Annotated in this window: 52 protein-coding genes (2 of these 52 running past the window's edge); 33 read left to right on the top strand and 19 right to left on the bottom strand. The window is 69.7% G+C overall.

What is annotated here, in order from left to right; all coding sequences use genetic code 11:
* Positions 1–2158, bottom strand: partial view of an MMPL family transporter gene (locus HDA39_RS21325; RefSeq protein ID WP_184797670.1) — the 5' portion only. The gene continues 2 nt to the left of window position 1, outside the view; 2158 of the gene's 2160 nt are visible here — the first part of the coding sequence; the start codon lies at positions 2156–2158; its stop codon straddles the left edge of the window (only 1 of its three bases is visible, at position 1).
* Between the two features lie 93 nt (positions 2159–2251).
* Between HDA39_RS21325 and HDA39_RS21320 the strand changes: the two genes are divergently transcribed.
* The gene (locus HDA39_RS21320; protein WP_184797668.1) at positions 2252–2833 is read left to right on the top strand and encodes a TetR/AcrR family transcriptional regulator; all 582 of its coding nucleotides are present in this window, start codon (positions 2252–2254) and stop codon (positions 2831–2833) included.
* 457 nt (positions 2834–3290) lie between these two features.
* Here the strand turns inward: HDA39_RS21320 and HDA39_RS21315 are convergent, their stop codons facing one another.
* The gene (locus HDA39_RS21315; RefSeq protein ID WP_184797667.1) at positions 3291–4364 is read right to left on the bottom strand and encodes a hypothetical protein; all 1074 of its coding nucleotides are present in this window, start codon (positions 4362–4364) and stop codon (positions 3291–3293) included.
* Positions 4365–4372: 8 nt separating this feature from the next.
* Positions 4373–4954, bottom strand: coding sequence for a hypothetical protein (locus HDA39_RS21310; protein WP_184797665.1), 582 nt, complete (start codon positions 4952–4954; stop codon positions 4373–4375).
* A gap of 283 nt (positions 4955–5237) precedes the next feature.
* Between HDA39_RS21310 and HDA39_RS21305 the strand changes: the two genes are divergently transcribed.
* The 4 genes from HDA39_RS21305 (at position 5238) to HDA39_RS21290 (ending at position 9689) form a co-directional block, all read left to right on the top strand.
* Complete coding sequence (locus HDA39_RS21305; protein WP_337925835.1) at positions 5238–6392, top strand: cystathionine gamma-synthase; 1155 nt, start codon at positions 5238–5240, stop codon at positions 6390–6392.
* 432 nt (positions 6393–6824) lie between these two features.
* Entirely contained in the window at positions 6825–8183 is a 1359-nt protein-coding gene (locus HDA39_RS21300) for a glutamate mutase L (RefSeq protein WP_184797663.1), read from the top strand.
* A 76-nt stretch (positions 8184–8259) separates the two neighbouring features.
* Positions 8260–8415 (top strand): hypothetical protein, encoded by a 156-nt coding sequence (locus HDA39_RS21295; protein WP_184797661.1) that lies wholly within the window; start codon positions 8260–8262, stop codon positions 8413–8415.
* The gene (locus tag HDA39_RS21290; protein ID WP_184797659.1) at positions 8412–9689 is read left to right on the top strand and encodes an AI-2E family transporter; all 1278 of its coding nucleotides are present in this window, start codon (positions 8412–8414) and stop codon (positions 9687–9689) included. The genes HDA39_RS21295 and HDA39_RS21290 overlap by 4 nt, the downstream gene beginning before the upstream one ends.
* Before the next feature lie 180 nt (positions 9690–9869).
* On the opposite strand, the gene HDA39_RS21285 is transcribed toward HDA39_RS21290, so the two are convergent.
* Positions 9870–11477, bottom strand: a complete 1608-nt coding sequence (locus tag HDA39_RS21285; protein ID WP_184797657.1) for an MDR family MFS transporter — start codon at positions 11475–11477, stop codon at positions 9870–9872.
* On the bottom strand, positions 11474–12004 hold the full coding sequence (locus tag HDA39_RS21280; RefSeq protein WP_184797655.1) for a MarR family winged helix-turn-helix transcriptional regulator: 531 nt from the start codon (positions 12002–12004) through the stop codon (positions 11474–11476). The genes HDA39_RS21285 and HDA39_RS21280 overlap by 4 nt, the downstream gene beginning before the upstream one ends.
* A gap of 118 nt (positions 12005–12122) precedes the next feature.
* On the opposite strand from HDA39_RS21280, the gene HDA39_RS21275 reads away from it, so the two are divergent.
* The 4 genes from HDA39_RS21275 (at position 12123) to HDA39_RS21260 (ending at position 15537) form a co-directional block, all read left to right on the top strand.
* Positions 12123–12881 (top strand): SDR family oxidoreductase, encoded by a 759-nt coding sequence (locus HDA39_RS21275; RefSeq protein ID WP_184797653.1) that lies wholly within the window; start codon positions 12123–12125, stop codon positions 12879–12881.
* A 123-nt stretch (positions 12882–13004) separates the two neighbouring features.
* Positions 13005–13952: an ATP-binding cassette domain-containing protein gene (locus HDA39_RS21270; protein ID WP_184797651.1), complete on the top strand. Its 948-nt coding sequence runs from the start codon at positions 13005–13007 to the stop codon at positions 13950–13952.
* Positions 13952–14734: an ABC transporter permease gene (locus HDA39_RS21265; RefSeq protein WP_184797649.1), complete on the top strand. Its 783-nt coding sequence runs from the start codon at positions 13952–13954 to the stop codon at positions 14732–14734. Before HDA39_RS21270 ends, HDA39_RS21265 begins: the two co-directional genes overlap by 1 nt.
* Positions 14734–15537: an ABC transporter permease gene (locus HDA39_RS21260; protein ID WP_184797647.1), complete on the top strand. Its 804-nt coding sequence runs from the start codon at positions 14734–14736 to the stop codon at positions 15535–15537. Before HDA39_RS21265 ends, HDA39_RS21260 begins: the two co-directional genes overlap by 1 nt.
* Before the next feature lie 3 nt (positions 15538–15540).
* Here HDA39_RS21260 and HDA39_RS21255 read toward each other — a convergent pair whose 3' ends face one another.
* From HDA39_RS21255 to HDA39_RS21245, 3 genes are all read right to left on the bottom strand, one after another.
* On the bottom strand, positions 15541–16800 hold the full coding sequence (locus HDA39_RS21255) for a phosphotransferase (RefSeq protein ID WP_184797645.1): 1260 nt from the start codon (positions 16798–16800) through the stop codon (positions 15541–15543).
* A gap of 33 nt (positions 16801–16833) precedes the next feature.
* Positions 16834–17778, bottom strand: a complete 945-nt coding sequence (locus HDA39_RS21250) for an aldo/keto reductase (protein WP_238356115.1) — start codon at positions 17776–17778, stop codon at positions 16834–16836.
* A 74-nt stretch (positions 17779–17852) separates the two neighbouring features.
* On the bottom strand, positions 17853–18068 hold the full coding sequence (locus tag HDA39_RS21245) for a hypothetical protein (RefSeq protein ID WP_184797643.1): 216 nt from the start codon (positions 18066–18068) through the stop codon (positions 17853–17855).
* Between the two features lie 98 nt (positions 18069–18166).
* Between HDA39_RS21245 and ilvA the strand changes: the two genes are divergently transcribed.
* The 4 genes from ilvA to HDA39_RS21225 are packed head-to-tail and all read left to right on the top strand — an operon-like array spanning position 18167 to position 22392.
* Positions 18167–19372 (top strand): threonine ammonia-lyase, encoded by a 1206-nt coding sequence (ilvA, locus tag HDA39_RS21240; protein ID WP_184797641.1) that lies wholly within the window; start codon positions 18167–18169, stop codon positions 19370–19372.
* 10 nt (positions 19373–19382) lie between these two features.
* Positions 19383–20720, top strand: a complete 1338-nt coding sequence (locus tag HDA39_RS21235; protein WP_184797639.1) for an extracellular solute-binding protein — start codon at positions 19383–19385, stop codon at positions 20718–20720.
* Positions 20717–21589 (top strand): ABC transporter permease subunit, encoded by an 873-nt coding sequence (locus HDA39_RS21230; protein ID WP_184797637.1) that lies wholly within the window; start codon positions 20717–20719, stop codon positions 21587–21589. The genes HDA39_RS21235 and HDA39_RS21230 overlap by 4 nt, the downstream gene beginning before the upstream one ends.
* Entirely contained in the window at positions 21586–22392 is an 807-nt protein-coding gene (locus HDA39_RS21225) for a carbohydrate ABC transporter permease (protein ID WP_184797635.1), read from the top strand. The genes HDA39_RS21230 and HDA39_RS21225 overlap by 4 nt, the downstream gene beginning before the upstream one ends.
* A 1-nt stretch (position 22393) precedes the next feature.
* Here the strand turns inward: HDA39_RS21225 and HDA39_RS21220 are convergent, their stop codons facing one another.
* On the bottom strand, positions 22394–22834 hold the full coding sequence (locus HDA39_RS21220) for a MarR family winged helix-turn-helix transcriptional regulator (RefSeq protein WP_184797633.1): 441 nt from the start codon (positions 22832–22834) through the stop codon (positions 22394–22396).
* Between the two features lie 87 nt (positions 22835–22921).
* Here HDA39_RS21220 and HDA39_RS21215 point away from each other — a divergent pair, with 87 nt between their 5' ends.
* Both HDA39_RS21215 and HDA39_RS21210 read left to right on the top strand, forming a co-directional pair.
* A complete protein-coding gene (locus HDA39_RS21215) occupies positions 22922–24418 on the top strand; it encodes an MFS transporter (RefSeq protein ID WP_337925834.1) in 1497 nt (498 codons plus the stop codon).
* Positions 24419–24565: 147 nt separating this feature from the next.
* Positions 24566–25726, top strand: coding sequence for a hypothetical protein (locus HDA39_RS21210; protein WP_184797631.1), 1161 nt, complete (start codon positions 24566–24568; stop codon positions 25724–25726).
* A gap of 144 nt (positions 25727–25870) precedes the next feature.
* Here the strand turns inward: HDA39_RS21210 and HDA39_RS21205 are convergent, their stop codons facing one another.
* Positions 25871–26536: a response regulator gene (locus HDA39_RS21205; RefSeq protein ID WP_184797628.1), complete on the bottom strand. Its 666-nt coding sequence runs from the start codon at positions 26534–26536 to the stop codon at positions 25871–25873.
* A 49-nt stretch (positions 26537–26585) separates the two neighbouring features.
* A complete protein-coding gene (locus tag HDA39_RS21200) occupies positions 26586–27428 on the bottom strand; it encodes a histidine kinase (protein ID WP_184797626.1) in 843 nt (280 codons plus the stop codon).
* A gap of 131 nt (positions 27429–27559) precedes the next feature.
* Between HDA39_RS21200 and HDA39_RS21195 the strand changes: the two genes are divergently transcribed.
* Genes HDA39_RS21195 through HDA39_RS21185 form a run of 3 tightly spaced genes read left to right on the top strand, consistent with a single transcriptional unit; the run spans position 27560 to position 29726 of the window.
* Positions 27560–28276, top strand: a complete 717-nt coding sequence (locus HDA39_RS21195; RefSeq protein WP_184797624.1) for an ABC transporter ATP-binding protein — start codon at positions 27560–27562, stop codon at positions 28274–28276.
* Positions 28273–29049 (top strand): ABC transporter permease, encoded by a 777-nt coding sequence (locus tag HDA39_RS21190; RefSeq protein WP_184797622.1) that lies wholly within the window; start codon positions 28273–28275, stop codon positions 29047–29049. Before HDA39_RS21195 ends, HDA39_RS21190 begins: the two co-directional genes overlap by 4 nt.
* Complete coding sequence (locus tag HDA39_RS21185) at positions 29046–29726, top strand: ABC transporter permease (RefSeq protein ID WP_184797620.1); 681 nt, start codon at positions 29046–29048, stop codon at positions 29724–29726. Before HDA39_RS21190 ends, HDA39_RS21185 begins: the two co-directional genes overlap by 4 nt.
* Here HDA39_RS21185 and HDA39_RS21180 read toward each other — a convergent pair.
* On the bottom strand, positions 29710–30954 hold the full coding sequence (locus tag HDA39_RS21180) for an MFS transporter (protein WP_184797618.1): 1245 nt from the start codon (positions 30952–30954) through the stop codon (positions 29710–29712). The two genes, HDA39_RS21185 and HDA39_RS21180, sit on opposite strands and share 17 nt — an antisense overlap.
* 204 nt (positions 30955–31158) lie before the next feature.
* Between HDA39_RS21180 and HDA39_RS21175 the strand changes: the two genes are divergently transcribed.
* A complete protein-coding gene (locus HDA39_RS21175) occupies positions 31159–32166 on the top strand; it encodes an ATP-binding cassette domain-containing protein (RefSeq protein WP_184797616.1) in 1008 nt (335 codons plus the stop codon).
* 103 nt (positions 32167–32269) lie between these two features.
* Positions 32270–33127, top strand: a complete 858-nt coding sequence (locus HDA39_RS21170) for an ABC transporter permease (protein ID WP_184797614.1) — start codon at positions 32270–32272, stop codon at positions 33125–33127.
* A 381-nt stretch (positions 33128–33508) separates the two neighbouring features.
* Here HDA39_RS21170 and greA read toward each other — a convergent pair whose 3' ends face one another.
* Both greA and HDA39_RS21160 read right to left on the bottom strand, forming a co-directional pair.
* Positions 33509–34018 carry a transcription elongation factor GreA gene (greA, locus tag HDA39_RS21165; RefSeq protein WP_184797612.1) on the bottom strand — a complete coding sequence of 170 codons (510 nt, stop codon included), beginning with the start codon at positions 34016–34018 and terminating at the stop codon, positions 33509–33511.
* 529 nt (positions 34019–34547) lie between these two features.
* Positions 34548–34967 (bottom strand): DUF4307 domain-containing protein, encoded by a 420-nt coding sequence (locus HDA39_RS21160; protein WP_184797610.1) that lies wholly within the window; start codon positions 34965–34967, stop codon positions 34548–34550.
* Between the two features lie 35 nt (positions 34968–35002).
* On the opposite strand from HDA39_RS21160, the gene mca reads away from it, so the two are divergent.
* From mca to HDA39_RS21145, 3 genes are all read left to right on the top strand, one after another.
* Positions 35003–35866 (top strand): mycothiol conjugate amidase Mca, encoded by an 864-nt coding sequence (gene mca / locus HDA39_RS21155; RefSeq protein WP_184797608.1) that lies wholly within the window; start codon positions 35003–35005, stop codon positions 35864–35866.
* Positions 35867–35897: 31 nt separating this feature from the next.
* The gene (locus HDA39_RS21150; RefSeq protein WP_184797606.1) at positions 35898–36215 is read left to right on the top strand and encodes a hypothetical protein; all 318 of its coding nucleotides are present in this window, start codon (positions 35898–35900) and stop codon (positions 36213–36215) included.
* A gap of 178 nt (positions 36216–36393) precedes the next feature.
* Positions 36394–37419, top strand: a complete 1026-nt coding sequence (locus HDA39_RS21145; RefSeq protein WP_337925833.1) for a copper resistance D family protein — start codon at positions 36394–36396, stop codon at positions 37417–37419.
* On the opposite strand, the gene HDA39_RS21140 is transcribed toward HDA39_RS21145, so the two are convergent.
* The gene (locus tag HDA39_RS21140) at positions 37416–38411 is read right to left on the bottom strand and encodes an aldo/keto reductase (protein ID WP_184797604.1); all 996 of its coding nucleotides are present in this window, start codon (positions 38409–38411) and stop codon (positions 37416–37418) included. The two genes, HDA39_RS21145 and HDA39_RS21140, sit on opposite strands and share 4 nt — an antisense overlap.
* Positions 38412–38530: 119 nt before the next feature.
* On the opposite strand from HDA39_RS21140, the gene HDA39_RS21135 reads away from it, so the two are divergent.
* The 7 genes from HDA39_RS21135 (at position 38531) to HDA39_RS21105 (ending at position 52160) form a co-directional block, all read left to right on the top strand.
* Entirely contained in the window at positions 38531–39418 is an 888-nt protein-coding gene (locus tag HDA39_RS21135) for a helix-turn-helix transcriptional regulator (RefSeq protein ID WP_238356114.1), read from the top strand.
* A gap of 293 nt (positions 39419–39711) precedes the next feature.
* Positions 39712–40710 carry a multicopper oxidase domain-containing protein gene (locus HDA39_RS21130; RefSeq protein WP_202893080.1) on the top strand — a complete coding sequence of 333 codons (999 nt, stop codon included), beginning with the start codon at positions 39712–39714 and terminating at the stop codon, positions 40708–40710.
* 9 nt (positions 40711–40719) lie between these two features.
* On the top strand, positions 40720–44682 hold the full coding sequence (locus HDA39_RS21125) for a ThuA domain-containing protein (RefSeq protein ID WP_184797602.1): 3963 nt from the start codon (positions 40720–40722) through the stop codon (positions 44680–44682).
* 9 nt (positions 44683–44691) lie between these two features.
* Entirely contained in the window at positions 44692–46260 is a 1569-nt protein-coding gene (locus tag HDA39_RS21120; RefSeq protein WP_184797600.1) for an OmpL47-type beta-barrel domain-containing protein, read from the top strand.
* Positions 46261–46318: 58 nt separating this feature from the next.
* Positions 46319–48340 carry a thioredoxin domain-containing protein gene (locus HDA39_RS21115; RefSeq protein ID WP_184797598.1) on the top strand — a complete coding sequence of 674 codons (2022 nt, stop codon included), beginning with the start codon at positions 46319–46321 and terminating at the stop codon, positions 48338–48340.
* Positions 48341–48566: 226 nt separating this feature from the next.
* Positions 48567–50648, top strand: coding sequence for a M4 family metallopeptidase (locus HDA39_RS21110; RefSeq protein ID WP_238356113.1), 2082 nt, complete (start codon positions 48567–48569; stop codon positions 50646–50648).
* 87 nt (positions 50649–50735) lie between these two features.
* Entirely contained in the window at positions 50736–52160 is a 1425-nt protein-coding gene (locus HDA39_RS21105) for a M28 family peptidase (protein WP_184797596.1), read from the top strand.
* On the opposite strand, the gene HDA39_RS21100 is transcribed toward HDA39_RS21105, so the two are convergent.
* Complete coding sequence (locus tag HDA39_RS21100) at positions 52157–52645, bottom strand: hypothetical protein (protein ID WP_337925832.1); 489 nt, start codon at positions 52643–52645, stop codon at positions 52157–52159. The genes HDA39_RS21105 and HDA39_RS21100 overlap by 4 nt on opposite strands.
* A 44-nt stretch (positions 52646–52689) precedes the next feature.
* On the opposite strand from HDA39_RS21100, the gene HDA39_RS21095 reads away from it, so the two are divergent.
* Positions 52690–53160 (top strand): nitroreductase/quinone reductase family protein, encoded by a 471-nt coding sequence (locus tag HDA39_RS21095; protein ID WP_184797592.1) that lies wholly within the window; start codon positions 52690–52692, stop codon positions 53158–53160.
* Here the strand turns inward: HDA39_RS21095 and HDA39_RS21090 are convergent.
* The gene (locus tag HDA39_RS21090) at positions 53153–54328 is read right to left on the bottom strand and encodes a phosphotransferase (protein ID WP_184797590.1); all 1176 of its coding nucleotides are present in this window, start codon (positions 54326–54328) and stop codon (positions 53153–53155) included. The genes HDA39_RS21095 and HDA39_RS21090 overlap by 8 nt on opposite strands.
* A 54-nt stretch (positions 54329–54382) precedes the next feature.
* Between HDA39_RS21090 and HDA39_RS21085 the strand changes: the two genes are divergently transcribed.
* On the top strand, positions 54383–54850 hold the full coding sequence (locus HDA39_RS21085; protein ID WP_184797589.1) for a MarR family winged helix-turn-helix transcriptional regulator: 468 nt from the start codon (positions 54383–54385) through the stop codon (positions 54848–54850).
* Here HDA39_RS21085 and trhA read toward each other — a convergent pair.
* Positions 54835–55551 (bottom strand): PAQR family membrane homeostasis protein TrhA, encoded by a 717-nt coding sequence (gene trhA, locus HDA39_RS21080; RefSeq protein ID WP_238356112.1) that lies wholly within the window; start codon positions 55549–55551, stop codon positions 54835–54837. The genes HDA39_RS21085 and trhA overlap by 16 nt on opposite strands.
* A 297-nt stretch (positions 55552–55848) precedes the next feature.
* Between trhA and HDA39_RS21075 the strand changes: the two genes are divergently transcribed.
* A complete protein-coding gene (locus HDA39_RS21075) occupies positions 55849–56628 on the top strand; it encodes an isoprenyl transferase (RefSeq protein ID WP_184797587.1) in 780 nt (259 codons plus the stop codon).
* A 6-nt stretch (positions 56629–56634) separates the two neighbouring features.
* Here HDA39_RS21075 and HDA39_RS21070 read toward each other — a convergent pair whose 3' ends face one another.
* Positions 56635–56659 carry the final stretch of an NYN domain-containing protein gene (locus tag HDA39_RS21070; protein ID WP_184797585.1) on the bottom strand. It continues 1145 nt past the right edge of the window, so 25 of the gene's 1170 nt are visible here — the last part of the coding sequence; its start codon lies off the right edge, out of view — the gene reads right to left on this strand; its stop codon occupies positions 56635–56637.

Raw genomic sequence — 56659 nt, 5'->3', positions numbered from 1 at the left:
AGCCGACCGGCTCCAGCGTCCGGTCCTCGGCGGTCGGCTGCTTGGTCTTCAGCTTGCGCGGCCACCACGCCTTCGTACCGAGCAGGGCGGTGACGCTGGGCACCAGGAAGATCGACATCACGAACGCGGAGATCGCGATCCCGACGGCGACCGAGAAGCCCATCTCGGTGAGCAGTGCCATCCCGGCCAGCATCAGCGAGGAGAACGTGCCGGCCAGGATCAGGCCGGCCGCCGCGACCGACGGGCCGCCGTGCTCGATCGCGAGGTCGGCCGCGGTCCGTGGATCGGTACCTTCCTCGGCTTCCTCGCGCAGCCGGGCGATCATCAGGATGTTGTAGTCGGTGCCGATGGCAACGACGAACAGGTAGAGCATGATCGGCAGCGAGAACGACACCCCGGCGTGGCCGGCGGCGCCCTGGAAGACCAGGACCGTGGCGCCCGTCGTACTGAAGAAGCTCAGCACCACCGCGATCATCAGCACCAGCGGCGCCAGCAGACTGCGCAGCAGCAGCGCCAGGATGATCGCGATCAGGCCGCCGGCGACCGGGAAGATCACCGACAGGTCGCGGCTGTTGGCGTCGCGGATGTCGGTGTACGACGAGGTCACGCCGCCGAGCAGGGTCGTCGTACCGGCGGGGGCGTCGGCGTGTGCCGCGTCCTTCAGGGCGCCGTCGACCAGGTCGAGAGACTCCGACGCGTACGGCGCTCCGTCCAGTACGACGTTGATCTGGGCAACGGATTTGTCCCCGTTCAGCAGCGCGGGGGAGCCGTCGGCCGCGGCGGGCAGGACCGCGCCGACGCCGTCGACCTGCGCGAGCTTGCCGGCGTACTGCTTCAGCTCGGCCGGGTCGAGCGGGCTGCCGTCGGTGCTCTTCACGTAGACGGTCGTGGGGTTCAGCGCGCCGGCCGGGAAGCCGGTCTGCAGGTCCTTGATCGCGCGGGCCGACTCGGTGTCGGCCGGCAGCTGGGCGAACGCGTCGTAGTCGATCTTCATCCCGAGCGTGCCGAGCGCGAGCGCGACCATGATGCCGCCGGAGATCGTCGCGACCAGGGCCGGACGCTTGGCGGTGAACTTGCCGAACCGCTTGAACATCGCGCCCTTCGGCGTCTTCTGCCACGACTTCGACGGCCAGAACACCTTCGGGCCGAGCAGCGAGACGACCGCCGGGATCAGCGTGATCGCCGCGAACGCCATCACCGCGACGGCGATCGCCAGGCCCGGGCCGAGGCTCTTGAACCCGCCGAAGACCGCCAGCAGCAGCGCGCTGAACGAGACCACGATCGCGCCGGCCGCGGAGACGATCACCTCGGCGACCCGGCCGGCCGCGGTGATCAGGGCCTGCTTCGGCTCCTCGCCGGCGCGCAGGCGTTCGCGGTACCGGAAGAGCAGGAACAGGATGTAGTCGGTGCCCACGCCGTACAGGACGACGGTCAGGATGGTCTGCAGGTCCTGGGTGACCTGCAGGTCGAACGCCTTGGCGGCCAGGGCGATCAGGCCGGGCGCGATCGCGCTGACCAGGCCGACGGTGAGGATCGGCAGCAGCGCCGCGACCGGGCTGCGGTAGATGAACAGCAGCAGTCCGACGATCAGGACGAGGGTCGCGACGCCGACCACGACGAACGCGTTCTCGAAGGCGTCCTGGTTGTCGAGGTAGAGCGCGGCGTCGCCGGTCACGCCGTACTGCAGTCCGCTGTCGGCGAGCGCGGGCCCGGCGAGGTCACGGACCTTCTGTACGGCGTCGAGCACGGCCTGGTCGTCGGCCAGACCCTTGAGGCCGACGCTGACCAGCTGGACCTGCTTGTTCGGCGAGAGGGCCTGGGGGCCGGAGACCGCGGCGGTGACGCGGTCGATCTTCGCGTCGGTGATCGCCTTCGCGAGGCCGGTCACCTCGGCCTGGTCGGCCGCGGACAGCTCGCCGCCGGCGGTCCGCTTGACCACGATGCTCGCGGTCGCGTCGTTGGTCTGGCCGAACGCGTCGGACGCCAGCTTCTGCGCCTGGACCGACTCGTAGGAGTCGGGCAGGAAGCTGGCCTGGTCCTTGCTGGTGACGTCGGCGAGCGTCGGCGCGAAGGCGAGCACGGCGACCGCCGCGATCACCCAGGCGGCGATCACCTTCCACGGGTGGTGGACGACGAACCGTCCGAGTCGGTTGAACACGGGGAGCCCCTTCTGCCGTGCCGGTCTCTACCTGCCGGTCGGTTGGTAGACTACCTGCCGCACGGTAGGCTGGCAAAGTGAGAAAGTGGTGACATGCAGCACGAGACCAGGGCCCGCGACACCAAGGGCGAGATCCACCGGGCGGCGCTCGAGCTGTTCAGCGGGCAGGGGTACGAGAAGACCAGCCTGCGGGAGATCGCCGAGCAGGTCGGGATCACCAAGGCGTCGCTGTACTACCACTACTCGTCGAAGCAGGACCTGCTGAAGGCGATCATCGGGACGTTCTTCGACGACATCAACGAGGTCCTGCTGCGGATCGAGACCGTCGAGTGGTCGCGCGAGACCGAGCAGGAGCTGCTCAGCGAGTACCTGGACGTGGTGATCAAGCACCGCGGGACCGGGCCGACCGTCCTGCGCGACGTCGCGGCGATCCTCGCGGCCTTCGGCGACGACCTCGACGACCTGATCGGGCGCAGCCGCGCCTTCCAGCTGTGGCTGGCCGGGCCTGCGCCGTCTGCTCGCGACCGCGTGGTCGCGGCTGCTGCTGTGGAGGTGGTTGGCGCGGTGCTGTCGTCGGGTCTGGAGCCGGCGCAGCTTGGTGACGCCGAGCTCCGGCAGACGCTCCTGGAAGCAGCCACCGCGGTGCTGTCGGGGCGGCGGAACGTGTCTTTCTGAGTTTTCTTGTACGCCGGGGTGGTTGCGGTCGGCGGCGATGCGGCCGGGGAGGTCGCGGGGGCTGAGGCCGCGGCGGCCGTGAAGAGCGAGGAGTAGGGCGCGCTCGACTACACCACCAAGCGGGCCGGATTACCACGGCCGACCCGCGCACAGCACCACCAGCGACCCGCACCACGGGCCGCACGCCGCAGCAGCAGGGGTGGGTCCGCGCACAGCCCAGACCTACGCCTCGCTAGTTCCGGCCGCCGCGGGCTCAGCCCCCGCGACCTCCCCGGCCGCGTCACCCCGGCCCCAACCACCCCGGGCGACCCGCACACTTCACCACCAGCGACGCCACCACCTGCCCCACGCAGCACCACGGGTCCGTCCGCGCACAACCCGGGCCCATGGTGGGCGGGCTCGCTTGGTGCTGTGGTCGGGCCCGCCTGTGGTGGGCGGGCCCGTTGGTCGTGCTGTGTCAGTCCCGGGTCTGGGTGGACTCGGGGCCTTCCTTCTTGGTGTGGAGGCCGGGGGCCGACTCGGCTGCGCTCGGGGTTGCCTGGCCGGTAGCGGCGGGTGGGCGGATCGAGTTGGCATCGGCGTTCGGGCCCAGGACCCAGGCCGCGTGCTGGCTGGCGGCGACGCTCTGTGCGCCGGCTTCGACGGCCGGGCCGCCGGGCTTCTCGACGGTGGCGCCTGCCTCGGCGGGGAGCTTTCCGGCCAGCTCCACGAACTCGGCCAGTCTCGCCGCGCGCTGGTCCTGCGGCACGGTGACGGCTTCGATGGCCTTCGAGATGGCCAGCAGTTGGGCCTTCTGGCCGAGTGCCTGGTCCGGAGAGGTGAGGCTGGGGTCGGAGCGGTTCACGGCGAACGCGGCGAGCGCAGCGCTGGCCCTCGCGGCCGCTCGGCTCATCTGCTGGTTGCCGTACGCCACCGCCTGGTCCACCTTGCCGCCGGTCCAGTCCGCGGCCTGCGACAGCTTGTTGTCGGCCGCCTGCACCAAAGGCGTGACCTTCTCGTTGGCCCACGCCTGACCCCGGGCCACCTGCTTCGCCACCTGCTCGCCGGCGGCGGCCTTGCCCGCCTGCATCTTGGACCAGGCCCAGCGGCCGGCCGACGCCAGCGCCTTGCCCGTACCGTTCACCAGAGCCCTGCCGGCGTCGCGCGCCAAGCTCCGCCCGCGGTCGCGAGCCTGGACCGTCGCCTCACGGACCGGCGCGCTCAACTCACCTGCCTGCGGCGCGGGACCGGCAGCCGCCTGCCGACCGGCAGTCGACCCGTCGGCGCGGTGGCGACCACCCTGCGACTGGTTCAGCGCCCGGTCGGTGCTGGTCAGCCGCTGAGCCGCCTGCGAAATCCGGGCGAACGTGTTGCGGATGCCGCGGATGCACTTGGCGACCGCGTTGATCATCGGAGCGACGGCCTTGACCGCGTTCACCACGTGGTTCATCGCCTGCTGCTGAGCAGGGGTCATCGGCCCGAGCGACTTGAGGGCCTCGTCGGACAGGCCCGGCCGCGCGGCGGTTTCCGGACCCTGGTTCGGTGTGCTCATCGAATCTCCTAGTCGATGTAGACCGCGTAGTTGACACCCACGGCCGGAGTCAGCGGATCCTTGGTCGGCTTGTTGCTGAACAGGTGGAACTGCGCTCCGGTCCGGATCCAGACGGCCAGGTGCCGGCGGTCCACGCCCGCCCCCGCGCCCCACTCGTCGAGAAAGTCCGGGTTGCTGTCGTCGCTGAGGTAGTCGGGCTCGCCCCAGTGCTTGCGGGCCAGCTGGAGGTGGTCGGGCCAGTGCTCGTCCAGCCCTTTCTCCGCGTCGGCGATGTCGTCAGGGCCGATCTGGTACGCCGTCCAGCCCGCGTTGCGGCAGTCGGCGAACGCGAGCCCGTCGAAGACCACCATCGTCGTACCGCGCCGGGTGGTGAATCCCCAGGAGGCGGAACCGTCGTCGATCGTCTCGCCCGGCTCCAGGTCCCACGGCGTCCAGCCGGTCGCCGCCATCACGCGGTTGACCAGCGCGGTCACCACGGCGGGACCGGTGGCGTCGCTGTCCGGGCCGGCCACGGCCGTCCAGTCCTGGACCTCGGCGAAGTCGGCCATCGCGAGGTCGTCCTCGTCCAGCGGCCTGTCCTGCGTCTTCATCCCGCATCCCTTCACTCAACCCGAGCAAATTTAGGTGCGATCGAGGGTCATGGCTGTGCTTTTGGCGTCGACTTCGTCGCCGCGGGTTTTGGGGCTTGGTCGCCCGTTCTTCCCTCGTCGGTCGGTCGCTGCGCTCCCTCCCTCCTCAGTCCAGAACGGGCGGCCCCAAAACCTTGTGGTCAGCCTTGGACTCAGAGTTGAGGGTCGGCGGTTCCACTTCTGTTGTCCACAGCATCTAGGGCACGATTCGGGCACGGATAGGACCAGGCCGTACATTGGTTCGGTGGAGATCAACGACCAGTACGGCTTCGAGACCCTCGCGATCCATGCCGGCAACGAGCCTGACCCGACCACCGGTTCGGTGGTGCCGCCGATCTATGCGACGAGCACCTACAAGCAGGACGGCGTCGGCGGGCTGCGCAACGGCTACGAGTACTCCCGGTCGGCCAATCCGACCCGGACCGCGCTCGAGGAGTGTCTGGCCGCGATCGAGGGCGGCAAGCGCGGGTTCGCGTTCGCCAGCGGCCTGGCCGCCGAAGACACGCTGATCCGGTCGCTGTGCGTCCCCGGCGACCACGTGGTCTTCCCCGACGACGCGTACGGCGGCACGTTCCGGCTGTTCTCCAAGGTGCTGGGCGCCTGGGGCGTCGAGATGACGCCGGCCGCGGTCACCCACCCGGAGGCGATCCGCGCCGCGATCCGCCCGGGCAAGACGAAGGTCGTCTGGCTCGAGACCCCCACGAACCCGCTGCTGAACGTCGCGGACATCGCGATCGTCGCGCAGATCGCGCACGACGCCGGCGCGCTGCTGGTCGTCGACAACACCTTCGCCTCGCCGTACCTGCAGCAGCCGCTGGAGCTGGGCGCGGATGTGGTCGTGCACTCGACCACGAAGTACATGGGCGGGCACTCCGACGTGGTCGGCGGTGCGCTGATCGTCCGCGACCAGGAGCTGGCCGAGAAGATCGCCTTCCACCAGAACGCGATCGGTGCCGTCGCCGGACCGTTCGACGCCTGGCTGGTGCTGCGCGGCATCAAGACGCTGGGCGTCCGGATGGACCGGCACAGCGACAACGCCGAGAAGGTCGTCGACTTCCTGCAACGGCACTCCGCGGTGACGTCGGTGCTCTACCCCGGTGTCGAGGGACATCCCGGTCACGAGACCGCCGCCAAGCAGATGAAGCGGTACGGCGGGATCGTGTCGTTCCGGGTCAGCGGCGGCGAGCAGCACGCGCTCGACATCTGCAACAAGGCCGAGGTCTTCACGCTGGGCGAGTCGCTCGGTGGTGTCGAGTCGCTGATCGAGCACCCGGGCAAGATGACGCACGCATCGGTCGCCGGCACCCCGCTGGAGGTCCCGGCCGACTTGATCCGCCTCAGCGTCGGCATCGAGACGATCGACGACCTGCTCCAGGACCTCGACCGCTCCCTGGCGTGACGTTGGGTCCGCGGTGGGATTTGGTGCCCTGGGCACCGAGTCCCACCGCCGGCCAGGAAGACATGGGATGGCGCTGAGGGGCGTGGGTGAGTTGGCGCGGTATGCCTGGGTTCTGGTGGGAGAGCTTGGGGTGAGGTCGGCGGTGATGCGGCCGGGGAGGTTGCGTGGGGTGAGGTCGCTGCGGCCGGGAAAGACTTGTAGTTCACCTACTCGGCGTCCCGAATGCCGGCGACCCGCCGCCCAAGCCTTCGCCGACGCGACCGCGCAGGCCCCGTTCCTGCTCCAGCTCGCCCCGGCCGGACGGTGCCTGGGTAGGTGTGGTGGTGGGCCGGCTCGTGGTGGTTGGCTTGGTGGTGCGGCTGGGGTAACGGCATCGTCTGCGGGGTTGGGGAGTGGTGGGGGCGGCGTGGGTTTGTGGATGGGGCGGTAGGTATGGGGCTTGTGGTGGCGGTTGACTTCGGGTCGACGTTTACCAAGGCGGTGGTGGTGGATGCGGGGTCGGGGGAGTTGGTGGCTCGGGCTGAGCATCGGACCACGGTTGGGACTGATGTGCTCGACGGGTGGTTTGCTTGCCGGGAGCAACTGATGGCGGTGGATCGGGGGGTGGGGCGGGCAGAGGTGCTGGCCTGTTCTTCCGCGGGGGGTGGGCTGCGGATCGCGGTCGTGGGGAACGAGGAGTTGGTGACGGCCGAGGCTGGGCGGCGGGTTGCGTTGTCCAGTGGTGGGCGGGTGGTGGCGGTGGTCAGCGGTGGGTTGACGGCCGGATCGGTGAAGGCGTTACGGGCGGAGAAGCCGGACGTCGTACTGCTGCTGGGTGGGACCGACGGCGGGAACTCGGCGGTGCTGACCGGGGCGGCCGGGGTGCTGGCGAAGTACAAATGGCGCAAGCCGGTGGTTGCTGCGGGCAACATCGAGGCGCGGGACGAGGTGGCCGGGCTGCTGGACGGTGGGGGAGTGCCGTCGGTGCTCGCGGACAACGTCGTGCCCGAGATCGGGGTGTTCGCGCCCGACTCGGCGCGGGCGGCGATCCGGGAGATGTTCCTGGCGCACGTGATCGGCGGGAAGAACCTGTCGAAGGATCCGGCGTTCGCGCGGATGGTGCGGGCGGCTACGCCGGACGTCGTACTGCGCGGTGTCGAGGTGCTCGCCGGGCTGCACGGGGACGTCGCGGTGGTGGACATCGGCGGCGCGACCACGGACGTGCACTCGGTGATCGAGCTCGATCCGGAGGACGCCAACCTAGGGCGCGAGGTCGTCGCCACGCATCCGGTGACGCGCACGGTGGAGGGCGACCTCGGGATGCGGTGGAGCGCGGTTCCGGTGGTGGCGGCGGGGGTTGAGGCGGGGCTGGTTGACGAGGTAACAGAGTTGAGTGCGGCAGCGAGGCGGAGGCACGACGATCCTGCGTACCTGCCGGACTCGACAGCGGAGGCGTCGTACGACGAACAGTTGGCGACGGTGGCGGCGACGGTCGCGTTGCGTCGGCATGCGGGGCGGCAGCGGGTCGTGTTCGGGCCCGGCGGGCGCGTGATCGAGCGGTCGGGGAAGGACCTGCGCGAGGTGGATCTGCTGGTCGGGTCCGGGGGAGTACTGCGGCACAACGGGCCCGAGGTGGCTGAGCGGATCCTCGGCGCGTTGGGCGCGGGCGCGCAGGAGGAGGGCTGGCTGGTGCCGACGACGGCCCGGGTCTGCGTCGACAAGGACTACGTGCTGGCGGGGGTCGGTCTGCTCGCCGAGGTGGACCCGGTCGCGGCCGAAGGCCTGGCACGCCGGGTGAGCGCCGAGAGCTAACCGCGGGGGCGCCGGCGACAGGCGCCGCGTCGCGGCGAACGCCGCGAGCGCGGACCGCCGCACGAGCGCGGCGTGGGTGTTGGCCGTCGGCGAACGCCGCGTCGCGGCGGGCCGGCGTACGACGTACGCGCCGTGGGTGCGGACCGGCGACGAGATCGCCTGGTGGGGGACCTACATGGAACGGTCCCCACCGGGCACTAGGGTCAGCATCGAGCCTGGGGAGGTGCCATGAGCGATCCGGAGAAGCCGGAGCAGGAGCGGTCCGACGTGCCGGAGGTCGGGCGGGATGCGCCGAGTCCGGTCGCGGACAACCAGGTTGCCGAGGGGACCAGCGACACCGTCGTGCCGGCCTCCGAGGATCATCTGGTGGTGGCGTCCAGCCGCGGGCCGGTCGACACCGGTGTGACGCCGGGCATGCAGATCGCCAGTGCCTGGGCCTGGCGCTTCCTGGTCGTCGTGGCGGCCGTCCTGGTGATCGCGTACGCGATGCGGTACCTGTCCGAGGTCGTCGTACCGGTGACCGTCGGCATCCTGCTGACCGCCCTGCTGATCCCCGTCACGAACGGGCTGCAGAAGCTGAAGCTCGCGCGCGGGCCGGCGGCCGGTATCACCGTGGTGTTCACGATCGTGCTGGTGGCGGGGCTGCTCACGCTGGTCGGGACGCAGATCGCGACCCAGTTCGAGAACCTGTCGACCCAGGTCGGCGAAGGTGTGCAGAAGCTGCGCGACCTGGCCCGGATCAACCTGAACGTCACCGACGCCGACATCACCGACGCGCTGAACCGGCTGCGCGACACCGTGATGTCCGGCGGCGCGCTCGGGCAGCGGGCCGCCGAGGTCGGGACCACCGCGACGCACCTCGTCGCAGGACTGTTCATCGCGTTGTTCAGCCTGTTCTTCTTCCTGTACCAGGGCGAGCAGATCTGGGCCTGGCTGGTCCGGCTGTTCCCGCTGCAGGCGCGCGACAAGGCCGACTCGTCGGGGCGCAAGGCGTGGGTCTCGCTGACCGCGTTCGTCCGGGCCACGATCATCGTCGCCGCGGTGGACGCGATCGGGATCGCGCTCGGTGCGGCCATTCTCGGGCTGCCGCTGGTCAGCGCGATCGGCATCCTGGTGTTCGTTGGCGCGTTCGTGCCGGTGGTCGGCGCGCTGGTGTCCGGCTGCGTCGCCGTCCTGGTCGCGTTGGTTGCCAAGGGCCCGATCGTCGCGGTGATCATGCTCGCGGTCGTGATCGGTGTCCAGCAGCTGGAGGCGCACGTGCTGCAGCCGTTCCTGCTGGGCCGTGCGGTGAGCGTGCACCCGCTCGCGGTGATCCTGTCGATCGCGACGGGCGTGATCGTCGCCGGGATCGTGGGGGCGCTGATCGCGGTGCCGACGGCCGCGGTGATCAACACGATCGTCAACCACCTGGCCGGCAACGACGTCGATCCCGAACCACCACGCCCGATTCCTCGAAGACCGGTACGGCGGAAGTCCGCGGCCGAGGGGCCGCTCGCCGACGCCTGATGACCTGTGCGGGTATCAGCAGCCGCGCAGACTTGAAAGTGCGAGCGGCACCCGCTGCTGGAAAGCGAACGGCCGCCCCCGGGAATCCCGGGGCCGGCCGTCCGCGTGCCCCGGATCTCAGGGGCGGCTGTCCGCGTGCCCCCGGGGGATCCCCCGGGGACGGCGTTCGCGTCATACGGGTCAGTGCATGGCGGCGGCGGAGGCCTCGAGGTTCGGCTCCTCGCCGTCCTTCGGGGTCTCGTCGCGGCCGGCCAGGCGCTGCTCCGGGGTGATGATCGCGATCACCAGGGCGATCGCCAGGAACGGCAGGGAGACCAGGAACACGTCGCCCATCGCCTCGACCAGGCCGTGCAGCGCCCAGCCCTGCATCGGCTCCTTCAGCGCGTGCAGCGCGTCGACGCTGTTGGCCGCCTTGGCGAGCTGGCCGACCATGTTCTGGGCGGAGCTCGGGACGATGTCGCCCAGGTGCTCGGTGAGCCGGCTGGTCAGCACCGCGCCGTACACGGCCGTACCGATCGCGCCACCCATCGAGCGGAAGAACGTCATCGACGAGGTCGCCGTGCCCATGTGCTGCCGGGGCACGCTGTTCTGCGCCGCGGTGACGGTGATCTGCATCGACAGCCCCAGCCCGGAACCCATCACGAACATGTAGATCGCGAGCTGCCAGTACGGCGTGTCGAGGCTCAGCGTGGACAGCATCAGCATCGCGACGCCGACCAGGACGGCCGAGATGATCGGGTAGATCTTGTAGCGGCCGGTCTTGCTCATCAGCTGGCCGCTGGGGATCGAGGCGCTGAAGATGCCGAGGATCATCGGCAGCAGCGCCAGGCCCGACCGGGTCGGCGACATGTCCTTGACCGCCTGCAGGTACAGCGGCAGGAAGATCAGCGCGCCGAACATCGCGAAGCCGAGCAGGAACGCGAACCCGGCGTACCCGGAGAAGATCCGGCCCTTGAACAGGTCCATCGGGATGATCGGCTCGGAGACCCGCAGCTCGACGAAGACGAAGGCGACGGCGAGCACGACCGCGGCGACCAGCAGGCCGATCGTGGTGGCCGAGCCCCAGCCGTTGCTCGGGCCGCTCCAGGAGACGGCCAGCAGCAGGGTGGTGACCGCACCGGTGACCACGGAGGCGCCGAGGTAGTCGATCTTGTGCGAGCGCTTCACGTGCGGCAGCTTCAGTACGGCGGCGACGACGCCCAGGGCGACCAGGCCGATCGGCAGGTTGATCCAGAAGATCCAGCGCCAGCCGGGACCGTCGGTGAGCAGGCCGCCGAGCAGCGGGCCGGCCACCGAGGACAGGCCGAAGACGGCACCGAAGTACCCCATGTACTTGCCGCGCTCACGCGGCGGGATCACGTCGCCGATGGTGGCGAAGGCCAGCGACATCAGACCGCCGGCGCCCAGGCCCTGGACGGCGCGGAAGCCGATCAGTTCCTCGATGTTCTGCGCCAGCGCGGCCAGCACGGAGCCGGCCAGGAAGGTGACGATCGCCGCGATGAACAGCGGGCGGCGGCCGTACAGGTCGGAGATCTTGCCCCACAGCGGCGTCGAGGCGGTCGAGGTCAGCAGGTAGGCGGTGACCACCCAGGACAGCTTGTCCAGGCTGTTGAACTCGCTGACGATCTGCGGCAGCGCGGTCCCGACGATGCTCTGGTCGAGCGCTGCCAGGAACATGCCGGCCATCAGGCCGCCGAGCACGACCAGGATCTGCTTGTGGGACAGGTAGCTCGGGGTGTTCGGATCAGGCGCGGCGCCGCCGGTGACGGCGGGCTCGGTGGTGCTCATCTGGTGCTCTCCACGTTCTCTTCGGTGGTCAGTCGCGCGGCGGCGGCCCAGCCCTTGTCGGCCCAGGCCCGGTCGTCGCGTGCGTCGGTGAGATTCGCGACGCCGTCGGCGAACCGCGTCATCAACTGCTCGAAATTCTTGATGTCCTGCTCGGACCAGCCCTCCATGGCCTGGGTGAGCAACGCCATCCGGCGGCGGGCGTTCTCCTCCCACTCGGCCGTGCCCTGCTCGGTCAGCTCGACCCGGAAGGCGCGTCCGTCGGCGGGGTCGACCGAGCGCTGCACCAGGCCTGCCTGCTCCAGCGACCGGACGTGCCGGCTGGCGGTGGAGGCGTCGAGCTCCATCTTGTTCGCCAGGTCGGACAGTCGCAGCGCGCCGTTGCACCGCAGGACGAAGAGCACCAGGTGGGCGCTCTGGTCGAGCGAGTCGCCGGGCTGCTTGGCCTTCAGCCGCCGCCCGATCCGGGTGAACGCGTGCAGAACTCCCTCTACCGGGGTCTGCGGGGCGTACCCGTCATTTACATGCATGGTGCAAGCATATACATACGTGCGTGATACATGCAAATGAGTTTCCTAGGATGACCCACAAATCGCCAACGATTAACCGCCCGTAGTCTGGCGGTCACTGACTGGATTGGGGACGGGGATGCAGAAGATCGCGGTGGTCACCGGCGGTGGGTCCGGGCTCGGGCGGGAGATGGCGCTCGCGCTCGCCGCGGCCGGGTTCCAGGTGACGGTGACCGGGCGGACCGAGACGAAGCTGCTGGAGACCGCGGCCGCCGCCGAGGAGATCGACGCCGTCGGGGACGCGGGCGTCGGCGAGGTCCGTACGGCGGTCCTGGACGTGACCGACGGCGCGGCCGTCCGCGAGTTCTTCGCGAGCCTGCCCCGGATCGACGTCCTGGTGAACAACGCCGGTACCGGCATGCCGGCCGCGCCGATCGAGGAGGTCGGCGAAGACGCCTGGCGCGCGGTCGTCGACACCAACCTGACCGGCTCGTTCCTGTGCGCGCAGGCGGCGTACGCGCTGATGCTGCGCCAGGACCCTTCCGGTGGCCGCATCATCAACAACGGGTCGTTGTCGGCGCACGTCCCGCGGCCGCACGCGATCGCCTACACGGCGTCCAAGCACGCGATCACCGGGCTGACCAAGGGCCTCGAGCTCGAAGGCCGCCCGCACGGAATCACCGCCGGCCAGATCGACATCGGCAACGCCGCCACCGCGATGACGGAGCGGATGGAGCAGGGCGCGTTGCAGCCGGACGGGTCGACCGCGGTGGAGCCGACGTTCGACCCGAGGATCGTCGCCGACTTCGTCGCGCGGGTGGCGTTGCTGCCGACGTCGGTCGCGGTGCCGACGCTCACGGTGATGGCAGCGGGCATGCCGTACGCCGGCCGCGGCTAGCTGTACTGCCCAGGCAGGTTAGCTAGCCCGTACGACGGCCCGGCGTACGGCGAAAAGTGCGACCTGACCGCCTGCGGGCAAATCGACAAGAAGTTGTCCGTGGAGCGGTCTAGGGTCGGGCAGGTGAGTGAGCAGCGGGAGTCTCTGGTCCGGGCGCGTGGGCTGACGAAGGCGTACGGCGCGTTCGAGGCCGTGCGGGGGATCGACCTGGACGTCGTCAAGGGCGAGGCGTTCGGCTTCCTCGGGCCCAACGGCGCGGGCAAGTCCTCGACGATGCGGATGATCGGGGCGGTCTCGCCGGTCAGCGGCGGCGAGCTGCGGATCCTGGGGATGGACCCGGCGACCGACGGGCCGGCGATCCGGGCGCGGCTCGGGGTCTGCCCGCAGGACGACACCCTCGACACCGAGCTGTCGGTGCACGAGAACCTGACCGTCTACGGCCGGTACTTCGGGCTCAGCAGGGCCGACTGCCGAGAACGGGCCGACGAGCTGCTGGAGTTCGTCGCGCTGACCGACAAGGCGAAGGTCAAGGTCGACGAACTGTCCGGCGGGATGAAGCGGCGGCTGACGATCGCCCGGTCCCTGGTCAGCAAGCCCGACCTGCTGCTGCTCGACGAGCCGACCACCGGGCTGGACCCGCAGGCCCGGCACCTGTTGTGGGACAAGCTGTTCCGGCTCAAGCAGGCCGGCGTCACCCTCATCATCACGACCCACTACATGGACGAGGCCGAGCAGCTCTGCGACCGGCTGGTGGTGATGGACGCCGGACTGATCGCGGCCGAAGGCTCGCCGTACGAGCTGATCCGGGACTACTCGACCCGTGAGGTGACCGAGCTGCGGTTCGGGCCGGAGGTGATGTCGGCCGATCACGACGCGCTGGCCGGCAAGGTCGAGGACCTGGCCCAGCGGATCGAGGTGCTGCCCGACCGGCTGCTGCTCTACACCGACGACGGCGAGCGCACGGTCGCCGCGGTGCACGAGCGCGGGCTGCAGCCGGCCGCCGTACTGGTTCGGCGGTCGACGCTCGAGGACGTGTTCCTGCGGCTGACCGGCCGGACGCTGGTGGACTGATGAGCGTCGTGCTGGAGAACGGCCGCCGCCAGTTCGACTACTGGGCGACGGTCTACAAACGCACCTGGAAGGGCAGCCTGGTCAGCAGCTTCCTGCTGCCACTGCTCTACCTGGCCGCGATGGGCATCGGCCTCGGCTCGTTCGTCGACGACAACGGGACCGGCGCGCTCGGCGGGATCAGCTACCTGCAGTTCATCGCGCCGGGCCTGCTCGCCGCGACCGCGCTGCAGATCGCGGTCGGTGAGTCGACGTACCCGGTGATGGGCGGGATCAAGTGGCAGAAGTTCTACTTCTCGATGATCGCCACGCCGCTGCGGCCCGCGGACGTGATGTACGGGCAGCTCGCGTTCGTCGCGTTCCGGGTGCTGACCACCTGCACGGTGTTCCTGGTGGTGATCGCGCTGTTCGACGGGCTGGCCACGCCGTGGGGACTGTTCGGGCTGCCGGTCGCGCTGCTGGTCGGGATGGCGGCGTCGGCGCCGGTCTGCGCGGTCGCGACCCGGCTGGAGAACGACTCGGGCTTCGCGATGATCTTCCGGTTCGGCGTCGTCCCGGCGTTCCTGTTCTCGGGCGCGTTCTTCCCGGTCTCGCAACTGCCCAACTGGATCGAGTGGCTGGCCTACCTGAGCCCGCTGTGGCACGGCGTCGAGCTGTCCCGTGACCTGAGCCTGGGCACGGTCGACCCGCTCGCCGCCCTGGGCAACCTGGCCTACCTGGCGGCGTGGTTCGTCGTCGGCACGTGGTTCGCGGTCCGCGGCCTGACCCGGAGGTTGATCAGCTGATGGCCACACTCACCGCACGGGTGCTGCCGCTCCCGGTCCGCTTCGGCAACGGGCGGCACCTGGTCGAGCGCAACTTCCTGGTCTACCGGCGATCGTGGATCGTCTTCGTCTCCGGCTTCTTCGAGCCGGTCTTCTACCTGCTCTCGATCGGCGTCGGCGTCGCCCAGCTGGTCGGCGACTTCACGCTGGCCGACGGCACCGCGATCGGGTACGCCGCGTTCGTCGCGCCGGCGATGCTGGCCAGCTCGGCGATGAACGGCGCGATCTTCGACTCGACGTACAACATCTTCTTCCGGATGAAGTACGCCCGGTTGTACGACTCGATGCTGGCCACACCGTTGCGGCCGTGGGACGTCGCGACCGGCGAGGTGACCTGGGCACTGCTCCGCGGCGCCTGCTACTCGGCGATGTTCATCGTCGTGATGCTGCTGCTCGGCCTGGTCGAGTCGTGGTGGACGCTGCTCGCGCTGCCGGCCGCGATCCTGATCGGGTACGCGTTCGCCGGCGCCGGGATGGCGATGACCACGTTCATGCGCAGCTGGCAGGACTTCGAGTTCGTCCAGCTGGCGACGATGCCGATGTTCCTGTTCTCGGCGACCTTCTACCCGATCGAGACCTACCCCGGCGCGATCCGCTGGCTGGTCGAGATCACCCCGCTCTACCAGGGCGTCGCGCTCGAACGCGCGCTGACCACCGGCACCGTCAGCTGGACCCTGCTGATCAACGCCCTCTACCTGGTCGCCATGGGCACCGCCGGCATGTACGTCGCCTCCCGCCGCTTGGGCAAACTGCTGCTCAAGTAGCACTCACTCCAGCAGCTTGCGGACCCACTGTGTGGCACCCGCGCGCATTCCGGCCCGACTCGGGCCGGACACGTTGTCGGCGAGGTGCAGCGACGTGATGGCCTGGTGCAACGCGCCAAGCCGCCCGGCCAGATCGAGCGCGCGGCGCAGGGCGGGCAGAGGCGCGAAGTCCTGCCAGACGGCGAGGTAGGAGTCCGTGACGCGAGGAGACCGTGACAGCTCGTACCGGTCGCCGACGAAGGTGATCAGGTCGAGGAACGGGTGGGACACAGCGGCGTCGGTCCAGTCGAAGGTGACCGGTACGCCGTCGCGGACGGCGATGTTGTCGGCGTGCAGGTCTCCGTGGAGCAGCGTCTCCGGGATGCCGATCGAGGCCAGTTCGTCGATGGAGTCGCGCAGTTCCTTCGAGCGTGCCGGGAGCCGGCCGCGCTCGTCGGCGGTGAGTCCGGCGGTCACCAGGTCCGCGCCGAACAGCCGGTCGAGCTCGTCCGGGACAGTGGCGAGCCGGCGGTCGACGCAGCCCATCGCGAGCAGGTCGTCCGTCGAGTCGGTGAAGCCGCGCTGCAGCCGACCGTGCGCCTCCAGCGCGCTGACCCAGGGTGCGAGTTCTGTCTGCTGGGCGAGCGGTACTCCGAGGTCGGGCAGCAGGAGCCAGACGCGATCGTGGTCGGCAACGATCGGGCGAACCACCTGACCGGGCCGTACGGTCGAGAGCCGGTCGAGCAGTCGTGGCTCGTGGGCGAACAGCAGCGGCGCGGCGTCGGCGCGATCCAGTACGACGTTGCTGCTGTGGATGAGGGCCTTGAAGTACACGTCGCCCGAGCTGGTCGGCACGCGCAGCACGTTGGACAGGCCGCCGGAACGGACCTGAACCGGCGGACCGGTTCGCTCGACCTGCTCGTCGATCCAGGCCAGGGCGTCGGCGTACCAGCCTGGTTGCGTCCAGGCGGGGGTCAGCGGGTGATCGTGCGGAAGAGCAAGGTGGGCCTGAGCTGCTGCGACGAGTGGGTCGTCGGGTCGAGTGGGCGTCGCCGGGCCGAGGTCGCTCGTGCCCGTGCTGCTCAGCAGGTAGTCGGTCTTGCTGCCGCCCCTGGCGAGGCAGGTGAGCACCGTCGCGTCGACACCGAGTTCGGAGCGGACAGTCTGGAGCACGGCCTCGACGTCGAAGAACCGCACCTTGCCGGGGACCTGTACGTCGGGCAGCCGGTGGAGGCCGTCGGCAGCGACCAGGACCGCGGCGACCGTCGTACTGGTGTCTGGCATTGGGGCAGCGTACGGCGGTCGGCTCAGGGATCCTTACCAGTCGAGGTGTTGGTCGCCCAGACGGGTGGTGTACCAGGTGCGGATTGCGTCGACGGTCTCCGCGGGGAGCGGGTTGGCGGCTGAGGCGATGCTGGTTTCGAGGTGCTCGATGGATCGGGTGCCGGGGATGACCGTGGAGACGCCGTCGTTCGCGAGGAGGAACTGGACGGCCGCGTCGACGAGGCTCACGCCGGACGGGAGCAGCGCGCGCAGTTCGTCGACGAGGCCGGCGCGGAGCGCTACGTCCTCGGCGGTCCAGCGGGAGCGGACGTCGGAGAAGGTGCTGTTGGCGTCGTACCGGCCGGAGAGCCAGCCGGACTCCAGCGGGACCTTGACGATGACGCCGGCACCTTGAGCGGGAGCTTCGGAGGCGCTCGGCCAGGTCTCCTGGAAGAGCGCCGACATCCGGACCTCCAACGCCTGCGACGCCGTGGTGGTCAGGACCGTGCGGACGTCCTGGTCCCAGTCGACGGACGCGCCGAAGGCACGGATCAGGCCCTTGTCGCGCAGTGCTTCCAGTGCCGCGTAGTGCTCGGCGCTGTTCAGCACCTCCGGCGGCGGGCTGTGCAGGACGACGACGTCGATGTGGTCGACGCCCATCCGCCGCGCGCTGCCCTCGACCGACGTCGCGACCGCGTCGACCGCCCAGTCGGCGCGGCCGTCGTGCGTCGGCCCGACCTTGGTGCAGAGCACGACCTGGTCGCGGGGGACGCTCTGCAGCGCGGTCCCGACGTTGAGTTCGCTCTGGCCGTCGGCGTACGCCGGCGCGGTGTCGATGAAGTTCACCCCGGCGTCGAGCGCGGCGTGCACGATCCGCACCGCCTCGTCCGGATCGGGCCCGGTCGGCCAGCTCGACGACTTGCCGAGCTGCCAGGCGCCCAGCCCGATGGTGGTGACGTCGATACCGGAAGAGCCGAGGGGACGCGTCTGCAGGGTCATGACACTCAACCTAGTCGAGCGGCGCGTTCCGGTCTGCCGCGATCTTGACGGCGCGTCGAGATCCGGGACCATCATCACCGCGCGCCGGCCGGAACGTTGCCTACGGCCATCATCAGGTACGCCGGCCCCTCGGCGTCGAGGCAGTCCAGCACGTACGCCGCGATCCCGAGCTGCTCGGCGAACGAACGCACGACCGCGCCGACGTCCGGGAACCACACCTCACCGGTCAGCTCTATCCGCGGCAGTCCGGACGGCAGGACGAGCTCCGCCTGGTCCTCGGGGCGCACCACCGGTCACTGCGGCATCGTAGGCGGCGAACCTGCGGGCGGCGTACCGAGTTTCAGGGAAATGGGTCCCTCGTACCCGGCGGTCGGCTTAGTGTGGGCAGGTGAGCATCACAGCGGCTGAGATTGCCCGGGCAGCGGATCTGCTGCACGACGTGGTGGCGCCGACGCCGCTGGAGTACTCGCGCTGGCTGAGCGACCTGGTCGGCGGCGACGTCTTCCTCAAGTGCGAGAACCTGCAGCGCACCGGCTCGTTCAAGCTGCGCGGCGCGTACGTGCGGATGGCGCGCCTGTCGAAGCAGGAGAAGGCGCGCGGCGTCGTCGCGGCGAGCGCCGGGAACCACGCCCAGGGCGTCGCGCTCGCGGCGCAGTTGCTTGGGATCAAGTCGACCGTCTTCATGCCGTACGGCGCGCCGCTGCCGAAGGAGAAGGCGACCCGCGCGTACGGCGCCGACATCCGGTTCGTCGGGACGTCGATCGACGACTGCCTGCGGGCGGCGCGGGACTTCGAGGCCGAGACCGGCGCGATCCTGATCCACCCGTTCGACCACCGCGACATCGTCGCCGGGCAGGCGACCGCGGGGCTGGAGATCGTCGAGCAGTGCCCGCAGGTCCGGACCGTCGTCGTACCGACCGGCGGTGGTGGACTGGTCGCCGGGATCGCGACGGCGATGCAGCGCGACGGGATGCCGATCAGCGTCGTCGGTGTGCAGGCGAAGGGCGCCGCGGCGTACCCGGCCTCGCTGGCGGCCGGGCAGCCGATCGCGCTGGACCGGATGAGCACGATGGCCGACGGGATCGCGGTCGGGCTGCCCGGGCAGGTGCCGTTCGCGGCGATCCAGGCGTACGTCGACGACGTGCTCACCGTCGGTGAGGACTCGTTGTCGAAGGCCCTCTTGCTGGTCCTGGAACGCGCCAAGCTGGTGGTCGAACCGGCCGGCGCGGCCGCGGTCGCCGCCGTACTGGACGATCCGTTGCGGTTCAAGCCGCCGGTCGTCGTGGTCCTGTCCGGTGGCAACATCGACCCTGTCCTGCTGATGCGCGTCCTGCGGCACGGCATGGCCGCCGCCGGGCGGTACCTGTCACTGCGGGTGCGGATCCCGGACACTCCCGGCGGTCTGGCCACGCTGCTCGGCCGGCTCGCGGAGGTCGAGACGAACATCATCGAGGTCCTGCACGAACGCATCTCCGAGACCCTCGACCTGGACGAGGTCGAGGTCGCGCTGCAGCTGGAGACCCGGGGTGAGGAGCACCGGATGCGGGTATTGAACAGCCTGAGCGCCAACGGATACACCTATACGCTGAACTGAGGAGTCCCCTGTGAAGGTCGTTGCCCTAGCGGCTGCAGCTTTGTTGTTGGCCACCGCCTGTGCGCCGGGGTCGGAGACCCCGGAGGGCGGCGCGAGTGCGCCGAGCTCGGTGAAGACCGACGCGGCGTCGTTGGGGGACGTCAGCCTGACCGTGTGGGACCAGGAGGTCCGCGGCGGGCAGGCGGCGCAGATGGCCGAGCTGAACAAGCAGTTCCAGGCCAAGTACCCGAACATCAAGCTGAAGCGGGTCTCGCGGTCCTTCGACGACCTCAAGACCACGCTGCGGCTCGCCCTGTCCGGCAACGATGCCCCGGACGTCGTCCAGGCCAACAACGGGCGCTCCGACATGGGTGAGTTCGTCAAGGCGGGCCAGCTGGTTCCGCTGGACGAATGGGCCAAGGCATACGACTGGGGCAGCCGCTACGCGGCCTCGGTGATGCAGTACTCGCGGTACTCCGCCGACGGCAAGACGTTCGGCGAAGGCAACCTTTACGGCCTGCCGCAGGTGGGTGAGGTGGTCGGCCTCTACTACAACAAGGAGAAGCTGACCAAGCTCGGGATCCAGCCGCCGACCACGTGGGCGGAGTTCGAGGACGCGCTGGCCAAGGCCAAGGCGGGCGGCGAGCTCCCGATGCAGCTGGGCAACCTGGACAAGTGGCCGGCCATCCACGTCTTCGGCACCGTGCAGGACAAGACCACCCCGGCCGACCAGATCACCACGCTCGCCTTCGGCCGGCCCGGCGCGTCCTGGAAGACGCCGGAGAACACCAAGGCCGCCGAGAACCTGGTTTCCTGGGTGGACAAGGGCTACTTCAACTCCGGCTTCAACGGCCAGGGCTACGACCCGGCCTGGCAGGACTTCGGCAAGGGCAACGGCGTCTTCCTGATCGCGGGGACCTGGCTGCAGGCCGACCTGCAGAAGGCGCTCGGCACCAAGGTCGGGTTCATGCTGCCGCCCGGCACGGACGCCGGCGCCAAGCCGGTGATCACCGGCGGCACCGGCCTGCCGTTCGCGATGACGAACAAGGCGAAGAACAAGGACGCCGCCGCGGCGTACATCAACTTCATCACCAGCCCCGACGCGATGAAGGTGCTCACCGCGACCGGCAACCTGCCGATCGCCGACACCGCTCAGCAGCAGGAACCGGCCGGGCTGGCCAAGGACGTCTTCGCCGCGTTCGGTACGGCGGTCGGCGAGGAGGGCCTGGTGCCGTACCTGGACTACGCGACGCCGACCATGTACGACACGCTCGGCGCGGCGCTGCAGGACCTGATGGCGAAGAAGGCCACACCGCAGCAGTTCGTCGACAAGCTGGAGGCCGACTACAGCAAGTTCGCCGGCAAGTGAGCTCACCGCCCGGCGAACCGCGCAAGATCGGGTACCTCTACATCCTGCCGGCGCTGGTCGTCTACGGACTGTTCCTGCTCTACCCGCTCGGCCGGGCCGTCCACCTCTCCCTGTTCGAGTGGGACGGGATCTCGCTCGGCAAGTTCGTCGGGCTGAGCAACTACGCCGACGTCGTCGCCGACGCGGGGCTGCGGGCCGCCTTCGGGCACGCGCTGGTGCTGATCGTCTTCTACTCGGTGCTGCCGGTGGTGATCGGGCTCGCGCTCGCGTCGGTGCTGCAGCGGGCGCGGGTCCGGGGCCTGGCGTTCTTCCGGACCGTGGTGTTCCTGCCGCAGGTGGTCGCGATGGTCGTCGTGGCCGTTGCCTGGCGCCAGATCTACTCGCCGGACGGACCGCTGAACGACGTACTGCGGGCGGTCGGTCTCGACGGGCTCGCGCGCGGCTGGCTCGGGGACTACGCGTTCGCGCTGCCCGCGGTCGGGGTGATCGGGACGTGGTTCGAGACGGGACTGGTGACCGTGCTGCTGCTGGCCGGGATGGCGCGGATCCCGCGGGAGCGGTACGAGGCGGCGCGGCTGGACGGTGCCGGATCGGTGGCCGAGTTCTTCGCGGTGGTGCTGCCCGCCGTACGGGGTGAGATCGCGGTCGCGGTGACGCTGACGGTGATCGCCGCGCTGCGGACCTTCGACCTGGTCTACGTGACGACCAGCGGAGGACCGGGTACGTCGACGAGCGTGCCGTCGTACGAGGTGTACCACCGGGCGTTCGAGCTCGGGCAGGTCGGCTCGGCGGCCGCGATCGGGGTCTGCCTGACCGTGCTGATCTTCGTGATCACGCTCGGCGTCAACCGGATCGCGGACCGGGCATGAGGGCCTCGGGCGCCGAGCGGTTCGGCAACTACCTGCTGCTGATCGTCTTCGGGTGCTTCGCGCTGGCGCCGATCGTGTCGATCGTCGTCGCCGCGCTCGGGCCGGACGACGGCGGTAGCGGGTCGAGCGGCCTCGGGAACTTCGGCAAGGCCTGGGAGATCGGGCACTTCGGGACGTACCTGCGGATGAGCCTGCTCGTCTCGGTGTCCGTGGTCGTCGCGAGCGTGCTGCTGTCGATCCTGAGCGGGTACGCGTTCGGGACGATGCGGTTCCGCGGCGCGGGCGTGCTGTTCTACCTGTTCCTGCTCGGCATCATGATGCCGACCGAGGCGATCGTGGTGCCGCTGTACTTCGACCTGCGCACGCTCGGGCTGACCGACACGTACTGGGCGGTCGCGCTGCCGCAGGTCGCGCAGTCCGTTGCCTTCGGCACCTTCTGGATGCGGGCCTACTTCCGCTCGTCGAGCCGCGCGCTGGTCGAAGCGGCCCGGCTGGACGGCGCCGGACACTGGCGGACGCTGTGGCAGGTACTCGTCCCGCCGGCGCGACCCGCGCTGGTGACGCTGATCGTGCTGGTGTTCATGTGGACGTGGAACGAGTTCCTGATCCCGCTGGTGATGGTGACCAGCGAGTCGTTGCGGACGGCGCCGCTGGGGCTGGCGTTCTTCTCGGGTCAGTACACGTCGGGGTTCACGCTGCTGGCCGCGGGCGCGGTGATCGTGGGGCTGCCCGTCGTACTGGTGTATGCGTTCCTGCAGCGGCACTTCATCGCGGGGATGCTGGAAGGGGCTGTACGCGAGTGATCTACTCGCAGGACTTGAGCAGGGGAGAGTGCAGCCGCTCGGCGAGGACCCGTCGCTGGGTCGGCTGCGCCTCGGTCTGACGGCTGAGCCCCTCGGACGTGAGCCGGACGTTGACCGCGCGGCGGTCCTCGGCGCACATGTGCCGCTCGACCAGGCCGGCCGTCTCCAGCCGCCCGATCACGCGGGACAGCGCGCTCTGGCTCAGGTGCACCGACTTGGCGATGGTCTGAACCTTCGCGGACTGCTCCGGCAGCTCGGCGAGGCGCTCGAGCACCTCGTACTCGCTCATGCCCAGCGCGTGACCCGCCTGCAGCTCGCGGTCGAGCGCGCAGCTCAGGTCCGCGTGGCGGGCGAGGATCTCGCGCCACTCCCGCACGTCGGCGGTGCTCTCACGATCGGTGCCGGTCTCACCAGGGCCGGCGCTGACCTGCGTCTCGGTCATGGAGGGACGTTATCATGCATGTGCATTCAATGCAAACGCATTTAATGCCTAGACATTAGATGCACGTGCATGCAATGCTCTCTCCTCGTGACACAGACAACGCACACACCTCCGGCCCGCATGACCTGGGACGCCCGCCTGTGGGGCGCGCTCCTGGTGGTCTGCGGCGTGATCTTCCTCGACGGTTTGGACGTGTCCATGGTCGGCATGTCCCTGCCCTCCATCGGTGCCGACCTCGGCGTCTCGCTCTCGTCCCTGCAGTGGGTCGTCACCGGCTACGTGCTCGGGTACGGCGGACTGCTGCTGCTCGGCGGCCGCACCGCCGACCTGCTCGGCCGCCGCCGGGTCTTCCTGATCGCGCTCGCCGTCTTCGCCGTGGTCTCGATGCTGAGCTCGCTGGCCACCAACCCCGAACTGCTCATCGCCGCGCGGTTCGTGAAGGGCATCGCCGCCGCGTTCACCGCGCCGGCCGCGCTCTCGATCATCACCACCACCTTCCACGAGGGCCCGGACCGCAACCGCGCCCTCAGCATCTTCACCACCTGCGCCGCCAGCGGCTTCTCGATGGGCCTGATCCTCGGCGGCGCGCTGACCGAGGTCGGCTGGCGCTGGACCTTCCTGATGCCCGGCCCGGTCGCGCTGATCGTCTTCCTGTTCGCGCTCAAGCTGATCCCGAACAGCCCGCGCGACGAGGCCGCCGGCGGGTACGACGTCCCGGGCGCGGTCACCGTGACCGGCGGCATGCTGTCGCTGGTGTACGCCGTGGTCGGCGCCGAGCACGCGGGCTGGGTCTCTTTCCAGACGATCGGCCTGTTCGTTCTCTCCGCCGTACTGCTGACCGCGTTCGTGGTCATCGAACGGCGGACCAAGCACCCGCTGGTCCGGCTCGGCATCCTCCGGGCGCCCTCGCTGCGGCGGGCGAACCTCGCGATCCTGACCGTCTTCGGCGCGTACGTCGCGTTCCAGCTGATCGGGACGCTGTACCTGCAGAACCTGCTCGGCTGGTCGTCGTTCGAGACCGCGCTGGGCTTCCTCCCGGCCGGCCTGCTGGTCGCCACGCTGTCGCCGAACGCCGGCAAGCTGGCCGACCGGATCGGGACCGAGCGGATGATCGTCGCCGGGATGGCGCTGTTCGTGGTCGGGTACGCGCTGTCGCTGCGGATCGGGCCGGAGTCGGCGTACTTCGCGACGGTGTTCCCGACGATCATGCTGATCGGGCTCGGCTTCGCGATCGCGTTCCCGGCGCTGAACATCCAGGCGACCTCCGGGGTGCCGGACCACGAGCAGGGGCTGGCTTCGGGGCTGTTCAACACGTCGAACCAGGTCGGCGGGGCGATCGTGCTCGCGATCGTCACCGCGGTGATCAGCGGCCGGTCCGCGGGGGTGACGACGCCGGAGGGAATGTTGTCGGCGTACAAGCCTGCGCTCGGGGTGGTCACGGGGATCGCGGCGCTCGGTCTGATCATCGGGCTGACCGGTCTGCGCGGGTTGCGCGCTCGCCGGGCGGCCGAGGCTGCCGAGGCGGCTCAGCTCGAGGCGGTGCAGCGTGAGCTGGCCGCCGAGGAGATGGAACCTGCTGTCTAGCTGCAACCAGCCCTTGACGGGCTGCTGAAGGAATATGCCGCAGTGCGGGTCTCGGGCTACTCCGCCGGGACCCGCACTGCTGTTCTCGGGTGAGTTCCGGGCCATCCCTTATTGGTTTGGACCCGTCGGGGTGCTGGACTGGAGGACATGAGCAACCAGAGCGACTACGACCGCCGGGTCAAGGACATTCTCGACCGGGTCGCGAAAGGCCACCTGTCCAGCGACGAGGCCGCGACCCTGATCGCCGCCGTCACCCAGCCGGCGGCCGCCGCGCCGGTTGCCGATGAGACTCCGGCCGCCGGAGCCCCGACCCCGGGTTCGGCTGCCGCTGACGAGCCGGCCGGTGCTGCGCCGGCGGCCGAGGCGGAGGTGCCGTCGGCGTCGGTCTGGGCGGACGCGGTCGACTCGCCGGACGCCGCGGATGCGGCGCCCGCGCCCAAGCACGCCGCGAACGGCGCCTCGGCGGCGGGCGGTCCTGTCGGCTCCGCGCCGGCGGGCGGTCCTGCCGATTCCGCGCCGACCGGCGGTTCCGCCGACTCCGCGCAGACCGGCGCCGCGGTGCGGTCGAGCGACGTCCAGGACAGCGTCGTGGACGACGGACCGGTCGAGCCGGTGCAGACCTCCGTGCCCGAGGCCGAGGCGGTCGAGGAGGAGGTCGAGCACAGCAACGTGCCGGTGCCTTCCGGGGTGCAGCGGGTGACGATCCGGGCCGTCGGGCGGCGGGTGCGGCTGATCGGCGAGCCGGCCCTCACCGGTGTCGCGGTCGACGGGCCGCACGTGATCAAGCGCGACGGCAACACGCTCGCGATCAACAGCGAGGGCGACATGGGAGTGTCGCTGGACGGGTTCAGCATGCTGCGCAACCCGACCGACCTCAAGGCGCACGTCAACGGCTTCGCCAAGGAGCTGTCGATCCGGGTCAACCCGATGCTCGAGGTCGAGGTCGAGGTGACCGGCGGCAGCGTCGTCGCCGAGCGGCTGCCGGGGCTGACCCGCGTCCGCGTGACGGCCGGTACGGCGAAGGTGCACGACGTCGACGGCCCGATCGACATGCTCGTTCAGGCCGGTTCCGCGCACCTGGACGCCCAGGTCACCAAGGGCCGCTCCCGCGTCCGGGTCGAGTCCGGTTCCGCCACGGTCAACCTGCGCCGCGGGTCCGACGTACGCGTTCACACCGAGTCCCAGCTCGGCCGCGTCACCTGGGCAGGTGCCGTCAACGGCCAGTCCAAGGACGTGGAGATCGGCCGCGGCCGCGCGGCGCTGGACGTCGAGGTCCTGGTCGGAACGGCGCAGATCACTTCCGACTGACCCGTACGACGAACGGCGGCGCGTCCCCTCGCGCCGCCGCGTTGCTGCGGCGTCTCGTCGCCGTCCCGCTGGGGGCGCGCCGCGTCGCCGTCCTGCCGGGAGGCCGCGACGCCGTCCTGCCGGCCGCCGCCTCGCCGTACTGCTTCACCCGGCGGAGACCAGGCCGGTCTCGTACGCGGTGATGACGAGCTGCGCGCGGTCGCGGGCGGCGAGTTTGGCGAGCAGGTTGCCGATGTGGGTCTTGACGGTCTTGATCGAGATGCCGAGCACGGCGGCGATCTCGTCGTTCGAGAGCCCGCGGGCGACCTGGACCAGGACCTCGGTCTCGCGGTCGGTGAGCCGGTCGACCGATCGCGAACGGCGGATCGCCGGCCGGTCGAGGTAGTGCTCGACGAGCCGCGTCACGATGCGTGGGGCGAAGAGGGACTCGCCGCGATGCGTACGGCGTACGGCGTCGAGCAGTTGGTCGGGCTCGGCATCCTTGAGCAGGAACCCGCTGGCCCCCGCCCGGAGCGCGGCGTACACGTACTCGTCGAGCTCGAACATGCTCAGCACCAGCACCCGAGTGCCCGCCAGCGCGGGGTCCTCGGTCAGGTGCTTGGTCGCCTCGATGCCGTCGCCGCCGGGCATCCGGATGTCCATCAGTACGACGTCCGGCCGCAGCTCCCGGCCGCGCTGGACGGTCTCGCGCCCGGTCGAGGCCTGGCCGACCACGGTCAGGTCGTCGGTGGCATCGATGAGCAGCGCGAGGCTGTGCCGCAGGAGAGGCTGGTCGTCGGCGATCAGCACGCGGACCGGTGTCGCGCTCATGGGGTCGGCCCGGCGGGAGATCGCGCGCCGCCGCGGACCGGCGTTGTGCTCATGTGGCCGGCCCGTCGGGAAGCCGTGCGACGACCGCGAAGCCGCCTTGATCCGGCCCGGCGTCCAAAGTGCCGCCGAGGGCGGTGACGCGTTCGTGCAGGCCGGTGAGCCCGTGACCTCCGCCTTGGTGAGCGGACCAGCCGGTGACCGGGCCTTCGTCGCGGTAGGAGGTGAGCAGGACGCCGTCCTCCCGTCGTACGGACAGGTGGGCCCGGGTCGGGCCGCAGTGGCGGAGGGTGTTGTTCAGCGCTTCTCGTACGACGGCGCAGACGGTGAGCTGGGCGCCCGGCGACACGTCGTCGAGCGCCGGCAGGTCGAGCGTGACTCGCAGGCCGGCGGTGCGGGCTTCGTCGACGATCGCCGGCAGGTCCTCGAGCGTCTCCGCGGGCCGGAGCGGCGCCGGCTCGCCGTCGGCCGAGCGCAGGACGTTCAGCATCCGCCGCAGCTCGGTCGTGGTCCCGCGGCTGACCTGCTCGATGTCGGTCAGCGCCGAGTCCGGATTCGCGCCCGCCCGGCGCGCGACGGCGGCGCGGATGGTGATCAGGCCGAGCCCGTGCGAGACCAGGTCGTGCAGGTCCCGCGCGATCCGGAGGCGTTCGGCCTGGACCGCCTGCTCGCCGGCCCACGCGGTCAGGCGTTCCTCGTACTCGCGCCGCTGCCGGCGGCTGCGGATCACCGCCCACACCGAGACCGCGATCGCGATCGCGGTGATGACGACCGGGGCGATCAAGGTGGCCGGATCCGGAGCACCGGCGACGAACAGCAGGGAGACGAGCAGCACCGCGACGGTCCCGGCGGCCAGGCCGATGCCTGAGCTCCGGGTCGGTCGGCCAGCCTCCACACCGCGAGTCTAGGTTCCGCGGGCCCGGACGACATCGGACCCAGGTCTGACGGACCCAGGACGGAGCCGACCGGCGAAGTCCGGTCCTGGGACCGATCCGGTCGACGCTCGCGGGCGCTGGGATGGATCGCATGCTGACCATCGACGAACTCGTGAAACGACGCGGCTCGCGTCTGGTGCTGTCCGCGGTGAGTTTCTCGGCCGCGCCCGGCCGGATCACCGGCTTCCTCGGCCCGAACGGCGCGGGCAAGTCCTCGACGCTGCGGATCCTGCTCGGCCTGGATCGAGCGACCTCCGGTACGGCGCTGATCGGCGGGCGGCCGTACGGCGTACTGCGTGATCCGCTCCGCACGGTCGGCTCGGTCCTGGACGGATCAGGCGCGCACCGGTCGCGGCGGGTCGGCGAGCACCTGGCGTGGGTTGCCCGCAGCAACGGAATTCCGCAGCACCGGGTCGGTGAGGTCCTCGACCAGGTCGGGCTCGCGGACAGCCGGCGGACCAGGGCCGGCCGATTGTCCCTCGGCATGGGTCGCCGCCTCGCGCTCGCGGCCGCACTGCTCGGCGAGCCCGAGGCGCTGGTGCTGGACGAACCGTCGAACGGCCTCGACCCGGACGGGATCCGCTGGCTGCGGGGCCTGCTGAAGGACCATGCGGCGGCGGGCGGAACGGTCCTGCTGTCCAGTCACCAGATCAGCGAGGTCGCGCAGCTCGCCGACGATCTCGTGGTGCTCGCCGAGGGGCGGATCGTGGCCTCCGGTCCGTGCGCCGAGATCGGCGCCGGGCACGAGTCGCTGGAGGACGCCTTCTTCGCGCTGACGCGTTCCGGCCGGACGGGAGAGCAGCGATGACGAACCTCGTGATCGCCGAGTTGCGCAAGGCGGTGAGCCTGCCCGCGACGGCCGTCGCCCTTGCGGTCGCGGTGATCGGTCCGATCGCGCTCGCCGTACTCAACGCGTTCAACGTGCGCGACGCGCTCGCGTCGGGGCGGACCGACGGCGTCCGGTACACCAGTGCGGCCGAGGCCGCGCTGAGCGCCGTCCCGCTGGGAGCCGCCGGTGCGATGGTGCTCGGCATCGTCGTGATCAGCAGCGAGTACACCGCGAACAGCACCGACGCGGGCGGCGGACGGCAGATCAGTACGACGTTGATCGCGACGCCGCGGCGGTGGACGGCGCTCGCGGCGAAGGCTGTCGTCGTCGTGGCGCTCGTCGTCCTGGCGGTGCTGGTCAGCTTGTCGATCTCGCTCGTCGTCGCCTCCGCGATCGTCGGCGACGCAGGGGAACCCGGTACGCCGGTCGGCCGCTTCGTCGGCGCCGGACTCTACTGCGCCCTGGCCGCGCTGATGGCGCTGGCGATCACGGTCCTCGCCCGGAGCGGGATCGTGCCGCTGATCGTGCTGATCACCAACGGCACGGTGGTTTCGGTCTCGTTCCTGCTGTGGAAGGTCACGCCGCTGGCCCGGTACCTGCCCGACCTCGCCGGCACCCGGTTGTTCGCCGACGAGACCTTCACTGCCGTCGACGACGCGCTGCCTCCACTCACCGGCGGTCTGGTGATGACGGCGTGGGCGGTCGCGCTGCTGGTGGTCGCGGGCGTCGTACTGACCCGTCGCGACGCATGATCGGGCAGTCCGTCGCGGCCGAGCTGATCAAGCTGCGGACGTTGCCTGCGGCATGGATCACGAGCCTGGTCACCGTGGTGCTGGCCGTCGGCGTGACAGCGGCCACCGCGTCCGCGACCACCGACCCGGCCGCGGACGCGGTGACGATCGCGCTCGGCAGCGTCGGCTTCCTCCAGGTGGGGTCGATCGTGCTGGGCGTCGTCGGCGTGGCTTCGGAGTACGGCGGTCACGAGCTGAGGACGACCCTGACGGCTGTGCCCAACCGGGTCGTTTCCCTGGCCGGCAAGGCCGTTGCGCAGCTGGTTGTCACGACTGCGACGAGTGTGGTCGCGCTGGTGGCGGCGGTGTCGACCGCCTGGGCAGTGGAGCCGGTCCGGGCCTCGCTGTGGTGGATCGCCGGGGCAACGGCGTACCTGGTGCTCGTGGGGTTGCTGGCAGCGGCTGTCACGGTCGTGATCAGGTCACTGATCCCAGCGCTGACCGCCCTGCTGGTCGGAGTCGTCGTGGCCTCGCCGCTGCTGGGGACGGTCACCGACTATGCGCGCTGGCTGCCCGACCAGGCAGGCCGGGCGTTGTACTCGCCTGATGCAGAGCCCTTCGGCCCGGTGGTCCTGCTGGCGTGGGTGCTGTTCAGCGGTACGGCGGCCGCTGCCGCCTTCGTCAGTCGGGACGCCTGAGCGACTCCAGCTCCGCCGGGATCGTCCGCAGGGTCCGGAACGGGGAGAAGATCAGCCAGCTCGTGCCCAGCAGGGTGGCGGCGCCGGCGATCCACAGGGTGGGGCGGAGGCCGAAGGCGGTCCCCAGAGCGCCGCCGAGCAGGCTGCCGACGGGGAGGGCTCCCCAGCTGACGAAGGACATGGTTGCGCTGACCCGGCCTTGGAGCTCGGGCGGGCAGACGCGCTGGCGGGTGCTGACCTGCAGGATGTAGCCGACGATGATGCAGATCGCGGCGAGCAGCGTCGAGCCGACGTACCAGCTGAGCGCCCAGCCGGGATTGGTCAGCGGCTGGAGGAGGAACGCGATGCCGAGGCCGATCGCGGCGAAGAGCTGGGCGCGGGCGTCGCCGATCCAGCGGCTCAGGCGCTCGGTGAACGTGGACGCCGCGATCGCGCCGAGCAGGCCGATCATGCTGAGCAGGCCGATGGTGGCGGGGGAGAGGTGGATCTCGCGGACCAGGAAGACGATGATCACGGCCGAGTTCGCGGCCTGGAAGAGCATGGTCGTCGCCGTGGTGAGGACCAGCGGGCGCAGCAACGGGTGGCGGAAGACGTAGCGAAGGCCCTCGGCGATCTCGCGGCGGAGGTTGCGGTGCTCGGGGGCGGGTGGCTTCTGTTCCGGCGTACGGATGGAGCGGAGCCAGAAGGCCGACCAGAGGAAGCCGAGGGCGTTCAGGCCGATCGTGGCCGCGGCTGACAGCCACTGGACCAGTACGCCGCCCGCTCCCGCGCCGACGACGGCTGCGACGGAGTGGTTGGCCGCCAGCCGCGCGTTGCCCGGCAGGAGCTGGTCGGGCGTGAGCAGGCGTGGCGGGTAGGAGCTGTGCGCGACGTCGAACAGCACGGTCAGGAGTCCGGACAGCGCCAGTACGACGTACAGCTGCGGCAGACCCAGTACGCCGAACGCCGCCGCGACTGGGATCGACCCGAACAGGACCGCACGCCCGAGATCCGCCGCGACCAGAACGGGCAGGCAGCGGATCCGGTCGACCCAGGCTCCCGCGAACAGCCCGAGCACGAGCCAGGCGGCGGTCTCACAGGTGCGCAGGAGCGAGACCTGGAACGTCGTGGCGTCGAGGGTGAGGACCGCGAGCAGCGGGATCGCCATCATGCCGAGCCGCGCGCCGAGCTGGCTCAGCAGGTCGGCGATCCACAGGCGGCGGAAATCGGGGTGACTCAGGATGCCCATGGCGGGACGGTAGACCTGGAAGTTGAGCCTTGTCGACTCAATGTCAAGAAACTTGAGTCGAAGGGACTCAAGTTGGAATCTGCAACTATATAGTGGCGTGGACTTATATAACTGCTAGCGTATTTAGCGCAGGAGAAAAGGTTCGAAATCTGTCGGAGGTCTCGGCCAAGATGATCTGCATCACACTCAGGAGGGGCGGCTCTGATGGCTGCAATTGAGGCGACCGGCCTCGTGAAGACGTTCAGATCCCGGAAGAACACGGTCAAGGCGCTCGACGGCATCGACCTGGAAGTGCCCGAGGGGAGCGTGGTCGGCCTGCTCGGGCCGAACGGCGCGGGCAAGACCACGACGGTCCGGGTGCTGACCACGCTGATGGCGCCGGACGCCGGAAGCGCGCGTGTGCTCGGGCACGACGTGGTCAAGGAGGCCGACACCGTCCGGCGGCTGGTGGGCCTTTCGGGGCAGTACGCAGCCGTCGACGAGCTACTGACCGGCCGGGAGAACCTGTGGATGTTCGGCCGGCTCTACCGGCTGAGCAGTCAGCAGGCCAAGCAGCGGGCCGACGAGCTGCTGGAGATCTTCGACCTGACCGAGGCCGCCGATCGCATCCTCAAGACGTACTCCGGCGGCATGCGGCGGCGGCTCGACCTGGCCGGGTCGCTGATCGCGCACCCGAAGGTGCTGTTCCTGGACGAGCCGACCACCGGGCTGGACCCGCGCAGCCGGCTCGACCTGTGGCAGATCATCCGCGACCGGGTCAGCGAGGGCGTCACGATCCTGCTGACCACGCAGTACCTGGAAGAGGCCGACGAGCTGGCCGACAGCATCGCGGTGGTCGACCACGGTTCGGTGATCGCGCGCGGGACCGCCGACGAGCTGAAGGCCAAGGTCGGCGGCGAGCGGATCGAGGTCGTCGTGCACGAACCGGGCGACACCGCCCGCGCGCTCGAGCTGCTGACGACGGCGCTGGAGGTGACCGATCCCGAGGCGACCTCGCTCGACGAGCACAGCAAGCGGGTGACGCTGCCGGCGCCGGGTGGTTCGGCGGCGCTGGTCGAGGTGATCCGCACGCTGGACGCGCAGGGGATCCGGATCGCGGACATCGGGCTGCGCCGGCCGACGCTGGACGACGTGTTCCTGACGCTGACCGGTCACGCGACCGACAACCCCGACACGGTCGTCGACGAATCCGGGAAGAAGGGGCGGGCATGAGTACGGCGTACGTGGTTTCGGAGGAGCGGCGGATGAGCCGGAGCGGGCCCGGTGAGGGCTGGTGCCGGGTGTGGAGCGGGTCGAGTCGGCAGGAGGGGCGGCGATGAGCGCCGAGGTGAGGGGCAGCGGGCCTGGTGAGGTCCGGGAGCAGAGTGCGGCCGGGCGGGCGGTGTCCGACGCGGGGATCCTGGCCTGGCGGACGCTGAAGCGGATTCCGCGGACGCCGGACATGCTGATCTACGCGACCATCCAGCCGATCATGTTCGTGCTGCTGTTCGCGTACGTGTTCGGCAACGCGATCCCGATCCCGGGCTTCCCCGGAGCACGGGCGTACCGGGAGTTCCTGATGTCCGGGATCTTCGCCCAGACGATGGCGTTCGCGGTCGCCTCGGCCAGCGTCGGCCTGGCCGACGACATGTCGAAGGGCCTGATCGACCGGTTCCGGTCGCTGCCGATGGCGCGGTCCGGGGTGATCGCCGGGCGGGTGATCGGCGACGTGGTGTTCAACGCGTTCGTGATGCTGGTGATGGTGATCTGCGGCTTCATCGTCGGCTGGCGCTGGCACAACGGCTTCGGCCAGGCATTGGGTGCTTTCGCGATCCTGCTTTTGTTCGCGTTCGCGATGCTGTGGGTGGGCGCGCTGATCGGTCTGTCGGTCGGCAGCCCCGAGGTGGCCGCGTCGGCGGGTCTGATCTGGCTGTTCCCACTGACGTTCCTGTCCAATGCGTTCGTTCCTACGCCGAACTTGCCGAGCGCGCTACAACCGGTCGCGGAGTGGAACCCGATCTCCTCGATCGTCGCCGCCTGCCGGCATCTGTTCGGCAATCCTTCGCCGTTCGCCAGCCCGGATGGGTTTCCGGCCCAGCACCCGGTGTGGCTCAGCCTGATCTGGTGCGCGGTGATCATCGGCGTCTTCGCACCGCTGGCCGTCCGCAAGTACCGCCGCACGACGGGCCACTGACGCTCGGTGTAGACGCCCGGACGTGCGACGCCCACGGGGAGCCAACCCGCAGCGGGTTGGATACTCGACCTCGCCCCCTGCTGACCTCTCAAGTACCGGCCCCCGATCGGTGACCGGTACTTGAGAGCTGCAGGCGACCGCAGGCGTGGTCGCGGGCGCCGGCGGCAACAGGCGTGGTCGCCGGGCGCGGGCCTCGGCAATCGACCTGGTCGCCCGCGGACCGGCCGCCCGACCTCGTCCCCTGCTGATCTTTCAAGTACCGGCCCTCGATCGGTGGCCGGTACTTGAGAGGTGTCGGCGGGGCTGAGGTCGGCGGGCTGAGCAGCAGAAACAGCAGCGCCCCGGTGGCATCCACCGGGGCGCTCCTGTGCGTTTGGGTGGTCAGCCGGTGAAGGGCTCCGCGGCGACGATCTCGACCGTCACGTCCTTGCCGTTCGGTGCCTCGTAGGTGGCCTTCTGGCCCTTCTTCTTGCCGAGGATGGCCGATCCGAGCGGGGACTGCGGGGAGTACACGTCGATGTCGACCGACGAGTCCAGGGCGAGCAATTCGCGGGAGCCGAGCAGGAAGGTCTCCACCTCGTCGTCACCGGCGAACTTGATCGACACCTTCATCCCGGGCTCGACCTTGCCGCCCGGCTTCGGAGTCTCGCCGACCTGGGCGCGGCGCAGCATGTCCTCCAGCTGGCGGATCCGGGCCTCGATCTTGCCCTGCTCGTCCTTGGCCGCGTGGTAGCCGCCGTTCTCCTTCAGGTCGCCCTCGTCGCGGGCGTCGCTGATCCGCTGGGTGATCTCGGCGCGAGCCGGACCCTTCAGGTTCTCGAGCTCCGACTTCAGCTGGTCGTAGCCATCCTGTGTCAGCCAGACAACGCTGTCCTCGATGTTCTGCGTCACGGGCTGCTCCTTTGTTGATGGGATGGGTCGGAAATACTCAAGGCCGCCGTCGTCGACGGCGACCAATCCTCCGAGCGTAGCAAGAACGGGCCCGGAACCCCACAGTTCTTCGTCGTCTCAAACACCGCGAAGCGTTTGCGCGAGCATCACGGCAATCGTTTGCCACCGCTCACGATGGGATACGGGTCCGTACTACGGACACTCCGGTACCCGTACGGCGCCCGCCTACGCAGCCGCCATGCTGTCGACCTTGTCACTCGCAACCTCACAAGTACCGACCCCCGAATCAGTAGCCGGTACCTGAAAGGCGACCGCCCTCGCCACCTCCTGATCTTTCAAGCACCGACCCCGCTCGGCAGCCGGTACCCAAAGGCGCCCGCCCTCGTCGCCTGCCGGCCTTTCAAGTACCAACCCCCGCTCGGCAGCCGATACCCAAAGGCGCCCGCCCTCGTCGCCTGCTGATCTTTCAAGTACCGACCCCCGATCAGTAGCCGGTACTTGAAAGGCGCTGGCGGGTCGAGGCCGTCGACTAATGCGGTCGGGGCGTGTCCGCGGTCGTGCAGCCGATCAGCACCACCGACGTCGCCGCCCGTTGGGTGGTCAGCGTGGCCGGCACCGTCTGCTGGCGCGGGGAGTCGGCCGGCACCGTGAGCGTCAGTTCGCCGACGATCGAGAAGTCGGCGGCCTTGGCCTGCAGGCGGCACGACGCCTCGACGTCCTTGCGCTTCTCGACCTGGATCGTGGCCGTCGCCGAGGTGTCCGACGGAATCGTGAACGCCAGCAGGCGCGACGACACCGGCGGCGTGGACTGGACGACCGCGACCCGGACCAGCCAGACCAGCGCGGCCACGGCGATCACGGCGATCACGCCGATCAGGAGCAGGGGTCGGCGGGCGCGCGGCGTACGGCCGTAGCGGGCGTCCAGGTCGGTCGCGGCTGGGTCGGTCAACGGTTCTCCTCGGGCTTGGAGGACCATTGTGTCTTGTGACCGAAGATCTTCGCCTGCTGCATGTCCATGCCCACCCCGACGACGAGTCCAGCAAGGGCGCTGCCTCGACCGCGAAGTACGTGGCCGAAGGCGTCGACGTGATGGTGGCCACCTGTACCGGCGGTGAACGTGGCTCGATCCTCAACCCGAAGATGGACCGCCCCGACGTCCTGGCGAACATCACCGAGATCCGCCGCAAGGAGATGGACGCGGCCCGCGAGATCCTCGGCGTCCGCCAGGAGTGGCTCGGCTGGGTCGACTCGGGTTACCCCGAGGGCGATCCGCTGCCGCCGCTGCCCGAGGGCTGCTTCGGCCTGACGAAGGTCGAGGACGCCGCGGCGCCGCTAGTGAAGCTGATCCGGGAGTTCCGTCCGCAGGTCGTCACGACGTACGACGAGAACGGCGGCTACCCGCACCCCGACCACGTGATGTGCCACCAGATCAGCGTCGCCGCGTTCGAGGCGGCCGGCGACCCGGACGCGTACCCGGAGCTGGGCGCGCCGTGGCAGCCGCTGAAGCTGTACTACCACCACACGTTCCACTTCGAGCGGATGAAGGCGCTGCACGACGCGATGGTCGAGCGCGGCCTGGAGTCGCCGTACGCCGACCGCCTCAAGGACTGGAAGCCGGACCCGGAGAACGAGCGCCGGATCACCACCCGGGTCGAGTGCGCCGAGTACTTCGGGGTCCGCGACCGGGCGCTGCTGGCGCACGCCACGCAGATCGACCCGGACGGCTCCTGGTTCAGCGTCCCGCTGGCCGTGCACCAGGCGGCCTGGCCCACCGAGGACTACGAACTGGCCCGCAGCCTGGTCGAGTCCGAGCTCCCCGAGGACGACCTCTTCGCGGGGCTGCGCTGACGGCGGGTGGGGACGGTGAGACACTGGCCTGGTGACCGCGACGACCCTTCTTCTGACGATCGCACCCCCGACGGGCGAGATCGACCCGAACACGGTGCGCCCCGGCTGGGTCGCCCTGATCATCATCCTGGCGCTCGGTGCCGCTGTGGCGTTGCTGATGAAAAACATGAGCAAGCAGCTGAAGCGCATCGACTTCGAGCCCACCGACGGCCCTGGCGCGCCCAAGGACGGTACTGCGGACGCCCCAGCACCGTCCGACGCCCGGCCGACGGACCCCAGCTCACCGACCCCGGCCGGCGCTGCCGCTCCGACGACGCCTGACCCGGAAACCGGCGACCCGCAGCGCTGAACCACCCTCGGTGGCCGGGAAGCCGGTGCCGAGGGCAACGGCTTGGGGTTGCGGAACGTTACGCCCCGGCAACCGTTCGCACGCTACGGGTCACGAGATGGTGTCGCTGGCGGCGATGGTGAGGTAGCTCACCCTATAGTGAGCGCGTGTTCAACTGCGCCCACGGCGGGACCGGTCGGTGACCGCGACCCGCGCCGCCCGGCACCGGATGCCTGGACGTCTGGTCGCGGGTGGTCTGGCTGCCCTGGTCGTCGCTTCGATCGCCTTGGTGGTGGGGGTTTTCGCCGCCGGTAGCGAGCCGTCCGACGACGTCCTCGGTATCGGCCCGGGGCAGTTCGTCCACTGGTTGCTCCCGTTCTTCCGCCTGCTCTCCACCCTGGCGACCGTCGGGTGCGCCGGCGCGTTGCTCGCGGCGGTGGTTCTGCTGCGTACCGACGGCGGACCGCTCGGGACCCAGGGCCGGCGCGCGGTCCGCGACGCGAGCAACGCTGCCGCCATCTGGGCGGTCGCGTCCTTCGCCGGCGCGGTCGTCACGTCGGCGATCATGCTCAGCACCCCGGTTCGCCTGCTGCGCTTCCGGATCGACGACGCGCTCGGCGTACCCGAGGTCAAGTCCCTGCTGATCACCGGCATCCTGGTCGTCGCGCTGGCCGTCGGTATCCGCCGGGTCCAGACGTCGTCCGCCGCCGGCCTGGGAGTTCTGGTCGCCGTCGCCGCACTCGTCCCGCCGGCGCTGACCGCGTATCCCCGCAACGAGGCGTACGTCGTACTGGCTGGTGCGGCCCTTGTCCTGCACGTGGTCGCCGCCACCAGCTGGGTCGGCGGCCTGGCCGGTCTCGTCCGCTACGGCCGAGCCAGCCGGGACGGCCTCCCCTTCGTCCTCGAACGCTTCAGCCAGGTCGCGCTGATCTCGTCGATCGTCGTCCTCCTCAGCGGCCTGCTCAGCGGCGCCGGCCGCCTCGCCGCCCAGGCCGGCGGCTTCGGCAACGTCCTCGACGCCGCCACCACAGCGCCGTACGGCGGGCTGATGATCGCCAAGACCGCGGTCTTCCTCCTGCTGATCATCGGCGGCTGGATCCACCGCCGCCAGGTCGTCTCCAACCTGATCGAACCAGGGCCCCGCTTCTGGCAGCTGGTAGCGGTAGAACTCCTGGTGATGTCGGTAGCCCTGGGCCTGTCAGTCGCGTTGTCCCAAACGACCTAGTTGCCGACGCCGAGGGCGGGCATGTGGGCTGAGGGGTAGCGGTCGCCGCGGACTGCGTTCAGGGGAACGGCTTGGGTGATGGCGGTCAGGTCGTCCGGGGTCAGGTGGACGTCGGTCGCGGGGAGGGCTTCGGTCAGGCGGGTGCGGGTTCGGGCGCCTACCAGGGGGACGATTTCGTTGCCTTGGGCAGCTACCCAGGCGATCGCCAGCTGGGCGACGGTGCAGCCCTTGGAATCGGCGACCTGGCGGAGCGACTCGACCACGGTCAGGTTGTGCTCGACGTTCTCCTGGGCGAAGCGCGGGCTGAGGCCGCGGAGGTCGCCTGGCTGGTTGGAGCGGGCGACCGACCAGTGCCCGGAGATCAGCCCACGACCCAGTACGCCGTACGCCGTGAGGCCGATGCCCAGTTCCCGCAGGGTCGGGAGGATCTCGGTCTCGACCGCGCGGGAGATCAGCGAGTACTCGATCTGCAGGTCCGAGATCGGATGGACGGCGTGCGCGCGGCGGATGGTCTCCGCGTTGACCTCCGACAGCCCGATGTGCCGCACGTACCCCGCCTCGACCATTTCCTTGATCGCGCCGACGGTCTCCTCGATCGGCACCTGCGGATCGAGCCGCGCCGGCCGGTAGATGTCCAGGTGGTCGACGCCCAGCCGGGTCAGCGAGTGCGCCAGGAAGGTCTTCACCAGCGCCGGCCGGCCTTCGATCCCACCGATCCCGCCCCCGGGCCGGCCGAGCATGCCGAACTTCACGCTCAGCTGGTAACTGTCGCGATCCCTGCCCCGCAAGGCCTCCGCGAGCAGCAGCTCGTTGTGCCCCATCGCGTAGAAGTCACCGGTGTCGACCAGCGTGATCCCCGCGTCGAGCGCGGCGTGGACCGTGGCGATGCTCTCCGAACGGTCGGTCTCGCCGTACGCGCCCGACATGCCCATCGCACCCAGCCCCAGCGCGCCGACGGCCGGTCCGGTCTTGCCCAGTTCTCGTGTCTGCACAGCGTCTCTCCCTTGTCGTTGCTCTTGGCACCAGCCTGCGCCGGTACGGCGGTGCGCGGGAGAGGAGAGTTCATCGTGGGAGCGACGCTCCCTGGATCGGCGCTCGCGGGGGAGAGAAGATGAAGTCCTGGGATCCGCACCCCGCGGGCGAGGAGGACGGCATGCAACGCGACGAGCTGGCGGACTTCCTGCGCCGTCGCCGGGAGGCGATCAGTCCGGCCGATGTCGGGATCGCCGCAGGCCCACGCCGTCGTACGGCGGGCCTGCGGCGCGAGGAGGTCGCGCTGCTCGCGGGGATCTCGGTCGACTACGTCGTACGGATGGAGCAGGGCCGGAGCAGCCAGCCGTCGACGCAACTGCTCGGTGCGCTGGCTCGTACGCTGCGGCTGTCCGACGACGAGCGCGATCACCTGTTCCACTTGGCCGGGCACCAACCTCCACCGGCCGACGGCGTCGCCCGATTGGCGAGAGCCGGCCTGATCCGCATGCTCGACCTGCTCGGCGACACCCCGGCCATGGTGATGTCCGACCTGGGCGAGATCCTCGCGCAGACAAGGATGTCCGTCCTGCTCGGCGGGGATCACACCGGCTTCACCGGCGACCGCCGCTATCACGCGTACCGCTGGTTCACCGAGCCCGAAGCCTGGGCGACGCACCCACCCGAACAGCGCGAGCACCACGCCCGCGTCCTCGTCGCCGACCTCCGTGCCACCGCCGGCCGCCGCTCCGGCGACCCGACCGTCCAGCGCCTGATCAGCCGTCTGCAAGCCGCCAGCCCCGACTTCGCCCGCCGCTGGGCCGACCACGAGGTCGAAGTCCGCCGCGCCGACCGTAAAACCTTCGTCCACCCGAGAGTCGGCAGCCTCCTGATGGATTGCGAAACCCTGGTCACCCCCGACCTCGGCCAGATGCTCCTGGTCCTCACCCCCGCCGACACCGAATCCAGAGAACGCCTCGACCTCCTCCGCGTCGTAGGCACCGAAACCTTCACCCCCACAGACCGCTGACCCCGTACGACGGGCACCTGCCCAGGGTGCGAGCGTGCTCCGCCGCCCAAGAACCGACCCCGCGGCCGGATGGCCCTGTTCCAGTCACTCCAGCCGACCGTCCGCGCCCCGGACGGAGTCTCGGCGAGCCCAGATCTGACAACGAACGACAAAAAACATCAGATCAGGTCTTAACTTTTCTTCTCCGACTACATAGTGTGCGGGCTTAACTACAGCTGGTCGGCCGGGGGGCCGATCGCTGAAGACACCGCTGGACCTCGAGACACGCGTTCCCGCCCGAACGGAGTCCCGTCATGGCCGAGCATGCCCACACACCGCGGTTGTCCCGCCGGTCGATGCTGGTTGCGCCCGCCGCAGTTGCCGGTGGAGCGATGCTGACCGGCGCGGCCTCCGCGCCCGGCAGCGCTGCCGCGGTGCGGCAGATCACCTTGTACGCCGAGCCGCTGCCAGGCGGGTTGTTCGGCTACGGGCTGGCGCCCGGTGAGGCGACCGTTCCGGGGCCGTTGCTGGAGATCTACGAGGGGGAGACCCTCGAGATCGAGCTGGTCAACACCACCGACCAGCGGCTGTCGATCCACCCGCACGGCGTCGACTACGACGTGAACTCCGACGGCAGTCCGCTGAACGCGTCGTTCAACGCGCCCGGCGAGACCCGCACGTATGTCTGGCGCACCCGCACACAGGTCGAGATCGGCGGCAACCGGTTCATGCCCGGCAGCGCCGGCTACTGGCACTACCACGACCACGCCCTGGGCAACGACCACGGCACCGTGGGGATCCAGAAGGGCCTGTACGGCGGTCTGATCGTCCGTCGCCGCGGTGATCTGATCCCGGACCGGCAGTACACGGTCGTGTTCACCGAGATGCTGATCAACAACAAGTTGGCGCCGGACACCCCGATGTTCGAGGCCCGGCAGGGGGAGCGCGTCGAGTTCGTCTGCATCGGCCACGGCAACCTGCCGCACACGTTCCACCTGCATGCGCACCGCTGGGCCGACACCCGCACCGGCATGCTCACCGGGGCGAACGACCCGAGCCCGGTGATCGACAACAAGAACCTCGACCCGGGCAGCTCGTTCGGCTTCCAGGTCCTGGCCGGCGAGGGAGTCGGGCCGGGCGCCTGGATGTACCACTGCCATGTGCAGATGCACGCCGACCAAGGGATGGTCGGCCTGTTCCTGGTCCGCAACCCCGACGGGAGCATGCCGGCCGGCGCGCAGGCGGCGATCGACCGCTTCCACCAGCACCACGTGGCCGGGCCGCAGGCCGATCACTCCAACCATCACGGCTGAGGGGGAACGATGAGGCTCGACCGCCGGCGGCGTAGCGCTGCCCTCCTGACCATCGCGGCACTGACGTTCGGCACCCAACTGGTGCAGCCAGGCAGTGGCCCGTCCGTCGCGCAGGCAGCGCCGGTCGCCGTGACCGCCGCCACCGATGTGGCGGTGAACGTGCTGGTGTTCCGCGGCGAGCCCGACGACCAGCTGGATCCGGTCGAGCGCGCGACCGACGCGATCGCCGGTCTCGGGCAGGCCAACGGGATGACGGTGCACGTCAGCTCGGATCCGGCGGTTTTCACACCTGCCGAACTGGCGACGTACCGGGCGGTCGTGTTCTTGTCCGCCAAGGGCACCCCGCTCAGCCGGGAGCAGGAGACCGCGCTGCAGAACTACATCAAGGCCGGCAACGGCTACCTCGGCATCGCCGACGCGTCGAAGTTCCAGCCGGACTCCGAGTGGTTCACCGGCCTGATCGGCGCCCGCCCGGTCGGCGAGCAGTTGCCGCCGCCGCGGCCGGTGTCGGCCGTGACGGCCAGCGCGGAGAACCCCCCGAACGAGTCCAAGGAGAAGCTGACCGACGCGAACCCGAACACCAAGTGGCTGGCCTTCACGACGACCGGCTGGGTCGCGATGAAGCTGGCCGAGCCGGCGGCGGTGACCAGGTACTCGCTCACCTCGGCGAACGACTTCGTCGGCCGGGATCCCAAGAACTGGACCCTGCAGGGCTCGAACGACGGCAGTACCTGGACCGACCTGGACACTCGCACCAACGAGGTCTTCGCCGAGCGGCAACAGCGCCGGGTGTTCACGATCGCGACCCCGACGTCGTACGGACACTATCGGCTGAACATCACCGCGAACGGCGGTGAGCCGCTGATCCAGCTCGCGGACCTGCTCTTCTACACCGGTGACTCGCAGCCGCCACCGGAGCCGACTCCGCAGCGCGCGGTGGTCAACCTGCTGGACCGGCAGCACCCGGCGAACGCCGGCTTGCCGCTGAACCTGACCCGGACCGACAAGTGGCGCAACTGGGCGACCAACCCGATCGGCACCGTGCACACCGTCGCGCAGGTCGAGGAGCGGCACTACGACCCCGGCCCCGGGGCCAACGGCCCGTTCCATCCGATCTCCTGGTGCCGCGACTACAGCGGCGGCAGGTCTTTCTACACCGGCATGGGTGGCACCGACGGCAGTTATGGCGAGTCCGCGTTCCGCAAGCACCTGCTCGGAGCGCTGAAGTGGACCACTGGAATGGTCCGGGCCGACTGTCAGGCGACGATCGCCGCCAACTACTCGATCGAGCGATTGACCCCGCTTAACCAGGCCGGTCAGCTCGACCAGATCGGTGAACCGCACGGGATGACGATCGCGCCGAACGGCAAGGTCTTCTACGTCGGCAAGGCAGCCTGCCCGACCGGCCCGGTGGTCTCGTGGGACAACCCGAACGTCGGCCTCGGCTGCGGCACCATTCACCAGTGGGATCCGGTCGCCAAGAAGGCGAAGCTGCTGACCACGCTGCCGGTGATGGGCAATCGTGGCTCCGGTGACGAGCTGGTCAAGAACGAAGAAGGCCTGCTCGGCATCGTGCTGGACCCGAAGTTCGCCGAGAACGGCTGGTTCTACGTCTACTGGATGCCGCACGACACCGTCGACCGGGTCCGGCAGACCGGCAGGCGGACGGTCTCGCGGCTGACGTACAACGCCACCAACCAGACCGTCGACCAGGCCAGCCGCAAGGACCTGCTGCAGTGGGAGGTCCAGCAACACAGCTGCTGCCACGCCGGTGGCGGGATGGCGTTCGACTCCAAGGGGAACCTGTACGTCGGTTCCGGGGACAGCAACTCGTCGGGCGGTTCAGACGGCTACTCCGGCAACAACTGGACCCAGGAGTTCGGTGGGCTGTCGTTCCAGGACGCCCGGCGGACCGCAGGCAACACCAATGACCTGAACGGGAAGATCATCCGGATCCACCCGGAGCCGGACGGCACGTACACGATCCCGGCCGGCAACCTGTTCGCGCCAGGTACAGCGAAGGCCCGCCCCGAGATCTACGTGATGGGCGTGCGGAACATCTCCCGGCTCGCGATCGACCCCGAAACCGACTGGCTGACCGCCGGCTGGGTCGGCCCGGACGCCGGTACGCCGGACCCCGAGCTCGGGCCGGCGAAGTACGAGACCGCGACGATCATCACCGAGGCCGGCAACCACGGCTGGCCCTATTGCATGGGCAACCGGCAGCCGTACCGGAACCGTAGCAACACCGACGCGTCGGTGCTGACCGGCTGGTACGACTGCGACAACCCGCTGAACACCTCGCCGCGCAACACCGGGCTGGTCGAGTTGCCGCCGGTCAAGGACAACATGATCTGGTATTCACCGGGCGGTGGCGGCCCCGTGTTCCCGAAGCGCCCGGGCAGCTCGCTCCCGACGTACGACGACGCGGACGCGGTCTACACCCAGCCGTACTTCCGGGGCGGTGGCGGGCAGGCCGTGATGTCCGGGCCGACCTATCACTACGACCGGGTGAACGCCAAGAGCGGTGTGGCCTGGCCGAAGTACTGGGACGACAAGTGGTTCATCGGCGACAACTCGTCCCCGGCCCGCCGGATCGCGGTGACGGTCGACCCGGCCGGCGTCGCGACGGCGCAGCCGCCGGCGTTCGGTGAGACGTTCCAGCAGATCATTGCCGGAGGCAATGGTGCTGACCAGGTGCAGAGCTGGATGGACGCGCGGTTCGGTCCGGACGGTGCGCTCTACGTGCTCGACTACGGCGGCGGATTCTTCACCCTGCACCCGAACCAGAAGCTGGTGAAGGTCAGCTACAAGGGCGGGCCGCCGACACCGCTGCCGAAGGTCTCCGCGGTCGCGGTGCAGAACAAGCCGCTGACCTACGCCTTCAACGGCACCAAGGCCGGTGGGGTGTCGTACGCCTGGACGTTCGGCGACGGTGCCACCTCGACCGAGGCCAACCCGCGGCACACCTACAGCAGTCCGGGGCTGCGGACGGCGAAGGTGACCGTCACCTACGCCGATGGCTCGACCGCGGTCGCGACCGTGGCGGTCAACGCCGGGTGCGTCGTGGCGGACCAAGGTGCGAACGTGACCATCGGGGACACCGCGACGACGGTGCCGAACCGCAACGCGGGCGGTGGCTGCCGGGCCGATGACCTGATCGACGACGAGAGCACGTGGAGCACCCACGCCCTGTTCGTCAGCCACGTCCAGCAGGCCACCGGGCAGCTGCGGCAGCGCGGAATCATCACCGTCGCCGAGCGGGACGAGCTGATCGCGGCGGCCCGGGCGTCGACCATCGGCCGGCCCGGCGTGACCGGGTACGAGCCGCTCTTCAACGGCACCGCCGAGTCGTTCTACGACTGGGCGCAGGCGCCGTCGGGTGAGTTCACCGTCCAGCCGGACGGATCGCTGAAACCGTCCGGCGGGCTCGGCATGCTCTGGTTCGCGAAGAGACCGTACGGCGACTTCTCGCTGAAGCTGCAGTTCCGCGATGTCGCGCCGGAGTCCGGCCGCGCCAACAGCGGCGTCTTCGTCCGGTTCCCGGATCCGCGCACACCGCTCGACCAGCGGCCGCTCGGCAGTTGCGGCACCGTTGGCTCGGCCCGCACCTCACCCGCCTGGGTGGCGATCTTCTGCGGCCACGAGATCCAGCTGTACGACGGTGAGTCGGGCGAGCCGCAGAAGACCGGGTCGATCTACAACTTCGACCTGAACGAACTGGCCGCGGCCCGGCCGACCCCGAAGGCGCAGTGGAACGAGTACGAGGTCAAGGCCGTCGGGCAGCACTACACGATCATCCGCAACGGCGTGGTGATCAACGAGTTCGACAACACCCCGGGGAAGCAATCGTCGCGGGCAGGTGACCCGCCCACCGACCTGCGGCAGTTCGTCGAGGGCTACATCGGGCTGCAGAACCACGGGAACAGCGATCTGATGGAGTTCCGCAACATCCGGCTGCGGACCCTCTAGGAGGCTGGAATGCGACGACTCATCGCCGGGCTCACCGCGGTGCTGGTGATGCTGGTGCCCCAGTCGGTGCCGGCGCAGGCGTCGGCGCCGGTGGAGCCGGCCGCCGAACAGGTGCTGACCTGGACGGCGGGCGACAGCGTGACCGCCTACACCACGGCGCCGACCCAGGCGGTCGCCGGACCGACCACGATCGTGTTCGAGAACAGTGAGGCCACCGGCAACACCACCGACATGTCGCACACGCTGACGTTCGACCGTTCGACGCCGGGCTACAACCACGACGCCGACGTGAATCTCCTGGCCTATCCGGACGACGGGAGCAACGGCCGGCAGACGCTCGAGGTGACCCTCACACCGGGCAAGTACCGGTACTTCTGCGCCATTCCGGGGCACGGCACGATGGTCGGCGAGTTCACCGTCAGCGACGGTGGTGACGACACCACCCCGCCGACCGTGACCGCTGCCGTCTCCGGGCCGCAGAACCCGGACGGTCACTACCTCGGCCAGGCCACTGTCACCGTGACCGCTCAGGACGCCGGGTCCGGGGTGGCGTCGGTGGAGTACGAGCTGGACGACACCGGATTCAAACCGTACACCGCGCCTGTGGTGGTCAGCGCGGTCGGCGATCACTCGGTGCAGTACCGGGCCACCGACAACGACGGCAACGTGTCGCCGAGCGGATCGGTGGGATTCCGGGTGGTCGATCCACCGGAGGACACCACTCCGCCGACCGTGACCGCCGCGGTCAGCGGCGAACAAGATGCCAATGGCAACTATCTCGACAGCGCGCGAGTGACGGTGGCCGCGACTGACGCCGACTCCGGCGTGAAGACCGTCGAGTACCAGCTGGACGGCGGCGCCTGGACGCCGTACACGGCGCCGGTGGTCGTGAACACCCCGGGGATGCACATGCTGCACTACCGCGCCGCCGACAATGCCGGCAACGTCTCGCCCGAGGGGATGGCGCACTTCACGGTGGTCGAGCAGGACTCCACGCCGCCGGTCGTGACGGCAGCTGTCTCCGGCACTCAGGATGCCGACGGCAACTATGTCGGTCAGGCGTCGGTCACGGTCACCGCTACTGACACCGGGTCCGGGGTGGCCTCGGTGGAGTACCAGCTCGACGGTGGCGCCTGGACGGCGTACACAGTGCCGGTCGACGTGGCCACGAACGGCGCGCACACGGTGGCCTATCGAGCCACCGATGCCGCCGGCAACGTCTCCGCCGTGGGGAACGTGACGTTCGAGGTCGTGCCCTCGGGCGGCGACAGCACGCCGCCGACGGTGTCGGGATGGCTGACCGGGAACCAGAACGCCCGCTGGGAGTTCGTCGACCGGGCCACCCTCAACGCCACTGCCGGCGACGCGGGCGGGGTCAGGTCGATCGAGTACGCCCTGGATGAGGGTGCCTGGACGGCGTACACCGCACCAGTCGTGATCGCCACGGCGGGTGCACACACCGTCAAGGTCCGCGCCACCGACAACGCCGGCAACGTCTCGACCGAGCTCTCCGGCACCTTCAGCATCGTGAAGACCGCCGCGAAACGACTGCACGCCGTTCGCCAGTCCTTGCTCTAGACACACTCACGACACGTCAACCCGGGAGGACTCACCACCGCTGTGCGACGGTAGTGGCATGACCTCGAACGAGCTCGGTTCTTCGACCTCGCCCTATCTTCGGCAGCACGCGGAGAACCCGGTGGCCTGGAAGCAGTGGGGAGAGGCGGCGTTCGCGGAGGCCCGGGAGCGGGACGTGCCGGTGTTCCTGTCGGTGGGGTACTCGGCGTGTCACTGGTGCCATGTGATGGCTCACGAGTCGTTCGAGGACGTGGCGACGGCGGCGTACCTGAACGAGCACTTCGTGAACGTGAAGGTGGATCGCGAGGAGCGGCCGGATGTCGACGCGATCTACATGGAGGCGACCGTCGCGATGACGGGCCGGGGTGGCTGGCCGATGTCGGTGTTTCTGACGCCGGCGGGGGAGCCGTTCTTCTGTGGGACGTACTTTCCGGCCGAGGCGCGGCACGGGATGGCCAGTTTTCGGCAGGTGCTCGAGTCGCTCACCGACGCGTGGCGGAGCAAGCGGGAGCAGATCGCGGGGATCGGGCAGTCCGTCGTGGAGCAGCTCGGGGCACGGCAGCAGGTTGCTGGGGGAGCGATCGACGCGGCGGTGCTGGAGCGGGCGGCCGCCGTACTGAAGGTGGACTTCGACCCGGTGGACGCCGGGTTCGGGCAGGCGCCGAAGTTCCCGCCGTCGATGGTGCTCGACTTCCTCCTGCGGCATCACCGGCGGACCGGATCCGAGGACGCGCTGGCGATGGTCGAGGCGACCTGCGAGCGGATGGCGCGGGGTGGGATGTACGACCAGTTGGCCGGCGGGTTCGCGCGGTACAGCGTGGACGCGCAGTGGATCGTGCCGCACTTCGAGAAGATGCTGTACGACAACGCGTTGCTGCTCGACGTCTACACGCACTGGTGGGCTGTCACCGGCTCGCCGCTGGCACAGCGCGTCGCGACCGAGACGGCCGACTTCCTGCTCGCCGAGCTGCGGACGCCGGAGGGTGGGTTCGCCTCGGCGCTCGACGCGGATACCGAGGGCGAGGAGGGCAAGTACTACGTCTGGTCGCCGGATGAGCTACGCGAGGTGCTCGGGGACGACGCCGTTTGGGTGATCGAGCTGTGCGACGTGACGGGGACCTTCGAGCACGGTACGTCGGTGCTGCAGCTGCGACGGGACCCGGACGACCTGCAGCGCTGGGAGCGGGTCAAACGACTGTTGCTCGAGGCGCGCGGCCGGCGGACGTACCCGGGGCGCGACGACAAGGTCGTTGCCGCCTGGAACGGGCTGGCGATCACGGCGCTGACGCGAGCCGGGTTGGTGCTCGACAGGCCCGAGTACGTCGACGCCGCGGTGCGGGCGGCGTCGTTGATTCGCGATGTGCATCTCGATGCGTCGGGGCGGTTGCACCGGACCTCGCGGGACGGTGGCGTCGGCTCCGCGCACGGTGTGCTGGAGGACTACGCGGCGTACGCGCAAGGCTGTCTGACGTTGCTTGCGGCAACATCTGACGGATCCTGGCTCCAGGTGGCTAAGGCCTTGCTGGACAGGGTTCTGGAGCAGTTCGTTGCTGATGGCGCCTTCTTCGACACGGCGGCGGACGCCGAGAAGCTGGCGTGGCGGTCGCAGGACGCAACCGACAACGCGAGCCCGTCGGGGGTGTCGCTGGCGGCGGAGGCGTTCACCACGCTGGCGTCGGTGACGGGCGAGGCCCGGTACGACGAGGCCGCAGGGCAAGCGCTCGCGGCCTCGGCGGCGTTGGCCGCGAGGGCACCACGCTTCGCAGGCCGGGCGCTCGCGGTTGCCGAGATGCATCGGGCCGGACCACTTGAGATCGCCGTCGTCGGTTCCGCCGACGCCGACGCCGACGCTGGGCGCGCGGTCGGGGTCGGGGTCGTCGAGCTCGTCCGTGTTGCCGTCCATCACGCGCCCTGGGGCACGGCCGTCGTCCGTGGTGAGCCGGGCTCCGACGTACCGCTGCTGGCCGGGCGTGGTCTGGTCGACGGGCGCGCCGCGGCGTACGTGTGTCAGAAGTTCACCTGCAAGCTCCCGATCGGGTTGCCGGAAGACCTTCGCGCGGAGTTGACCGGCGGCCGCTGACAACGCGGGCCAACGCGGGTTTTCCCTGTCGTTTCGCGAGATTCCCTTGACTCTCGCCTCCGCCGGGTGGAGAGTCCTCCCTCAGTCGGATGTAACAGGATGCGCATGTCCTGACACACAGTGTCACAACTGAGGCAGTGGCACTGCTGGGTCACTTGCGTCCGGCGTCCCCAATTGAATTGGTCGCTGCGCCCAAACAGCGACCACACCGTGAGGAGATGTTGTCTTGAAACGACTGACATCAGCAGGGGCGGTGGCCATCGTCGCAGCAGCGGGTCTGGCTGCGACCATCACCGGCACGCCCGCCGGAGCCGCCAACCGTACGGCCCCGCTCCCGGCATCCGGCTTCAACGAGCCGGCCGCCATCAAGGCCGAGAACGCGCTGACCGCGCAGACGGCCGCCGCCCTCGGACTCGGCGGAGGCGAGCAGCTCGTCGCCCGCGGCGTCGCGGCGGACCTGGACGGCACCGAGTACGTGCACTACGACCGCACCTTCAACGGCCTGAAGGTCGTCGGCGGTGACCTGATCGTCGAGCGCAAGGGCGAGGCGATCGGCGGGGTGACCTACAACCGCGGTGCCAAGAGCGTCGCCGTCAGCTCGACCAAGCCGACCTTGTCCCAGGCCTCGGCACTCGGTACGGCGGCCAAGTCGGCCGAGTTCAAGGCGACCAGCAACAAGGGTTCGCTGATCGTCTTCGCGGCCACCGGCAAGCCGGTCCTTGCCTACGAGGTCGTCACCACCGGCACCAAGGCCGACCAGACCCCGTCGGTGCTGCACAGCTACATCGATGCCAAGTCCGGCGCCGTCCTCGCCCAGGACGACGAGATCAAGACCGGTACCGGCAACTCGATGTACTCCGGCCAGGTGAGCATCGGTACGTCGGGCAGCTTCTCGATGAGCGACCCGAGCCGCGGTGGCAACAACACCACCGACCTGAACGGCGCGACGTCCGGCAGCGGCACGCTCTTCACCGACCCCGACGACACCTGGGGCAGCGGTACCACCGCGAACCGCCAGACCGCCGGTGTCGACGCGCACTTCGGCGCCCAGCTGACCTGGGACTACTACAAGAACGTCCACGGCCGCAACGGCATCTTCAACAACGGCCAGGGTGCGCGGTCCCGCGTGCACTACGGCAACGCGTACGTGAACGCGTTCTGGGACGGCACCCAGATGACGTACGGCGACGGCGCGGGCAACGCCCGGCCGCTGACCGCCATCGACGTGGCCGGCCACGAGATGAGCCACGGTGTCACCGAGGCGACCGCGAACCTGAACTACTTCGGCGACGCGGGCGGCCTGAACGAGTCCACCTCGGACATCTTCGGCACCGCCGTCGAGTTCTCCGCGAACAACGCGCAGGACCCGGGGGACTACCTGATCGGCGAGAAGATCAACATCAACGGCAACGGCACGCCGCTGCGCTACATGGACAAGCCGAACAAGGACGGCCGCAGCTACGACTGCTGGAGCAGTGCCGTCAGCGGCGCCGACCCGCACTACTCCTCCGGCCCGCTGAACCACTGGTTCTACCTGGCCTCCGAGGGCACCGGCAGCAAGGTCATCGGTGGGGTCACCCACACGAGCACCGCCTGCAACGGCGCGACGATCACCCCGGTCGGTCGCGACGTGGCCGCCAAGGTCTGGTACCGCACGCTGAGCACCAAGCTCACCTCGGGCAGCACCTACCGCGACGCCCGTGAAGGCGCGATCAACTCGGCCAAGGAGCTGTACGGCGCGGACTCCACGCAGTGCAAGGGCATCGAGGCCGCGTTCTCCGCGATCTCCGTCCCGGCCGGCACCGCCGCCTGTGGCGGTGGCACCGACCCGGAGCCGCCGACCGGTGACAACCTGGTCAAGAACCCGGGCTTCGAGTCCGGCGCCACCAACTGGGGCGGCACCACCGGAGTGATCACCAACAGCTCGTCGAAGCCGGCCCGCACCGGGTCGTACAAGGCGTGGCTGCAGGGCAACGGCCGCTCGACCACCGAGAACATCACCCAGTCCGTCGCCATCCCGGCCGCGGCCACGACGGCCAGCCTGTCGTTCTGGGTCCGGATCGACACCGCGGAGACCACCGGCTCGACGGTCTACGACACGGTGAAGGTCCAGGTCGTCGACGGTGGCACCACCACCACGCTCGGCACGCTGTCGAACCTGAACAAGTCGACGTCGTACGTGCAGAAGACCTTCAACGTGACGCAGTACAAGGGCAAGACGGTCACGGTGAAGTTCCTCGGCCAGGAGGACTCGTCGCTGCAGACGAGCTTCGTGATCGACGACGTCTCGCTGGTCGCCGGCTCCTGACCTGAGCCTGCTGGTCCCGTCCGGGGCGCACACCTCCCGCCCGAGTGTGTGCGCCCCGGCTTCTTTGTGAAGCAAGGGAGTTCACCAATGTCCAAGACCACCCTGTACGGCGTACTGACCGCAGCGCTCGTCTCCACCGCCCTGGTGCCGAGCGCCGCCGCCACCGCCACGACCGTTGCCGAGTCCCCCGACATCTCGGTCACCAACGTCAAGGCCCATCTCGACCAGCTCCAGTCCATTGCCACCAGCAACGGTGGCAACCGCTACACCGGCCGGCCCGGCTACCGCGCGTCGGCCGACTGGGTGAGGTCCAAGCTCGACGCGGCCGGCTACACCACCACGCTGCAGTCCTTCTCGACGTCGGCCGGTACGTCGTACAACGTGATCGCGGAGTGGCCGTTCGGCGATGCGAACCACGTCGTGATGGCCGGCTCGCACCTGGACAGCGTCAGCTCGGGTCCGGGCATCAACGACAACGGCACCGGCAGCTCCGGCGTCCTGGAGACCGCGCTGGCCTACGCCGCGAGCGGGCAGACGCCGCGCAACCGGCTGCGGTTCGGCTTCTGGGGTGCCGAGGAGCTCGGTCTGGTCGGTTCGAAGTACTACGTCAACAACCTGCCCGCGGCCGAGCGCGACAAGATCGAGCTGTACCTGAACTTCGACATGACCGGTTCGCCGAACCCGGGCTACTTCGTCTACAACGACAACCCGGCCGGCAACGGCGCTCGTGACGACCTCACGGCGTACTTCACCAGCAAGTCGATCCAGACCGAGTACATCGACGTGCAGGGCCGGTCGGACCACGCGGCCTTCCGGTCGCTCGGAATCCCCACCGCCGGGACGTTCTCCGGTGCCGAGGGCATCAAGACGTCGGCGCAGGCGGCCAAGTGGGGCGGTACGGCGGGGCAGGCCTACGACCCCTGCTACCACCGTTCGTGCGACACCATCAACAACCTGAACCTGACCTCGCTGGACCGGCAGAGCGACGCGATCGGCCACATGGTCTGGAACTACGCCCAGAAGGACTACGGCACCACGAACCCGCCGACCGGCGGCAACCTGCTGCTCAACCCGGGCTTCGAGTCCGGCGCGACGAACTGGACCGGGACCACCGGCGTGATCACCAACTCCAGCTCGAAGCCGGCGCACGGCGGCAGCTACAAGGCCTGGCTGCAGGGCAACGGCCGGTCGAGCACCGAGAACGTCGGCCAGTCGGTCGCGATCCCGGCCTCGGCGACCGCGGCGAGCCTGTCGTTCTGGGTCCGGATCGACACCGCGGAGACCACGGGGTCCACGGTGTACGACACGGTGAAGGTTCAGGTGGTCGACGGCGCGACGACGTCGACGCTGGCGACCTTGTCGAACCTGAACAAGGCGACGGCGTACGTGCAGAAGACGTACGACGTCACGGCGTATAAGGGCAGGACGGTCACCGTGAAGTTCGTCGGCCAGGAGGACTCGTCGCTCCAGACGAGCTTCGTGATCGACGATGTGGTGCTCGGTACGAGCTAGACCGGTTTGCAGAGCTTGCCCGGCGCGGCGGCTTCGGTGAGCAGCTGGGTCACCGGAGTCGCCAGCGGCTTCAGGCGCGGATCTTCCATCCGGGCGATGCCGCCACCGGCCGAGATCGCGATGATCATGTCGTCGGGGTGCTTGATCGTCGGCTTGGTCGAACCGATCCCGGCCCAGTCGACCTGACCCACCGCGGTGTGCAGCGAGGTGAGGAAGGCCGCGTCGAGCTTGCACTTGTGCGTCTGCTTGCCGCGCTGGCTGACCGTGGTGACGCCGTCGGTGCCGATCACGACCTTGTCGTCGAAGCCCGCGAAACCGCCGGTCCGGGTGACGGTGATGGGTTGCGCCTGAGGCGCGCTCGGGGTTGGTGTACTGGACGCAGTTGGGCTGGGACTGCTCCCCGCGCCCGAGTCGTCTCCGCAGCCGGCCAACAGCAGACCGGCGGCGGCAGTAGCACTAGCGGCGGCAAGACGAAGGTTCCTCACACCCTCCTGTCTACCCACTTCGAGCCGCCCGTCAGACTTCGTGCATGGGCTGGTACACGAATGTCATCCGGCTGTTAGGCCACCAGTCGTGGTTCGCCGCGGCCGGCCGGCGGGTCATGCCGGTGGATTGCTGGCTGCTGAAGCGATCAGGTGGCCGGATCAACATCCTCGGCAGGCACCAGTTGCCGACGCTGCTGCTGACGACCACCGGGCGCAAGTCAGGGCAACAGAGGACGTCCCCGCTGCTCTACGCACAGGACGGTGACTCGTTCGTGGTGACCGCGTCCAACTGGGGGCAGCAGCATCATCCGGCGTGGTCGGCGAACCTGCTGGCCCATGACGAAGCCGTTGTGGTGCTGCCAGGTGGGCAGACCGTGCCGGTGCGGGCTGAACTGGTTGCGGGGGAGGAGAGGGATCGGCTCTGGCAGCTGGTGACGAAGATGTACCCGGCGTACGACACCTACGTGGAACGGAGTGGGCGGGACATTCGGGTCTTCCTGCTGACTCCTAGCTGAGCTGCTTGGTCAGGTCGATCAGGGCCCGGGTGAGCAGCACCCGGTCCTCGAAGAGTGCCACGGCGGAGTCGGTCGCGGGTGCGCCGAAGTTCTCCAGCGGGAGCGCGGTGAACGTCGCCCGGGCCAGCAGGGACCCCAGATACCCGTACCGGACCTGCTCCTGCGGCACCGGCATCCCCTCGGCGGCCAACCCCTCCGTGAACGCCTCGAGGATCACCTGGTGCACGGCAGGCAGCGCGGCGGGCGACAGCTCACCGGCGTGGGCGAGCCCGATCAGGAGCTGGCCCAGATCGAAGCCGACCGCCTGCGGGCAGTCGAACCCCCAGTCGATCACCACGAACTCGTCCGGACTGCCCAGCGGGACCAGCAGGTTCTGCGGGCTCGCGTCGCCGTGCTGATAGCACTGCGGCAACGCGTCCAGGCCATCCAGTACGCCGGGCAGTTGCTCGCTCAGCTCGAGCAGGTCGTCGCGCAGGCCGTGCTCGCCGGTGTTGCAGACGGCTGCGGCGAGCAGCGGGTGACGCCACGTATGCGGGTCGGCCAGGGCCGGCAAGGCGCTCATCGTGACGCGGCCGTTGGTGTAGTACCGCAGCCCGATGCCCGGCTGGTCGACGCCGGGCCGGGGCAGGAACGGCTGCACCAGGTGCGGCTGGCGGCGGGCCGACAACTGCCCGAGCAGGAAGGCCGCCCGGCCGAAGCGTTCGAGGCCCCAGATCCCCGGCTCCTGGACGACGTGCTCCATCCAGAGCGTCGCCCGGTCGTCGTCGTACTCGTCGATCCGGTACGTCGCCGGTAGGCGCAGCCCCTCGGGCATCAGCGCGCCGATGTCGCTGCGGTGCACGGCCAGCTCCAGCCGCCAGGGGATGTTCTGGACCAGGTCCTCCCGGAGCGGCTCGGGGATCAGGTGGAGCAGCTCCCAGTGGCGGGCCGACTGGAGCTGCTTGACGAAGCTGCACCAGTCGGTGGTCGACCCGTCGGCCAGACGGGCCGTGCCGAGGACGCGGATCAGCGCGGCGGTGGTCGGCGTACCGATCGCGTACGGGAAGGGCTCGGCCCGGCTGCTGAGCGGTACGGCGTGCGGGTCGCCGGTGATCGCCCGGACGAGCGCGGTGAGCTGGTCGTCGTCGGGCGCGTCCCGGCCGAGTGGTTCGAGTGCGGTGATGGTCATGAGATCCCCCCGGAAAGCAAAGCAGCTTTACCATTTGGATAGTAAAGTGGCTTTATGACTTCCGTCAACGGCCTTCCGGGTCTGAATCATCCGCCGCACGTCGCCAACCTGCTCGGCGCGGTGATGGCCAGGATGCGCGAGGAGATCCTGGAGGGTCCGGGGCAGCCGTTCCCGGGGCTGCGGGTGTCGCACTACCGGCTGCTCGACCTGATCCCGCCGGACGGCGCGCGGATCACCGACCTGGCCGCGCACGCGGGGATGAGCAAGCAGGGGCTCGGGCAGCACGTCGACTACCTGCAGGCTCAGGGGTACGCCGAGTCCGCGCGGCTGGAGACGGATCGGCGGGTGCGGCTGGTCCGGCGTACGGGCAAGGGCGACGAGGCGACGGCCTTCGCCCGGCGTGCGATCGACCGGGTGGAGCGGCTCTGGGCCGAGCGGCTGGGCGACGACCGGTACGCCGACTTCCGGCAGGCGCTGATCGAGATCGGCGCCTCCCGGGGCAGCGGTCAGCCGGCGCGGTAGGTGGCGATGCTGACGGCGACGTAGTGGCAGACGAACGCGGCCACCGTGCACGCGTGGAAGATCTCGTGGAAGCCGAACCACAGCGGTGACGGGTTCGGCCGTTTGGTGCCGTAGATGACCGCGCCGATCGAGTAGAGCCCGCCGCCGACGGCCAGCAGCGTCACGACCGAGGCGCCGCCGAGGTGGTAGAAGTCGTTCATCCAGAAGATCGCGACCCAGCCGAGCGCCAGGTAGATCGGCGTGTAGAGCCAGCGCGGGGCGCCGACCCAGAAGATCCGGAACAGGATGCCGATCAGCGCGCCGCCCCAGGCGGTGCTGAGCAGCAGGATCCGGTCGTTGCCGCTCAGCAGCACCATGCCCAGCGGGGTGTAGGTGCCGGCGATCAGCAGGAAGATGTTGCTGTGGTCGAGCCGGCGCAGGACCGCCTCGCCGGTCGGGCCCCAGTAGAACCGGTGGTACAGCGCCGAGATGCCGAACAGCAGCATCGAGCCCAGCGTGTAGACGGCCGCGGCCCAGCGGGCGCTCGCGCTCGGCGCCAGGCAGATCAGCACGATGCCCGCGGCGGTCGCGAACGGGAAGGTGCCGGCGTGCAGCCAGCCGCGCAGCTTCGGCTTCAGCGCCTGGCCCAGGCGGTGCCCGGTCTCGCGTTCGGCCGGCGGTTCGGTGGGGGTGGTGCCGCCGGACACGGTCTTGGCCGTCATGCGCCATCCTCCTCGGAACGCCGTCGGAAATCGTACCTACGCAACCGTAACCTACGGTTGCGTAGGTTCAATGGTTCCTAAGGATGAAATGTAGGCCACTTCACGGCGTACGGGACACTCGGCCGGAGTGTTCCGCAGGACCCGCTGAAGTGTCTGATGCGATCGAGAGTCGATAAGTTCGATGTTCGCCGAGGCCTCTGCGACCCCGCCGATCTGGGCTAGCCTCGTTGGGGCACGCCTGCACCACCTCCGATCCCGCAGACGGCCCGGTCGAGGACTCGAGGAGAACACCTGCCCATGCGGACACCCGGCAAGCAGCGCCTGCGCAACGCCGTGTACGGACTGTACGAGCGCCGGCTGGCGCGCTCCCTCTCGCCGGACCGGATGCCTCGCCACATCGGCGTGATCATCGACGGCAACCGGCGCTGGGCCCGGGCCTCGGGCGATCCGGTGTCGCGCGGGCACGAGGCGGGCGCGAGCAAGATCTCGGAGTTCCTGGGCTGGTGCGACGAGGTCGGCGTCAAGGTGGTCACGGTCTGGATGCTGTCGACCGACAACCTGACCCGCCCGGCCGACGAGCTGGAGCCGCTGCTGCGGATCATCGAGCAGACCGTCGAGGAGATGGCCGCGGTCGGTGGCCGGCGGATCCACCCGGTCGGCGCGCTGGACCTGCTGCCGTCCGCGACCGCCGAGGTGCTGAAGAGCGCGGAGACCGCGACCCAGCACGCCGAGGGTCTGCTGGTGAACGTCGCCGTCGGGTACGGCGGCCGCCGCGAGCTGGCCGACGCGGTCCGCTCGCTGCTGCTGGAGGAGGCCGCCAAGGGCATCTCGATCGAGGAGTTGGCCGAGCGCGTCGACGTCGAGCACATCGCCGAGCACCTGTACACCAAGGGCCAGCCGGACCCGGACCTCGTCATCCGCACCTCCGGCGAGCAGCGCCTCGGCGGCTTCCTGCTGTGGCAGAGCGCGCTGTCGGAGTTCTACTTCTGCGAGGCCCTGTGGCCCGACTTCCGGCACGTCGACTTCCTGCGGGCGATCCGCTCGTACGCCCAACGCGAACGCCGCTTCGGCGTCTGAGCCCGGTCACCGGTCCCCGGCCGGCCGGCTC

The organism is Kribbella italica, from assembly GCF_014205135.1.
Lineage (GTDB): Bacteria > Actinomycetota > Actinomycetes > Propionibacteriales > Kribbellaceae > Kribbella > Kribbella italica.
This window is presented reverse-complemented; position numbering and strand designations above follow the sequence as displayed.

Excerpts from the sequence above, each read along its gene's own strand:
- HDA39_RS21320 (WP_184797668.1), top strand. The coding sequence starts at position 2,252 with ATGCAGCACGAGACCAGGGCCCGCGACACCAAGGGCGAGATCCACCGG.
- HDA39_RS21315 (WP_184797667.1), bottom strand. The coding sequence starts at position 4,364 with ATGAGCACACCGAACCAGGGTCCGGAAACCGCCGCGCGGCCGGGCCTG.
- HDA39_RS21310 (WP_184797665.1), bottom strand. The coding sequence starts at position 4,954 with ATGAAGACGCAGGACAGGCCGCTGGACGAGGACGACCTCGCGATGGCC.
- HDA39_RS21300 (WP_184797663.1), top strand. The coding sequence starts at position 6,825 with ATGGGGCTTGTGGTGGCGGTTGACTTCGGGTCGACGTTTACCAAGGCG.
- HDA39_RS21290 (WP_184797659.1), top strand. The coding sequence starts at position 8,412 with ATGAGCGATCCGGAGAAGCCGGAGCAGGAGCGGTCCGACGTGCCGGAG.
- HDA39_RS21285 (WP_184797657.1), bottom strand. The coding sequence starts at position 11,477 with ATGAGCACCACCGAGCCCGCCGTCACCGGCGGCGCCGCGCCTGATCCG.
- HDA39_RS21280 (WP_184797655.1), bottom strand. The coding sequence starts at position 12,004 with ATGCATGTAAATGACGGGTACGCCCCGCAGACCCCGGTAGAGGGAGTT.
- HDA39_RS21275 (WP_184797653.1), top strand. The coding sequence starts at position 12,123 with ATGCAGAAGATCGCGGTGGTCACCGGCGGTGGGTCCGGGCTCGGGCGG.
- HDA39_RS21265 (WP_184797649.1), top strand. The coding sequence starts at position 13,952 with ATGAGCGTCGTGCTGGAGAACGGCCGCCGCCAGTTCGACTACTGGGCG.
- HDA39_RS21260 (WP_184797647.1), top strand. The coding sequence starts at position 14,734 with ATGGCCACACTCACCGCACGGGTGCTGCCGCTCCCGGTCCGCTTCGGC.
- HDA39_RS21255 (WP_184797645.1), bottom strand. The coding sequence starts at position 16,800 with ATGCCAGACACCAGTACGACGGTCGCCGCGGTCCTGGTCGCTGCCGAC.
- HDA39_RS21250 (WP_238356115.1), bottom strand. The coding sequence starts at position 17,778 with ATGACCCTGCAGACGCGTCCCCTCGGCTCTTCCGGTATCGACGTCACC.
- HDA39_RS21225 (WP_184797635.1), top strand. The coding sequence starts at position 21,586 with ATGAGGGCCTCGGGCGCCGAGCGGTTCGGCAACTACCTGCTGCTGATC.
- HDA39_RS21220 (WP_184797633.1), bottom strand. The coding sequence starts at position 22,834 with ATGACCGAGACGCAGGTCAGCGCCGGCCCTGGTGAGACCGGCACCGAT.
- HDA39_RS21210 (WP_184797631.1), top strand. The coding sequence starts at position 24,566 with ATGAGCAACCAGAGCGACTACGACCGCCGGGTCAAGGACATTCTCGAC.
- HDA39_RS21205 (WP_184797628.1), bottom strand. The coding sequence starts at position 26,536 with ATGAGCGCGACACCGGTCCGCGTGCTGATCGCCGACGACCAGCCTCTC.
- HDA39_RS21195 (WP_184797624.1), top strand. The coding sequence starts at position 27,560 with ATGCTGACCATCGACGAACTCGTGAAACGACGCGGCTCGCGTCTGGTG.
- HDA39_RS21190 (WP_184797622.1), top strand. The coding sequence starts at position 28,273 with ATGACGAACCTCGTGATCGCCGAGTTGCGCAAGGCGGTGAGCCTGCCC.
- HDA39_RS21185 (WP_184797620.1), top strand. The coding sequence starts at position 29,046 with ATGATCGGGCAGTCCGTCGCGGCCGAGCTGATCAAGCTGCGGACGTTG.
- HDA39_RS21180 (WP_184797618.1), bottom strand. The coding sequence starts at position 30,954 with ATGGGCATCCTGAGTCACCCCGATTTCCGCCGCCTGTGGATCGCCGAC.
- HDA39_RS21175 (WP_184797616.1), top strand. The coding sequence starts at position 31,159 with ATGGCTGCAATTGAGGCGACCGGCCTCGTGAAGACGTTCAGATCCCGG.
- HDA39_RS21170 (WP_184797614.1), top strand. The coding sequence starts at position 32,270 with ATGAGCGCCGAGGTGAGGGGCAGCGGGCCTGGTGAGGTCCGGGAGCAG.
- HDA39_RS21135 (WP_238356114.1), top strand. The coding sequence starts at position 38,531 with ATGAAGTCCTGGGATCCGCACCCCGCGGGCGAGGAGGACGGCATGCAA.
- HDA39_RS21130 (WP_202893080.1), top strand. The coding sequence starts at position 39,712 with ATGGCCGAGCATGCCCACACACCGCGGTTGTCCCGCCGGTCGATGCTG.
- HDA39_RS21125 (WP_184797602.1), top strand. The coding sequence starts at position 40,720 with ATGAGGCTCGACCGCCGGCGGCGTAGCGCTGCCCTCCTGACCATCGCG.
- HDA39_RS21120 (WP_184797600.1), top strand. The coding sequence starts at position 44,692 with ATGCGACGACTCATCGCCGGGCTCACCGCGGTGCTGGTGATGCTGGTG.
- HDA39_RS21115 (WP_184797598.1), top strand. The coding sequence starts at position 46,319 with ATGACCTCGAACGAGCTCGGTTCTTCGACCTCGCCCTATCTTCGGCAG.
- HDA39_RS21105 (WP_184797596.1), top strand. The coding sequence starts at position 50,736 with ATGTCCAAGACCACCCTGTACGGCGTACTGACCGCAGCGCTCGTCTCC.
- HDA39_RS21095 (WP_184797592.1), top strand. The coding sequence starts at position 52,690 with ATGGGCTGGTACACGAATGTCATCCGGCTGTTAGGCCACCAGTCGTGG.
- HDA39_RS21090 (WP_184797590.1), bottom strand. The coding sequence starts at position 54,328 with ATGACCATCACCGCACTCGAACCACTCGGCCGGGACGCGCCCGACGAC.
- HDA39_RS21085 (WP_184797589.1), top strand. The coding sequence starts at position 54,383 with ATGACTTCCGTCAACGGCCTTCCGGGTCTGAATCATCCGCCGCACGTC.
- trhA (WP_238356112.1), bottom strand. The coding sequence starts at position 55,551 with ATGACGGCCAAGACCGTGTCCGGCGGCACCACCCCCACCGAACCGCCG.
- HDA39_RS21075 (WP_184797587.1), top strand. The coding sequence starts at position 55,849 with ATGCGGACACCCGGCAAGCAGCGCCTGCGCAACGCCGTGTACGGACTG.